The organism is Campylobacter sp. RM16704 (genome assembly GCF_000816245.1).
Taxonomy (GTDB): domain Bacteria; phylum Campylobacterota; class Campylobacteria; order Campylobacterales; family Campylobacteraceae; genus Campylobacter_D.
On record NZ_CP007769.1, the window covers coordinates 975554 to 1033224 of the forward strand.

Annotated in this window: 56 protein-coding genes, 2 pseudogenes and 1 riboswitch (2 of these 59 running past the window's edge); of the genes and pseudogenes, 34 read left to right on the forward strand and 24 right to left on the reverse strand. The window is 28.5% G+C overall.

The genetic code is table 11. The features are described from left to right. Window positions 1-728, reverse strand: partial view of an RNA degradosome polyphosphate kinase gene (locus tag CAQ16704_RS05050; protein ID WP_039667167.1) — the beginning only. 1366 nt of this gene lie to the left of the window's left edge; 728 of the gene's 2094 nt are visible here — the first part of the coding sequence; it begins with the start codon at window positions 726-728; its stop codon lies beyond the left edge, outside the window. Between the two features lie 224 nt (window positions 729-952). Between CAQ16704_RS05050 and nrfH the strand changes: the two genes are divergently transcribed. After that, window positions 953-1447 (forward strand): cytochrome c nitrite reductase small subunit, encoded by a 495-nt coding sequence (nrfH, locus tag CAQ16704_RS05055; RefSeq protein ID WP_039667168.1) that lies wholly within the window; start codon window positions 953-955, stop codon window positions 1445-1447. 16 nt (window positions 1448-1463) lie between these two features. Next, a complete protein-coding gene (locus CAQ16704_RS05060) occupies window positions 1464-3281 on the forward strand; it encodes an ammonia-forming cytochrome c nitrite reductase subunit c552 (RefSeq protein ID WP_039667169.1) in 1818 nt (605 codons plus the stop codon). Window positions 3282-3308: 27 nt separating this feature from the next. On the opposite strand, the pseudogene thiC reads toward CAQ16704_RS05060, so the two are convergent. From thiC to rpe, 3 genes and pseudogenes are all read right to left on the reverse strand, one after another. Beyond that, window positions 3309-4605 (reverse strand): annotated as a pseudogene (gene thiC, locus CAQ16704_RS05065) (phosphomethylpyrimidine synthase ThiC). A gap of 45 nt (window positions 4606-4650) precedes the next feature. Next, window positions 4651-4754: riboswitch (TPP riboswitch) on the reverse strand. A 32-nt stretch (window positions 4755-4786) separates the two neighbouring features. Then, window positions 4787-5551, reverse strand: coding sequence for a 3'-5' exonuclease (locus CAQ16704_RS05070; protein WP_039667170.1), 765 nt, complete (start codon window positions 5549-5551; stop codon window positions 4787-4789). Then, on the reverse strand, window positions 5548-6195 hold the full coding sequence (rpe, locus tag CAQ16704_RS05075) for a ribulose-phosphate 3-epimerase (protein WP_039667740.1): 648 nt from the start codon (window positions 6193-6195) through the stop codon (window positions 5548-5550). Before rpe ends, CAQ16704_RS05070 begins: the two co-directional genes overlap by 4 nt. A 141-nt stretch (window positions 6196-6336) precedes the next feature. Between rpe and rpmB the strand changes: the two genes are divergently transcribed. The 5 genes and pseudogenes from rpmB to CAQ16704_RS08615 all read left to right on the forward strand — a co-directional run bounded on the left by rpmB (window position 6337) and on the right by CAQ16704_RS08615 (window position 9104). Continuing rightward, window positions 6337-6531, forward strand: coding sequence for a 50S ribosomal protein L28 (gene rpmB, locus CAQ16704_RS05080; protein WP_039667171.1), 195 nt, complete (start codon window positions 6337-6339; stop codon window positions 6529-6531). Between the two features lie 25 nt (window positions 6532-6556). Then, window positions 6557-7684, forward strand: a complete 1128-nt coding sequence (locus CAQ16704_RS05085; protein ID WP_039667172.1) for a potassium channel family protein — start codon at window positions 6557-6559, stop codon at window positions 7682-7684. A gap of 49 nt (window positions 7685-7733) precedes the next feature. Next, window positions 7734-7949 carry a YdcH family protein gene (locus tag CAQ16704_RS05090; protein ID WP_039667173.1) on the forward strand — a complete coding sequence of 72 codons (216 nt, stop codon included), beginning with the start codon at window positions 7734-7736 and terminating at the stop codon, window positions 7947-7949. Window positions 7950-8372: 423 nt separating this feature from the next. Next, a pseudogene (locus CAQ16704_RS08610) lies at window positions 8373-8648 on the forward strand (methyl-accepting chemotaxis protein); the annotation flags it as partial. Between the two features lie 90 nt (window positions 8649-8738). Then, on the forward strand, window positions 8739-9104 hold the full coding sequence (locus tag CAQ16704_RS08615) for a CZB domain-containing protein (protein ID WP_442856710.1): 366 nt from the start codon (window positions 8739-8741) through the stop codon (window positions 9102-9104). 9 nt (window positions 9105-9113) lie between these two features. On the opposite strand, the gene CAQ16704_RS05100 is transcribed toward CAQ16704_RS08615, so the two are convergent. The 3 genes from CAQ16704_RS05100 to groES form a co-directional block, all read right to left on the reverse strand. Continuing rightward, complete coding sequence (locus CAQ16704_RS05100) at window positions 9114-9683, reverse strand: nudix-type nucleoside diphosphatase (protein ID WP_039667175.1); 570 nt, start codon at window positions 9681-9683, stop codon at window positions 9114-9116. 125 nt (window positions 9684-9808) lie between these two features. Further along, window positions 9809-11446, reverse strand: a complete 1638-nt coding sequence (gene groL / locus CAQ16704_RS05105) for a chaperonin GroEL (RefSeq protein ID WP_039667176.1) — start codon at window positions 11444-11446, stop codon at window positions 9809-9811. 14 nt (window positions 11447-11460) lie between these two features. Next, window positions 11461-11721 carry a co-chaperone GroES gene (gene groES / locus CAQ16704_RS05110; RefSeq protein ID WP_039667177.1) on the reverse strand — a complete coding sequence of 87 codons (261 nt, stop codon included), beginning with the start codon at window positions 11719-11721 and terminating at the stop codon, window positions 11461-11463. Window positions 11722-11883: 162 nt separating this feature from the next. Here groES and CAQ16704_RS05115 point away from each other — a divergent pair, with 162 nt between their 5' ends. Continuing rightward, window positions 11884-14430: a hypothetical protein gene (locus CAQ16704_RS05115; protein WP_039667178.1), complete on the forward strand. Its 2547-nt coding sequence runs from the start codon at window positions 11884-11886 to the stop codon at window positions 14428-14430. Window positions 14431-14459: 29 nt separating this feature from the next. Here the strand turns inward: CAQ16704_RS05115 and hpf are convergent, their stop codons facing one another. From hpf to yajC, 13 genes are all read right to left on the reverse strand, one after another. Beyond that, complete coding sequence (gene hpf, locus CAQ16704_RS05120) at window positions 14460-14978, reverse strand: ribosome hibernation-promoting factor, HPF/YfiA family (RefSeq protein ID WP_039667179.1); 519 nt, start codon at window positions 14976-14978, stop codon at window positions 14460-14462. A 76-nt stretch (window positions 14979-15054) separates the two neighbouring features. After that, window positions 15055-15735: a 3-methyladenine DNA glycosylase gene (locus CAQ16704_RS05125; RefSeq protein WP_039667180.1), complete on the reverse strand. Its 681-nt coding sequence runs from the start codon at window positions 15733-15735 to the stop codon at window positions 15055-15057. Further along, a complete protein-coding gene (locus tag CAQ16704_RS05130; RefSeq protein WP_039667181.1) occupies window positions 15722-18670 on the reverse strand; it encodes a DEAD/DEAH box helicase in 2949 nt (982 codons plus the stop codon). Before CAQ16704_RS05130 ends, CAQ16704_RS05125 begins: the two co-directional genes overlap by 14 nt. Then, entirely contained in the window at window positions 18660-19064 is a 405-nt protein-coding gene (locus CAQ16704_RS05135) for a bactofilin family protein (RefSeq protein WP_039667182.1), read from the reverse strand. The genes CAQ16704_RS05130 and CAQ16704_RS05135 overlap by 11 nt, the downstream gene beginning before the upstream one ends. Then, the gene (locus tag CAQ16704_RS05140) at window positions 18992-19903 is read right to left on the reverse strand and encodes a zinc metallopeptidase, M23 family (protein ID WP_052245010.1); all 912 of its coding nucleotides are present in this window, start codon (window positions 19901-19903) and stop codon (window positions 18992-18994) included. The genes CAQ16704_RS05135 and CAQ16704_RS05140 overlap by 73 nt, the downstream gene beginning before the upstream one ends. After that, the gene (locus CAQ16704_RS05145) at window positions 19890-21059 is read right to left on the reverse strand and encodes a bifunctional tetrahydrofolate synthase/dihydrofolate synthase (RefSeq protein ID WP_039667184.1); all 1170 of its coding nucleotides are present in this window, start codon (window positions 21057-21059) and stop codon (window positions 19890-19892) included. Before CAQ16704_RS05145 ends, CAQ16704_RS05140 begins: the two co-directional genes overlap by 14 nt. Before the next feature lies 1 nt (window position 21060). Then, the gene (locus tag CAQ16704_RS05150; RefSeq protein WP_039667185.1) at window positions 21061-22425 is read right to left on the reverse strand and encodes a hypothetical protein; all 1365 of its coding nucleotides are present in this window, start codon (window positions 22423-22425) and stop codon (window positions 21061-21063) included. A gap of 1 nt (window position 22426) precedes the next feature. Continuing rightward, window positions 22427-22924 carry an LPS assembly lipoprotein LptE gene (lptE, locus tag CAQ16704_RS05155; RefSeq protein ID WP_039667186.1) on the reverse strand — a complete coding sequence of 166 codons (498 nt, stop codon included), beginning with the start codon at window positions 22922-22924 and terminating at the stop codon, window positions 22427-22429. After that, the gene (gene leuS / locus CAQ16704_RS05160) at window positions 22921-25350 is read right to left on the reverse strand and encodes a leucine--tRNA ligase (protein ID WP_039667187.1); all 2430 of its coding nucleotides are present in this window, start codon (window positions 25348-25350) and stop codon (window positions 22921-22923) included. The genes lptE and leuS overlap by 4 nt, the downstream gene beginning before the upstream one ends. An 8-nt stretch (window positions 25351-25358) precedes the next feature. Then, window positions 25359-25700, reverse strand: a complete 342-nt coding sequence (locus CAQ16704_RS05165) for a DUF6394 family protein (protein ID WP_039667188.1) — start codon at window positions 25698-25700, stop codon at window positions 25359-25361. A 2-nt stretch (window positions 25701-25702) separates the two neighbouring features. Further along, window positions 25703-26674 (reverse strand): protein translocase subunit SecF, encoded by a 972-nt coding sequence (gene secF, locus CAQ16704_RS05170; RefSeq protein ID WP_039667189.1) that lies wholly within the window; start codon window positions 26672-26674, stop codon window positions 25703-25705. Further along, window positions 26674-28254, reverse strand: a complete 1581-nt coding sequence (gene secD, locus CAQ16704_RS05175) for a protein translocase subunit SecD (protein ID WP_039667190.1) — start codon at window positions 28252-28254, stop codon at window positions 26674-26676. The genes secF and secD overlap by 1 nt, the downstream gene beginning before the upstream one ends. After that, window positions 28247-28522 (reverse strand): preprotein translocase subunit YajC, encoded by a 276-nt coding sequence (yajC, locus tag CAQ16704_RS05180; RefSeq protein WP_012661754.1) that lies wholly within the window; start codon window positions 28520-28522, stop codon window positions 28247-28249. Before yajC ends, secD begins: the two co-directional genes overlap by 8 nt. On the opposite strand from yajC, the gene CAQ16704_RS05185 reads away from it, so the two are divergent. Continuing rightward, window positions 28492-29814, forward strand: a complete 1323-nt coding sequence (locus CAQ16704_RS05185; RefSeq protein ID WP_039667191.1) for an apolipoprotein N-acyltransferase — start codon at window positions 28492-28494, stop codon at window positions 29812-29814. The genes yajC and CAQ16704_RS05185 overlap by 31 nt on opposite strands. Before the next feature lie 10 nt (window positions 29815-29824). Here CAQ16704_RS05185 and metK read toward each other — a convergent pair whose 3' ends face one another. After that, window positions 29825-31018 (reverse strand): methionine adenosyltransferase, encoded by a 1194-nt coding sequence (metK, locus tag CAQ16704_RS05190; RefSeq protein ID WP_039667192.1) that lies wholly within the window; start codon window positions 31016-31018, stop codon window positions 29825-29827. Between the two features lie 131 nt (window positions 31019-31149). Between metK and sstT the strand changes: the two genes are divergently transcribed. The 19 genes from sstT (at window position 31150) to CAQ16704_RS08370 (ending at window position 47044) form a co-directional block, all read left to right on the forward strand. Further along, window positions 31150-32376 (forward strand): serine/threonine transporter SstT, encoded by a 1227-nt coding sequence (gene sstT / locus CAQ16704_RS05195; RefSeq protein WP_442856703.1) that lies wholly within the window; start codon window positions 31150-31152, stop codon window positions 32374-32376. A 9-nt stretch (window positions 32377-32385) separates the two neighbouring features. Continuing rightward, window positions 32386-33264: an aspartate carbamoyltransferase catalytic subunit gene (locus CAQ16704_RS05200; protein WP_039667193.1), complete on the forward strand. Its 879-nt coding sequence runs from the start codon at window positions 32386-32388 to the stop codon at window positions 33262-33264. A 4-nt stretch (window positions 33265-33268) separates the two neighbouring features. Beyond that, on the forward strand, window positions 33269-34990 hold the full coding sequence (locus CAQ16704_RS05205; RefSeq protein ID WP_039667194.1) for a M3 family oligoendopeptidase: 1722 nt from the start codon (window positions 33269-33271) through the stop codon (window positions 34988-34990). Beyond that, entirely contained in the window at window positions 34983-35429 is a 447-nt protein-coding gene (locus CAQ16704_RS05210; RefSeq protein ID WP_039667195.1) for a hypothetical protein, read from the forward strand. Before CAQ16704_RS05205 ends, CAQ16704_RS05210 begins: the two co-directional genes overlap by 8 nt. After that, window positions 35426-37489 (forward strand): UvrD/REP family helicase, encoded by a 2064-nt coding sequence (locus tag CAQ16704_RS05215; RefSeq protein WP_039667196.1) that lies wholly within the window; start codon window positions 35426-35428, stop codon window positions 37487-37489. The genes CAQ16704_RS05210 and CAQ16704_RS05215 overlap by 4 nt, the downstream gene beginning before the upstream one ends. Then, window positions 37486-38304, forward strand: coding sequence for a tRNA pseudouridine(55) synthase TruB (truB, locus tag CAQ16704_RS05220; RefSeq protein WP_039667197.1), 819 nt, complete (start codon window positions 37486-37488; stop codon window positions 38302-38304). Before CAQ16704_RS05215 ends, truB begins: the two co-directional genes overlap by 4 nt. Next, entirely contained in the window at window positions 38298-38525 is a 228-nt protein-coding gene (gene csrA / locus CAQ16704_RS05225; RefSeq protein ID WP_039667198.1) for a carbon storage regulator CsrA, read from the forward strand. Before truB ends, csrA begins: the two co-directional genes overlap by 7 nt. Further along, a complete protein-coding gene (locus CAQ16704_RS05230; RefSeq protein ID WP_039667199.1) occupies window positions 38522-39277 on the forward strand; it encodes a 4-(cytidine 5'-diphospho)-2-C-methyl-D-erythritol kinase in 756 nt (251 codons plus the stop codon). The genes csrA and CAQ16704_RS05230 overlap by 4 nt, the downstream gene beginning before the upstream one ends. Further along, window positions 39277-39732, forward strand: a complete 456-nt coding sequence (smpB, locus tag CAQ16704_RS05235) for an SsrA-binding protein SmpB (protein WP_039667200.1) — start codon at window positions 39277-39279, stop codon at window positions 39730-39732. Before CAQ16704_RS05230 ends, smpB begins: the two co-directional genes overlap by 1 nt. 9 nt (window positions 39733-39741) lie before the next feature. After that, window positions 39742-40359 (forward strand): TlpA disulfide reductase family protein, encoded by a 618-nt coding sequence (locus CAQ16704_RS05240; RefSeq protein WP_039667201.1) that lies wholly within the window; start codon window positions 39742-39744, stop codon window positions 40357-40359. After that, window positions 40343-40636 carry an ATP-dependent Clp protease adaptor ClpS gene (locus CAQ16704_RS05245; protein WP_039667202.1) on the forward strand — a complete coding sequence of 98 codons (294 nt, stop codon included), beginning with the start codon at window positions 40343-40345 and terminating at the stop codon, window positions 40634-40636. Before CAQ16704_RS05240 ends, CAQ16704_RS05245 begins: the two co-directional genes overlap by 17 nt. Further along, window positions 40633-42762, forward strand: coding sequence for an ATP-dependent ClpAP protease, ATP-binding subunit ClpA (locus tag CAQ16704_RS05250; protein WP_039667203.1), 2130 nt, complete (start codon window positions 40633-40635; stop codon window positions 42760-42762). The genes CAQ16704_RS05245 and CAQ16704_RS05250 overlap by 4 nt, the downstream gene beginning before the upstream one ends. Continuing rightward, the gene (aat, locus tag CAQ16704_RS05255) at window positions 42737-43378 is read left to right on the forward strand and encodes a leucyl/phenylalanyl-tRNA--protein transferase (protein ID WP_039667204.1); all 642 of its coding nucleotides are present in this window, start codon (window positions 42737-42739) and stop codon (window positions 43376-43378) included. The genes CAQ16704_RS05250 and aat overlap by 26 nt, the downstream gene beginning before the upstream one ends. Window positions 43379-43468: 90 nt before the next feature. After that, a complete protein-coding gene (flgB, locus tag CAQ16704_RS05260) occupies window positions 43469-43900 on the forward strand; it encodes a flagellar basal body rod protein FlgB (protein WP_039667205.1) in 432 nt (143 codons plus the stop codon). A gap of 10 nt (window positions 43901-43910) precedes the next feature. Next, window positions 43911-44405 (forward strand): flagellar basal body rod protein FlgC, encoded by a 495-nt coding sequence (gene flgC / locus CAQ16704_RS05265; RefSeq protein ID WP_039667206.1) that lies wholly within the window; start codon window positions 43911-43913, stop codon window positions 44403-44405. Between the two features lie 3 nt (window positions 44406-44408). Then, window positions 44409-44702: a flagellar hook-basal body complex protein FliE gene (gene fliE, locus CAQ16704_RS05270; protein ID WP_039667207.1), complete on the forward strand. Its 294-nt coding sequence runs from the start codon at window positions 44409-44411 to the stop codon at window positions 44700-44702. Window positions 44703-44705: 3 nt separating this feature from the next. Beyond that, on the forward strand, window positions 44706-46502 hold the full coding sequence (locus CAQ16704_RS05275) for a cell division protein FtsI/penicillin-binding protein (RefSeq protein WP_039667208.1): 1797 nt from the start codon (window positions 44706-44708) through the stop codon (window positions 46500-46502). Window positions 46503-46504: 2 nt separating this feature from the next. After that, window positions 46505-46759 (forward strand): hypothetical protein, encoded by a 255-nt coding sequence (locus tag CAQ16704_RS08365; RefSeq protein ID WP_200884640.1) that lies wholly within the window; start codon window positions 46505-46507, stop codon window positions 46757-46759. 129 nt (window positions 46760-46888) lie between these two features. After that, complete coding sequence (locus CAQ16704_RS08370) at window positions 46889-47044, forward strand: hypothetical protein (RefSeq protein WP_200884641.1); 156 nt, start codon at window positions 46889-46891, stop codon at window positions 47042-47044. 187 nt (window positions 47045-47231) lie between these two features. On the opposite strand, the gene hemH is transcribed toward CAQ16704_RS08370, so the two are convergent. The 3 genes from hemH to CAQ16704_RS05295 are packed head-to-tail and all read right to left on the reverse strand — an operon-like array spanning window position 47232 to window position 50073. Beyond that, complete coding sequence (gene hemH / locus CAQ16704_RS05285) at window positions 47232-48137, reverse strand: ferrochelatase (protein ID WP_039667209.1); 906 nt, start codon at window positions 48135-48137, stop codon at window positions 47232-47234. Between the two features lie 2 nt (window positions 48138-48139). Continuing rightward, a complete protein-coding gene (locus CAQ16704_RS05290; RefSeq protein WP_039667210.1) occupies window positions 48140-49000 on the reverse strand; it encodes a Gfo/Idh/MocA family protein in 861 nt (286 codons plus the stop codon). Continuing rightward, a complete protein-coding gene (locus CAQ16704_RS05295; protein ID WP_082020069.1) occupies window positions 48997-50073 on the reverse strand; it encodes a DegT/DnrJ/EryC1/StrS family aminotransferase in 1077 nt (358 codons plus the stop codon). Before CAQ16704_RS05295 ends, CAQ16704_RS05290 begins: the two co-directional genes overlap by 4 nt. 106 nt (window positions 50074-50179) lie before the next feature. On the opposite strand from CAQ16704_RS05295, the gene alaS reads away from it, so the two are divergent. The 6 genes from alaS to CAQ16704_RS05325 all read left to right on the forward strand — a co-directional run. Further along, window positions 50180-52717: an alanine--tRNA ligase gene (gene alaS / locus CAQ16704_RS05300; RefSeq protein WP_039667212.1), complete on the forward strand. Its 2538-nt coding sequence runs from the start codon at window positions 50180-50182 to the stop codon at window positions 52715-52717. Next, entirely contained in the window at window positions 52717-53259 is a 543-nt protein-coding gene (gene maf / locus CAQ16704_RS05305) for a septum formation inhibitor Maf (protein ID WP_039667213.1), read from the forward strand. The genes alaS and maf overlap by 1 nt, the downstream gene beginning before the upstream one ends. Beyond that, a complete protein-coding gene (locus tag CAQ16704_RS05310) occupies window positions 53259-55190 on the forward strand; it encodes a PBP1A family penicillin-binding protein (protein WP_039667742.1) in 1932 nt (643 codons plus the stop codon). Before maf ends, CAQ16704_RS05310 begins: the two co-directional genes overlap by 1 nt. An 84-nt stretch (window positions 55191-55274) precedes the next feature. Next, window positions 55275-56168, forward strand: a complete 894-nt coding sequence (gene msrP, locus CAQ16704_RS05315) for a protein-methionine-sulfoxide reductase catalytic subunit MsrP (protein ID WP_039667214.1) — start codon at window positions 55275-55277, stop codon at window positions 56166-56168. Further along, window positions 56168-56728, forward strand: a complete 561-nt coding sequence (locus CAQ16704_RS05320) for a ferric reductase (protein WP_039667215.1) — start codon at window positions 56168-56170, stop codon at window positions 56726-56728. Before msrP ends, CAQ16704_RS05320 begins: the two co-directional genes overlap by 1 nt. Before the next feature lie 90 nt (window positions 56729-56818). Beyond that, window positions 56819-57671 carry the start of an NAD(P)/FAD-dependent oxidoreductase gene (locus CAQ16704_RS05325; RefSeq protein ID WP_039667216.1) on the forward strand. It continues 1043 nt past the right edge of the window, so the window shows 853 of its 1896 coding nt (coding positions 1-853); its start codon is at window positions 56819-56821; the stop codon falls past the right edge of the window.

The following is a 57671-nucleotide window of genomic DNA, read 5'->3' on the forward strand; positions in this document are numbered from 1 at the left end:
TGCTCTAAAATCAGCATAAAATCATCAGCTTCTTCTTCTTCTATCTCCATATCCGCATTTCTGGTTACTCTAAAAGCAGCCGAAGATAAAAGCTTATAACCTGGAAAAATATGCTCTGTATGATGACGCACTATACTTTCTATAGGCACATAAATGTTAGAACTTACTTGATAAAATCTTGGCAAAACCCTAGGTATGCGTATCATGCCAAATTTTAAAAGTTCAGGATGCATAGGATCACAAAGTTTTACCGCCAAAGAAAAAGAAAGATTATTTAAATGTGGAAAAGGATGGGTTGCATCAACGGCAATAGGCACTATCACAGGAAAAATATTAGAAAAAAAATGCTCGTTACATTGTTGTTTTAAATCCTCATCAAGCTCTTCATATAAGCGAATAAACAAATTCTCTTTTTCTAAATCTTGAGTGATTTTAGTAAAATACTGTTCTACTACATATTTTTCTTCATGTAAATAATTTCTAATAGCTTTAAGCTGTGCAAGTGGTGTCATTTCATCATTACTTGCTGTGCTTATTCCTGCTACAAAAAGCTGTTTTAAACCAGCCACTCTTATCATATAAAATTCATCTAAATTAGTACAATATATAGCTATAAATTTAAGTTTTTCAAGCAAAGGAAGATCTTTAGAGCATTGATCTAAAACACGAGAGTTAAATGCAAGCCAAGAAAGTTCTCTATTGATATACATTGATGGTTGAATTTGCATAATACACCTGCCTTATTTTCTAGTATTCATATTTTAATATTTCTTTTATTAAAATTTATTTTATTTTTATAATAGTAAATAAATTTATATAAAAAATAATATTTTTTTATCTTATTAAAAAAAATACAAATGAATGATAAATTTATATTTATTTTTTAAGTTTTATAGTGTAATATAATTAAACATAAGTTCTTGCAACTTAAACTTCATTCAAAGGAGAGACTTTGAAAAAAGCAAACTCAAAACTTTTTGCTGTTTTCCTCTTCTTGCTTGTAATTTTAGCAGGAGTTGGAATGTATACTTTCCATAATGCTAAAGGCACTTCTTATTTTAGCGATGCCAGTGAAAGCTGTAATAACTGTCATATTATGAACGAAGTTTATAATGATTATTTAAAAGCTTCACACTCTAAAGAAGTTGATGGTAAATCAAGAGCAACCTGTAATGATTGTCATTTGCCACATAGCTTTTTTGAAAAATGGATTGCTAAAGCTCAAAGTGGTTTAGGACATGCTTATGCATTTACTTTTAAACTTGATTCTTTACCTACGCATTTAAGTGCAAATGCAAAAAGTAAAGAAATAATCCAAAATAATTGCATAGAATGCCATAAAGAAATTGCGAGCAACACTATCAACCCCACTCTAGATCCACACAAAGATAATTCTTTAAGTTGTGTATCTTGTCACCAAGGTGTTGGCCATAAGAGAGGATTTTAAATGAAAGGAGTAATTAATGAATAATAAAGGCATTTTATATAGTGCTATAAGCGCTACTATAGTAGCTATTGCGGGCGTATTGTGGTTAAATCAAGATATCACAGCTAAAACAAATGATTCAGTGGGCGGAATCATTTCTCAAGAAATTGTAAAACTTGGCGATGAAAATCCCACTTTTGATTACTGGGGAAAGAACTTTCCTGATTATTTAGATATGCATACAGCAGTGGAAAAACAAGCACCTAATGCAACAGAATTTGGTGGAAATTTAGCTTATTCAAAACTAATCCGCTATCCACAACTAACTGTTCTTTGGGCGGGTTATCCATTTAGCATTGATGCAAATGAAGAAAGAGGACATTTTTGGGTTCAAGTAGATCAAATGGATACAGCTAGAAATAACAAAGATTTCTTAAATGCACATGGCTTTGCAGGATTTGGTGGCCAACCAACAGCTTGTATGAACTGCCATAGTGGATGGACTCCTTGGCTTTTAAACAACACTGCAAAAGGTGATTGGGTGGCATTTAACTCTGCAAAATATTGGACTATGATTAAAACAGTTCCTGCGGTAAATGGAGCTAAAGAAAACTCACCTGAGCACAGTGGACCTCATGGTGGAAAAAGAATGGGTGTAACATGTGCAGATTGTCACAACCCAACAGATATGAGTTTAAGACTTACAAGACCAGCTTTAATCAATGCATTAATTTCAAGAGGCTATGAAGCAGATGAAAAACAAGGCATTAAAGCTTCAAGAAGCGAGATGAGAACTTTAGTATGCTCTCAATGTCACGTTGAGTATTATTTCAAACCAACAGGTACTAAAGTAAAAACTATCGGCGAAAGTATTGCTAATGATAGTTCTAAAAAATGGTGGAATGGTACACAAAAAACTTACGATGAGTTTGACTCTTGGAGAGATGGAAATAAACCAATTGAAATTGAGGTTGATGGTATAGAGTTAACCTATCCATGGAGTGAGTGGAAAAAAGGTGAGCCATTTAGAATAGAAATGTTTGATGATTATTATGAAAAAAATAGAGAAAATTTCCCAAGTGATTGGGTTCATAAAATCACTAAAGCACCTATGTTAAAAATTCAACACCCAGAAAGCGAGCTTTATAGTGGTGGAGTGCATGCTGCAAATGGTGTAAGTTGTGCAGATTGTCACATGCCTTATATTAGAAAAGGTGCGAAAAAAGTTACTAACCATAACATCACTTCACCTTTAGTTGATATTAACTCAGCTTGTAAAACTTGCCATACTCAAAGCGAAAGCTATCTAGCTAAACAAGTAAAAGATATTCAAAATTCAGTAGCTCATGATTTAAGAACAGCTGAATATTCTTTAGTAAGCTTGATTAAAGATGTAGAAACTATTCGCGCAGAGCTTGGAAAAATGCCTAAATTCCAAACTAATGGCAAAGCAGATGATGCTAAAATTTCAGCTGAATTAAAAGAAGTATTAGAACTACATAGAAAATCTCAAGTAAGAGCAGACTTTATAGGTGCTGAAAACTCAACAGGATTCCACAATCCTAGAGAAGCTTCAAGAATGCTTTTACAATCAGTTGATATGTCAAGACAAGGACAAACTAAATTAGTAGAAATTGCAGCCAAAAATGGTATTAAAGATTTCAAAACTTCAAATTTAGGTTTTGAAGATATTCAAAAATTAAATCCAGGTGAAATTCACTATAAAGTAGATCTAAATGGCAACAAAGCAGGAGATCGCTACTATAAACACCAAGAAGTAAATGGTAATCCACCAGCAAAACTTCTTGAAGATGATAAAAATCTAAAACCTTATAATTATAAAGTAATAGATTAATCATACTAAACCCTCATAATCGAGGGTTTATTCTTTTATCAAACTTACATCCTCGCCTTTTAAAATTTTATTCATAGTATTCATAGCACACATTTTTCCACACATTGAACAAGAATTAAGCTCATCAGGTTTTCTTTCATTAAACATTTTCTTAGCCTTTTCTCCATCGATTGCTAATTTAAACATTTTTTCCCAATCAATATCTTGTCTAGCTTTACTCATTGCATCATCTATTTTTCTTTCTTTAGGAAGTTTGGCTATATCTCCTGCATGAGCTGCTATTTTAGTCGCTACTATACCATCTCTTACATCTTCTAAATTTGGAAGTCTTAAATGCTCAGCAGGGGTTACATAGCAAAGTATATCAGCACCAGCTGCTGCTGCAACTGCTCCACCGATTGCTCCACTTATATGATCATATCCTGCGCCTATATCAGTAACTAATGGTCCTAAGACATAAAAAGGCGCCCCGTTGCAAATTCTTTTTTCAAGTTGCATATTAGCTTCTATTTCATTAATAGCCATATGACCAGGTCCTTCTATCATTACTTGTACATCTTGAGTCCATGCTCTTTTAGTTAATAACGAAAGTTCGATAAGTTCAGCAATTTGAGCTCCATCGCTTGCATCATGGGTACAACCAGGTCTTAGCGCATCACCCAAAGAAAGCGTCACATCAAATTCCTTACATATAGCAAGCAAATCATCATAATATTCATAGAATGGATTTTCAGCATTATTCATTTGCATCCAAGCATAAAGAACTGAACCTCCTCTTGAAACTATATTAGTAATCCTATTGCACTCTTTAAAAACCCTAGCAGCACGAGAATTTATCCCTGCATGAATTGTCATAAAATCCACTCCACTTTTAGCATGATGATATACTACATCTAAAAAATCTTTTGCCTTAATATCTTTTAAATCTTTTTCTAAAAATCCAACCGCATCATAAACAGGCACAGTGCCTATCATAGCTTTTGAAGTAGCAATTAATTCATCTCTAAAATGACTAGTTTTACCATAATTACTAAGATCCATAATAGCTTCTATTAAATTTATGAGCCAATTCTACCTTTTTCATTTCTTCACTATAATCTACACAATCATTTGAAACACCTAAATTTACATTTACCTTTGTTTTAAGTCCATAGCCAATACCATTTGGGTCTAGTACTTTATGGTTGATATTTGCAGGAATGATGATTTTTCCATATGCTATATTTTCAAGCAAAAAATCTTCACCTACTTGCTCTTTTTGTGCAACAATTTGCATTTGTTTTGTGAAAATTCCTTCTTTTGCATAAGACATTTGAGTTTTCATTTAAATTTATCCTTAAAATAAAATTTGGATAAATGAAGGGTATGTGAGTAGTTGATAAATTATCCCAACGCTAGCATTACCTAGTTCTGGTGCGGTCTAAGCTTTTAGCTTACTCTCAGCTTGTATCACAAGCTCCCGTCATTTATGCAAAGCAAGTATAACAATAAATACAAAACAAAGTTTATTTTTTTATTTGACTTTTAGCTTGCTTGCTAAAATGTAACAATTCTTCGGTGGTTTTTATATAAAAAGGAATTTTTTTAAGACAATATTTTAAAATTTCACTTGCAGCCAAAGCATCACTTAAAGCTCTATGATGCTTACTTTCAATACATAACAAATCCTTTAGTGCATCAAGGCCGTATTTTGGACTTTCAATGCACTTTTTAGCTAAATCAATAGTGCATAATCTTCTATTTAAAAGCACTCCAAAATCATTTTCATACATAGCTTTAGATATAAAATGATAATCAAAACGCACATTATGTGCTACAAAAATACTATCTTTTAAAAACAGTTTAAAATCATTTAACACAGTTTTTAAAGAAGGTGCATTTTCTACCATATCCAAACTAATCCCTGTTAATTCTGTAATATTTTCAGGTATGCTTTCTACTTTTATAAAACTCTCAAATCTATCAATTTCTTTATAGTTTTGAATTTTTACCGCACCTATTTCTAAAATTTGACCACTTTTAATCCCACCAGTACTTTCAATATCTACTACACAAAAAATCTCATCTTTTATTTTTGTATTTTTACTTTTTAAACACAAGCAATTTTGTGCATTAAGTTCTACTCCAAGCCCTAAAAGCTCAAAAATATATAAATCAAAATCATAATGATTTAATTCTTCTATTTTTGCAAGTTCTTTTAAAACCCAAGGAAAAGGTCTGTTTTCTTTGCTTAATTTGATGATTAGATCATCAATTTGTTGTTGGCTCAAAATTCAAGCTTTAAAGAATTAATTGCTGTTTTTTTATCTTGTGAAGAAAAAATATAACTACCCGCAACCAAAATATCAGCACCAGCTTCATCTAAATCAGGTGCGTTTAGACCATTTACACCACCATCTACCTCTATAAAAACTTTAAGATTTTTTCTATCTATCATTTCTCTTAATTGATGAATTTTATCATACACTAAAGGTAAAAAGCTTTGCCCACCAAAACCAGGATTTACACTCATTAAAAGCACCATATCTATAAATTCTAAAATATGCTCTATACTTGCAACTGGAGTATGTGGATTTAATACAATAGCAGGATGAATACCATTTTTTCTTATATACTCACACACTCTAATGGGATGATTTTCAGCTTCTATATGAAAACTAATAAATTTTGGTTTTATAGGTATAAATAAATCCACAAAACCACTAACATTATGCACCATTAAATGCACATCTAAAGGCACAGAAGTAATTTTTGAAATATTTTCAACTACACAAGGTCCAAAAGTAAGATTTGGCACAAAATGTCCATCCATCACATCAATGTGTAATAAATCAGCCCCTGCTTGAGATACTTCTTTAATCTCGTTTTCTAAATTTAAAAAATTTGCAGACAATAAACTTGGTGCTACATACATAAATATATCTCCAATAATATTAAAAAATAATTTTATCATACTTATTTCAAATTTTACTTTATATACTTTTTAAAATATTTGATTTTTTTAAGTTTGTTTTAGATATAATGCAAAAAATATTTTTATTTCTAAGGAAAATTTATGTCAAGAATTTGCCAAATTACAGGAAAAGGACCTATGGTAGGTAATAATGTTAGCCATGCTAACAATAAAACAAAAAGACGCTTTTTACCAAATTTAAGAACAGTTCGTATCACTTTAGAAGATGGGACAACTAGAAAAGTAAGAGTGGCTGCTTCAACTTTAAGAACACTAAAAAAACAAAGTAATAAATAACTCTTAATATAATCGAGGAATTGATATGTCTTTTTTAAAAAAGCTACAAAAATTCCTCAACTGGTCTCCTTCTCCAAAACCATCAATTGATCTTAATGACGAGCTTTACGAACAACTTAAATTTTTAAGAATTCCTCTTATCGCTGTTGTGATGATGACTTTAATTGGTGCTTTTGGATATATGTTAACAAGTAATTACAACCTTAATGATGCTATTTATCAAGCTGGTATGACTTTCACTACTTTAGGTTATACTGAAGTTAACCCTATACCAACAGCCGGTAGAATTTTTACTGTTGTATATGTATTATTAACTTTTACAATTTTCACTTTTTGTATGGGTTTGGTTATAGAAATAGTAAAAAAAGGTGTCTTGTCTAAAATTATCAAGGAAAGAAAAATGCTTCATAAAGTTGCAAGATTAAAAAACCATTTTGTAATATGCTATCATAATGATTTTACTATAGAGTTAGCACAACAATTTAGAGAAAATCATATTCCTTTTGTCGTTGTAGATGAAATTGAAAATTTTAGTGAAATAGCTGAAAAATATGGCTATCCTTACTACATTGAAAGTGCACCCCATACAAATATGGCTTTTTTGAAAACTAATCTTTCTAGTGCAAAAGGTGTTATAACACTAAGCAATAATATAGCGGATAACATTGCTATCATTGCTTCAGTAAGATTGTTTGAAAAAGAATTACAAAGAATTAATCCTTATTTTATACTAGCTAGTTCAAGCAATGAGGATGAAACAGAAAAGCTCAAAAAACTTGGTGCAAATTCTATAGTTTCTGCCACAAAACTAGTTGCACAAAGACTTAGTGCAATGTCAGCAAGACCAGATATGGAAAATTTGTTGGAAAATTATCTTTATAAAAAAAATAGCCCTATTGATTTAGAAGAAATTAAAATTCCAGATGAATCTTGGGTTAGATTTAAAAGATTGAAAGAAATTCATCTAAGAGATATGGCAAATGTAAGTATAGTAGGAATTATAGAAAATAAAAAATTTACACCTATGCCAAGAGGAGATACTTTAATAGGAACTGGTGCAAAATTATTATTAGTAGGAACTGCAGATAGCATAAAAATAGCTAAAAAAATTATAAAAAATAAACAAAAACCTGATGAATTAAAATATATTTAATCTTTATAGGAATATAATTTACAACGAAATTTAAAAAAGGAGTAAAAAAGTGTTACATGAATACAGAGAGTTAATCACAGAACTAAAAGGAAAAGATATGCACTTTGATAAGTTATTTGAAGAGCATAATGAACTTGATCACAAAATCAAAGATGCAGAAGAAGGCAGAATTCATCTAGATAGTTTAGAAATAGCAAATCTAAAAAAAGAAAAATTAAGATTAAAAGATGAGCTAAATACCTATTTAGCAAATTATAAAAAATAATACCCCCCCCCCGAAAGGAAATTCTTAATCATGTTTAAAAATAATAAAATCTCATTAGAATTAGAGGAAATGAGAAATAAAATACAAGCTTTAGAAGAGGAAAATCAAAAACTTAATCTTGAAAAACAAGAATTGATCGAAAAGTATGAAAATGAAGTTAAAGGTGATTGCAGTAAAACAGAACTTGAAACTCACTTAATAGAAATGCTTTTAAATGGCGTTCAAAAAGGTGTTACAAGCGTTCAATCAGATATGCAAGAAAATGTTAATAAAGCTGAAATGATATCCCAATATTCAGACTCTTCTTTAGATGACATGCAAGAATTAAATACCATTACACAATCTATAATATCATCACTTCAAAATATTATAGAATCAGCTAATCGTTCAAGAGATACAGCTGGAAATTTACATCGTAGCGTTGATGAAATCACAAATGTCATCAACCTAATCAAAGATGTATCTGATCAAACAAATCTTTTAGCATTAAATGCTGCTATAGAAGCTGCGCGTGCGGGAGAACATGGTCGTGGTTTTGCTGTTGTTGCTGATGAAGTGAGAAAGCTTGCAGAAAAAACCCAAAAAGCAACCTCTGAAGTAGAATTAAATATTAATCTATTAAAACAAAATGCAGATGAAATGTATGGACAAAGTGAGCAAGTTGAAAAAATTTCTTTAGAATCTAATGAGCATATAGTTAATTTTTCAAGTAAATTCACTCAATTAATCTCTAATGCAAATTCAACTAGTTCCCATGCTAAAAGTATTACTTCTGAAATATTTATTTCTTTGGCAAAATTAGACCACATTGCATTTAAATTAAATGGATATAATGAGGTAATACATGCATCAGGAAAAACGCTTTCTGATCATTTAAGTTGTAGACTTGCAAAATGGATTGCAGGTATAGGCAAAGAAAGATTTTCTAGTGGTAGATCTTTTGGAAAACTTAATCTCCCTCATCAAAAAGTGCATGAAAACATTAACCAAGCAATTGCATTGGCTCACGAAGAAGATACAGCCAATAAATTAGTTCAAAACCAAATTATTGATAAATGTTCTAATGCTGAAAAATCTTCAGAAGAACTCTTTGAGATTTTTAAAGAAATGCTTAATGAAAAAGATGACAACATTGAAAATAAAGAAGAAAAATAAAAGGTAAGATTAATTCTTACCTTTAAACCACAAATACGCATATTCAAGCAAAGGGGTCTTGATAGGGTTTTCTTTAGAAAATTGTTTAAAATCTTTTCTTTTTACCCATACTGCCTGAATTTCTTCTCCATCAACTCCACCACCATTGCTAACTTTATCATTTTCATCTATATTAGCAAAGTATAAAAATTGCCTACTAACACCCGAACCAAAACCTGTATAAAACTCTCCTATTTTTTCTAAATTTTTTGGAGCATAACCTAACTCTTCTATACATTCTTCTTTGGCAATATCTTCTAGACTTAATTTTTTATCTACAAGCCCAGAACAAAGTTCTATACTATATCCCACCTCATCTACTTGTAAATTATTACGTCTTTGATAATCCCATAAAGGGATTCTAAATTGTTTTACAAAAACAAATGAATCTTTTTGACTATGATATAAAAAAATAGACACGCTATCCATTGCTTCTATAAAATCCCAAGTATATTTTTTTTCATCATTACCTATATAGGTATATCTTTTTGGTTTAATGTATTTTGAGTTAGAAAATCGTTCTTCTTGTAAATCTTTCATGTAAAATCCTTAATTATTTTACATTTATTATAACAAAAATAAAATCAGTGTAAAAAATAAAAAAAATCAAGAGTGAGTTGCTTTATATAAAAAGCAACTCTAAAAAGAAGTAAAAAAAGATGGTATTACATCATACCACCCATGCCTCCCATACCGCCCATTCCACTCATATCAGGCATAGCAGGTTTATCTTCTTTGATTTCACTAATTGTAGCTTCTGTTGTTAAAAGCATACTAGCTACTGAAACTGCGTTAAGTAAAGCCACTCTTTCTACTTTAACAGGATCGATAATACCGCTTTCAAGCATATTTACATACTCACCTTTTGCAGCATCAAAACCAGTATTTTCTTCTTTACTATTTTCTACTGTATTTACAACCACACCAGCATCAAAACCAGCATTTTCAGCAATTTGTCTTAAAGGTGCTCTTAAAGCTCTTTCTACAATGGCTGCACCAATAGCCTCATCACCTTGTAAATTTAAATTTATTTTTGATTTTGCTTTGATTAGTGCTGCACCACCACCTATTACTATACCTTCTTCAACAGCAGCTTTTGTAGCACTTAATGCATCATCAACTCTGTCTTTTTTCTCTTTCATTTCAGTTTCAGTAGCTGCACCTACTTTAATTACCGCTACACCACCACTTAACTTAGCTAATCTTTCTTGTAATTTTTCTCTATCATAATCTGAACTTGTTTCAGCAATTTGAGCTTTGATTTGATTAATTCTTGCATCAATATTTGCTTTTTCGCCAGCACCATTTACAATAGTTGTATTATCTTTATCAATAATCACGCTTGAAGCTTGACCTAAATCTTGAATGCTAGCACTTTCCAAAGTTCTTCCAAGCTCTTCAGAAATAACCTCACCACCTGTTAAAATAGCAATATCTTCAAGCATAGCTTTTCTTCTATCGCCAAAACCAGGAGCTTTTACTGCTGAAATATTTAACACACCTCTTAATTTATTTACAACTAAAGTTGCTAAAGCTTCACCTTCAATATCTTCAGCTATTATTAAAAGTGGTTTGCCTGTTTTTTGAATTTGCTCTAAAATTGGTAATAAATCTTTTAAATTAGCAATTTTTTTATCAAACAATAAAATAAATGGACTTTGTAACTCAGCAGTCATTTTTTCAGTATTTGTAATGAAATATGGGCTTAAATAACCTCTATCAAATTGCATACCTTCAACTACATTTAATTCATCATTAATTGATTTTGCTTCTTCAACAGTGATAACACCATCTTTTCCAACTTTTTCCATAGCATCAGCAATTAAATTTCCGATTTTCTCATCAGAATTTGCAGAAATTGTCGCAACTTGTGCAATTTCTTTTTTGTCTTTAACTTCACGAGAAAGTTTTTTAAGTTCTGCCACTATAGCTTCGCAAGCCTTATCCATACCGCGTTTTACTTCGATAGGATTTGCTCCAGCTGTAATATTTCTTAAACCTTCTTTGAAAATCGCATGTGCTAAAACTGTTGCAGTAGTTGTTCCATCACCTGCTTGATCAGCTGTTTTACTAGCTACTTCTCTTACCAAAGAAGCTCCCATGTTTTCCAAAGAATCTTTTAATTCAACTTCTTTAGCAACGCTAACTCCATCTTTTGTTATACTAGGTGCTCCAAAACTTTTTTGAATTAATACATTACGACCTCTTGGCCCCATAGTTACTTTTACTGCATCATTAAGTTTTTTAACACCATCATAAAGTTTATTTCTTGCTTCATCTGAAAAAAATATTTCTTTTGCCATTTTTTACTCCTTATTTATTTAATAATACCTAAAATATCTTCTATATTAAGAACTAAATACTCTTCATTATCAAGTTTTATTTCTGTTCCGCCATATTTTGCAAACATTACCTTATCATTTATCTTAATATCTTCTATTTCTTTACTTACCGCAACAGCTTCTCCCATTAATGGTTTTTCTTTAGCATTATCTGGTATAATAATCCCAGATGCAGTGGTTTTCATCTCTTCTAAGCGTTTTACTAAAACACGCTTTCCTAAAGGTTGAAAATTCATTTTATATCCTTTCTTAAATGAGTTATTTTTAGCACTCTTTATTTTTGAGTGATAGAATTATACATAAAAGAAAGTTAATTGTCAATAAATTAAGTAATATATATCATATAAATTTAGTCTATCACACTAAATTTATATGATATATCATTATAAAGGTTTCTCATGAAAAAAATTCTTTACATTTTTTTAGGAGTAGTGTGTGTAGTATTACTAACTATATATACATTGTTATTCACAAGCATGGGCAATGCTTTTTTAAAGCCAAAAATCGAAACGATTATTGCTGAAAAAAGCGGATTAAATATTAAATTAGATACTTTTAAAGTAAATTTTTCATCACTTGATATTAAAGCAAATATTGATGACAAATTCTTTGCCAATATAAACGGCAATATATCGCCTATAAAATTAGGTTTTGACTTAGATTACCTTTTAGGTTTAAAACAAAACTACATTCAAAAACTAGGATTAAAAAATGATAAAAATTTTACTTTTAAAGGAAAAGCTTTAGGTAAAAGTAGCAATTTTGACATTAACGGGAATGGATTTTTATTTGATTCTAATCTTAGTCTAAATGCTAAAATTATTGATTATTCACCGCTTAATCTTGAATTTATAGGAAAAGATATAGATATAGCTCAAATACTTGATTTTGCTTCTCTTCCAATATATGCTCAAGGAAAAATTAACATTATTAGCAACATACAAGCTAAAGATTTAAAACCAAATGGAAATGCCTTAATCAACTTTCACACAAGCTCTATTAATAATGCTTTAATTAAAAAAGATTTTAATATTACCCTACTACCAAAACAAAGCTATATTAAAGGCGAGATAAAATCACTAATACAAGACAATCAGATTATATCAAAAAGTGAAATTTTAAGTAATTTTCTCAATTTCTATACGCAAAAAAGTATTTATGATTTACAAAAACAAATCTTCACTAGTGATTTTGACATAAAATTAGATGATTTAAATCAATTTTCAACTATAGCTAAAATGAAACTTCAAGGCAAAAGCCAAATTCAAGGCGATATGATTTTTGCAAACAACCAATTACAAAAGTTAAATGCTAATTTATTTGGTTTTGGCGGAAATTTAAAAGCTGTAATGGAAAATAACATTCTAAATATTAATACAACAAATATAGAAGTAGCTGAGCTTTTAAAAACTATATCTATACCTGCTTTTATAGAATCTAAATTAATCTTAGAATTAAAAGCACAAGGTTTAGATTTTAAAAATTTTGATTTAACAAGTCAATTAGACAAAGCAAAAATCAATATTTTAGAATTTAAAAAACTTACTAATTTAGATTTTCCATCAACAACTTTCACATTACAAGCTAAAGCAAATGCAAAAAATTCTTTGATTGATTATGAAGCCTTGCTTGATTCAAACATAGCAAAAATACCTCAATTTAAAGGGTCGTATGATATTGCAAATCAAGATTTAAAAACACAAATTAATGCTTTTGTTGATAATATTAACAAATTAAAACCTTTAACAAAACAAGATCTCAATGGACCTTTAAATTTAGATGCCAAAGTTAATCTTAAGGCAAATCGAATTCAAAATCTTGATGCAAATATAAAAATTATGCAAGGAATAATTAACGCCAAATCCAACGGAAAAAGCTTACATGCTAAAATAGAAAATGTAAAATTAGAACAGCTTTTTCCTTTAATAGGACAAAAAGTTTTAGCATTTGGAGATGTAAATGCTGATGTAAATTTAAATTCTCTTGACTTTAAAAACATTAATGGTGATTTTAGAGCGAATATAATTTCTTCTTTTAATGAAGTAGAATTATCTAAGCTTTTAAAGAAAAAATTTCCAAAAAACACTTCTGCCAAAATCAATCTTGATGGAAAAATTTCCAAATCAATTATTGATTTTAACACTAAAGCTCTAAGTTCTTTTGCTAATATAAATTCTCTTAGAGGAAAATTTGATATTAATCAAATGACTCTAATAAGTACTTACGATATTTCTTTACAAGATTTTTCTAAACTTGGATTTTTAGTTGATAGAAATTTAAAAGGTAAAGCTGATTTTGATGGAAAATTTGATTTTAAAAATGCTTTAATTGACGCAAGTGTTAATAGCGAGAATATTTTTAATGGAAAATTAAATGCTACCTTAAAAAATAATATCTTCAATGCCAAAATGCAAAATATTGATCTTTCAAATTTTGCTCAAAGTTTAGATTTGCCTGATTATTATCAAGCAAAATCAAATTTAAGTATTGATTATAATCTTGTAAAAGAAAGTGGTGTAGTATTAATGAATTTAGCCGATGGACAACTTAAAAAAAATCTCATCACTAGTGCTTTAATGATACTTTTACAAAAAGATATTACTCAAGATGTATATCATAAAGGTGAAGCAAAAGTAAATATAAACAAAAATATCATTGATTTAAGTCTAAATTTATTAGCTGATAGAAGCAAAATAAATATCAACAAAGGCAATATAGATACAAAAAGCACTAAATTAAATATTCCTTTCAATATCATCATCGATAGAGCAAATTTCAAAGGCGTTATAAAAGGAACAACACAAAATCCAAAAGTAAATCTTGATGCAAAAAGTGTTATAAATTCTATTGCTAATACAATTGGTGGAAATACAAGTGATGTGGCTAAAAATACAGGTAAAAAAGTAGATCAAGCAATTGATAAAATATTCAATAAAATCTTTTAATTAATCTAGCCTTAAAAGGCTAGATCTTTTTAAAACAAGCCAAATTTGCCATCTTTTTTCTTAAATAACACTCTCATTTTTGCATCAATATCATTAAAAACTAAAAATATATCCTTACTTGCTTTTAATTTTTCTAGTGCTTCTTCAATTTCTAAAGGCTTATATAATTCAAGCTCCATAGGAACTATCTCATCTTCTTCAATCACATTGGGTATAACTAAATTTTCTTTTACTTCATCTTGATGCTTATGGGTAATATTTTTATCATGTAATCTTCTTAAAACCTTAGAAATTCTGTCAATTGCTAAATCTATCGCAGCATATAAATCTTTATCTTTTTGTTTAACAACGACAGTGTTAATACCTGCTAGATTAATGCTAAATTCAGCCCAAAATCCTTTTTTACCGTGTCTTTCATCAGCACTTATCACACAGCGTGCAGAGATAACATCTAAACCATATTTTCCTAAAGTCTCAAAGCTTTTTTCTACATATTCTTTTATAGACTCAGTTAGTTCAAATTGTTTTCCAACTATACTTGTATTCATCACTTCTCCTTTTTATGAAGTTAAATACATTATAGCACTTTAATCGTAATAATATATTTTTAAATAAAAAATAAATTTAAAATTTCAAAGGGTCTAATATTACAGCACCATCTAAAGAAAGTTTTTTACCTTGAAAATGAATTTTACAAAATGAAACAATCAAAGCATGAAAAATTTGATAAAGCTCATATATTTTACATTCTTTTTTTAATAAAATATTTAGTTTTTGTTGGTTTTTAATTATATCTTTTTTAAAAAATTCTGCTAAATCTTCATAACTTTGACATTCATAATTTAAATATTTAGCAATTTTCGCACTATAAGCATCTACCACCAAAACTTCTTTTTTGCAAACATAATTTAAAATTCCATCTACGCTTTCTTGACCAAGACCTTTAATATCTAAAAGCCATTCTCTATCTACTTGTTCTTTAAAGCTATCAAAAGAATTAAAATCTTGAAAATATTTTTGAATAAAATTTTTAATGTATTTTGCTTTAGTATTATAAAATCCGCTTGGTTTTATTAAAATTGCTAAATCTTGCGTATTTAAATTTGATAAATCTTCTATATTAGTAATATTTGCCTGTTTTAAATTTGCCAAAGCTTTTAACACATTTTTCCAGTTTGTATTTTGAGTTAAAATCACAGAAATCAAAATCTCAAATTCGCTTAAATTATTGTTTTCCAACCAATCAAAACCTTTATACTCAATATCTGCATGAATTAAGGCCTTAAATACTTCATATCCACTCACGTTTTTCACCTTTTCGTAAATACATCAATACTGTTTCAATTATATCATCATCATCTTTACTTTTTGCCTTAATAACTTCTTTACTTTCATCATTTTTTACAAAGCATATATTTTGTTCATAATTACTTATTAATTTATAATGCTTACTAGCTAAAATTTTTATAATGATTAAATCCAAAAACTGCTTGGTATAAACATCAGGTCTACCAAAACGATCGTTCATTTCGCTTTCTATTTCATAAACCTCATTAACACTTATACATTTACTAAGCCTTCTATAAAGCTCCAATCTCAAACGATCTTCATTAATATATTCACTATTTAAAAAGGCATTGATATTAAGTTTTAAATCTATTTTTTTCTCTTTAGATTCTTCTCTTTTACTAAGTTTATTTATTTCATCTTCTAACATTTTAAGATATAAACTATAACCAATTTGTTCTATATGACCACTTTGATCTACACCTAATAAATTTCCACCACCACGAATTTCTAAATCATGATAAGCAAGCACGCTACCTGAACCCAAATAAGAATTACTTTCTAGGCTTGCAAGTCGTTTTAGAGAATCTTTAGTAATTTTTTCCTTATCTTCAATTAAAAAATAACAATAACCTTGCTTAGAACTACGCCCTACTCTTCCTCTAAGTTGATGCAAATCAGCCATTCCAAAGCGATCTGAATTTTCAACTATAATAGTATTGGCATTTGCCAAATCAATACCACTTTCAACTATAGAAGTACAAAGCAATAAATCATATTCTTTATTTTCAAATTTAATCATTTCTTCTTCAGTAGTTTTTGCATCTATTTTTGAATGTAAGATTAAAATTTTCAAATTTGGAAATAAATCTAAAAGATATTTTTTACACCCATCAATACTTGCTATATGGTTGTGTATATAAAAAATTTGTCCTGCTCTTCTTATTTCTCTAGAAATAGCTTCTTTTATCAAAGCATCATTATTTTCTCTTACAAAAGTGCGTACATCTAGGCGATCTTCAGGAGGAGTTTGTAAGATGCTATATGATTTTAAAGAACTAAGAGCTTGATTTAAACTTCTTGGTATCGGTGTAGCTGACATAGATAATACATGAGAGTTTTTGCTTAATTCTTTGAGTTTTTCTTTTTGCTTTACGCCAAACTTATGTTCTTCATCAATTACTATTAAACCTAAATTTTCACACTCAACTCCCAAAAGAGAATGTGTGCCTACTACTACACAAGGTTTATTTTCTTTTAAAAAAGCTAAAATTTGTTTTTTTTCTTTTGAGCTTGTAAAGCGATCTAATTTAAAAACATCAATTTCAAAAGGATTAAATCTTTTTTTTAAAGTCTTATAATGTTGCGAAGAAAGCAAAGTAGTAGGCACAAAAAATAAAGCACTAAATCCACTCTTAACACAAGTAAATATAGCACTCATAGCAATTTCTGTCTTTCCAAAACCAACATCACCACTTAACAATCTATCCATCACACGAGAACTTTTAAGATCTTGACTAATTTCTTTACATACTATCTCTTGATCTTTAGTGTATAAAAAACCTGCTTTGCTTATAAATTCATCTTGTAGTTTTTCAGATATATCTAAAACTTTTGCCTTAATCAAAGCTCTAGTTGCAGCTAAAGATACAATATTTGAAGCAATAATAAAAAGCTTTTCTTTTAATCTTTCTTTTAATTTTAAAAAACTTCCTTTTCCAAGCTTATCAAGCAAAGGTACACCGCCACTTGCACCAATGTATTTATCAATCATATATAAATTTTCAACAGGTAATAAAAGCTTATCATTATTCAAATACCCAAGAGCGACAAATTCTTTTTTTGCTCCTGCTATTGCAATAATCTCAAGACCTATAAATTTAGCAATACCATAATCTTCATGCACAACATAATCACCCACTCTAAGCTCATCTATAACTAAACTTGCCTTTCTGACTCTTTTGTTTTTTTCTTTTTTATTTAAAGATATAATAAGTTTTTCTTGAGTGATTAAATTAACTCTTTCTTGGGAAATTTTAAATTCAATATTTGAGTATTCTTGTAAATTTAAAGCCTTAAACAAAGTCTCATTTTTTGCTAATACTAAAATTTGTTTATCTTTATGAAAAGTAAAAAAATCTTGATTATAAACACTAACTAAATCTTTGCAAATTTTTGGTTCAGGTAAAATATTTTTATTGATTATGTTAATATTATTTTCAAAATCCTGCTCATCAAATTTCTTAATACTAACAAAATTTAAATCTAAATAATTATAAAAATTATCAATACACCAAAAACCCAAAGAATTGACATCATTAATAATACTTTGACTCTGAAAATTTTGAATTTTTTCTTGTAAAATTTCATATTGTTCTTGATTCAAAGCACTTAAAAAAGGGCAAATTTCAATGCTAGAAAGTTCATTTGGAATAGACTTTTGTGTATGAATGTCAAAATATCTTATACTTTCTATCTCATCTGAAAAAAGTAAAATTCTAAAAGGTTGTTCTTCGTTGATAGCAAAAATATCTATAATGTCTCCACGTATTGAAATTTCACCTTTATCCTGAACTATATCTACAAATTCATATCCATTATGCAAAATTTCTTTTTTAAATTTTTCTAAAACTAAAAATGAATTTTTTTTTAAAGTAATATTTTTTAAATGTTCTTTTCCTGGTAGTTTTTGCAAAATCGTTTTTATAGGAGAGATCAAAATTTTCTTTTGATTTTCCTTGTGATAAGCGTTTAAAACTTTGCAAATTTCAAAAAGTTCTTTAGAAAAAGAACGTAAATCGCTACCAAATTCTGCCCTAAAATCGGGTAAAACAAAGACTTTAATTTTTAAAAACAAACAAACCTGAGCTAATTCATCTGCTTCTTTATCATCTTCGCAAACTACAAGTTCAGGATTATTTGTTAATAAATATTCATATAATTTAGCTTGCATCTTCTGTGTTTTCGACATTCACATCAATTGCAACAAGATCTTCTTCTTTTTCTATTATTTTACTACTTCCGTTAAATTTTCCACCATTTTCTATACTTAATTGTTTAACCACAATATTACCATTAAGTATTCCGCCTGATAAAATTTCCAAAGAATCAACTTGCATTTCTCCTTCAAAAATTCCACTAATTACAATTTTATTAGCTTTGACTTGTCCTTTCAAAACACCACTTTTCCCTATAACTATAATATTAGATGAATTTACTATTCCTTTAATTTCTCCATCTAAATGTAACATAGAATCAAAATAAAATTTACCCTCTATTTTTGCACCATTTGAAATGACTGTAGTTTCGGATACTGAAGCAATAGAGCCTTTATTAAAGATTGCCATGGAACTCTCCTTTCTTTATCAAAAATTTGTTCATAATTTTTTAGGTTTAAATCTATAAAAATTTTAGGATCTAAAAGTTTATTAATAAATCTAACCTCATAATGTAAATGTGGACCAGTAGAAAGTCCTGTATTTCCTGTATAACCTATCAAATCTCCTTTTTTTATAAATTGACCTGCCTTGACAACATCTTGACGTGTCATATGGGCATATACTGTTTTAAAACCGAAATTATGTATCAAAATCACTGAATATCCATAACCATTGTTACTATAAGCAGCATACTCAACTACTCCGTTAGCTGGTGCATAAATTGGTGTTTTTAAAGCTGCTCTTAAATCAATGCCAGGATGAAATTCTTTTTTACTTAAAATAGGATGATGACGCCATCCAAAATTTCCTGTAATACCATTATCTTCTACAACATGTCCATTTGGAATTTGTGTCAAAAATAAATATGCTTGATCGTTTGTAAGCTTAACTTTTTCTAATCTTTCAGGTATATCTAAACTTTCATCTTGTTTTAAACCTAAATTATCCTCAATATTTGCTAGTTGATTTTGAAGTTCATCATATAAAGCTGCTTTTTCTTCTAAACTTTTTTGCATACTTTCATTTTGAGAAAATAATTTAGTGTTTTTTACCGATAAAGCCTCTTGCTCTTTTAAAAGTTCTGAACGCTTATCTGCTAAATAATTAATATACAAAGCACCTAAAACAATAACAGTAAAAACAAATGAGACAAAATAAATAATTATTTTTTTAATAATCTGACTTAATAAAAAATGTCTAGAACCATTAACATCTGTAATGGTTAATGTAAATTTATCTTTCACTATAACCTCTTAAAAATTTTTCTATTAACACAAAAGAACCAAAAACCAAATACAACTCATCTTTTTTTATGTTAGTAAATTTTTGATAAGATATATTTAGTTTTCTCAAATTTTCTATCAAAACTGACCCTGCCAAAACCCTATCTTTGCTTTCATATTCATAAATTTCCACTACTTTTATAATAGGCTTTAAAGCTCTTAATATACTATAAGAATCTTTATCTAAAAAGCAATTATAAACTAAATGAACTTTTTTTTCCTTGAAAGCTTCAGCTAAAGTCAAAGCTGCCATTTCATTATGTCCAACATCAATAAAAATATTTTTACTAATTTGTTCACATCTACCTTTTAAATCAAGTTTTGGCAACATTTTAATACTTTGAATTAAATCTTTTTCTTTTTTATTGCATATTTTAGAAAAAGCTTCTAAAGCTAATAAAAGATTATCTTTTAAAAAAAAAGCTAAATTATTGTTTTTTTTATAAACTTGTGCATTCTCACAAATTTTCTTATTTTTTTCTAAAGAACTAATGCATAAAACAGAATCTTTTAAATAAGCTATTTTTTGTGCTAATTCTATCACTTCTGGTCTTTGTTTAAAACTAATTAATACGTTTTTACTCATAGCTTTTAATTTTGTTCTTGCTATATCACTTAAATTTTTTCCTAATAAATCTTGATGGTCAAATCCTATTTCAGTAAAAATACTAAATTCTCTTTCAAAAATACTTGTTGCATCATATTCTCCACCAACACCAGCTTCCAAAACAACATAATCACAATCTTTAAAAACAAATAAAGCTAAAAATGTAGCATATTCAAAATAGCTTAACCTTTTTACATCTTTTAAAAAAATACTCTCCAAATTTTCATGTGCTTTTTCTAAAAGCTCATTACTTACAATTTTCCCATTTAGCCAAAATCTTTCATTAAAATCAAAAATATGAGGACTAGTATAATGTCCTACTTTATAACCATGATTTAATAATAGAAGTGCTAAAAATCTACCTGTACTTCCTTTACCATTAGTTCCAATAATTTGAATATTCTTAGTTTTTGGAAGATAATTTTTATATTTTTCATACATAGCAAACATAAAGAATCTACTAATTTTTTTTACATATATAGTTTTCTCCGATAATATCTGTTGAAATTTCATTTTAAATTTTACTAATAAGCTCTTTTAAAATATCACCATCATTAAATTCTTTTTTCTCTATACAAGATGATGATATAATAAGTTTTACGACTTCTTCTTTATAAATAAATTTATAATCATCCATGAGTTTTAAAACTTTTTCTATAAGAATACGGGCTGTTTCTATATTTTGTCCAGGACAAATAACAAGATAAGAGCTTTCATCTAAAATCCAAATTTCTTCAGTATTTTTACATAGATCTTTTAGTATTTTTTTAAATTTCTCACTAATAGTTTTAAAACTATCAATTCCGTAAGCATTGATCACATGCTCTATATTATTAATCTTAAAAAAACACAAAGCATAATTAACAGCATAAAGTTTATAGTTTTCATCTAGCTTTTTTAATTCTTTAGCTAAATTCCATTGTTCTCTTTGCTCATCATCACTCGTAGCTTGAATTTGGGTTTTAATTTGTGCAATTTGCTCATTTGCATGCAGTAGTTTATCTTTTAAAATATCAAAATTAATTTGAACATTACCATTTTCATCTTTTGTTAAAGTATTAATAAATTTAACATCTTCTTGACTATTATCATAAAGCTTGGACACCATCTCATTTAAAATTTCTAAATGCTGGTTAAAAAAAGATAAATTTTTTTGTATGTAGTATTTATCTATTGCTTCTTTTTTCTGTAGCATTAAGCAATATTCGTGAGCAAATTCTTTTCTTGCTATTAATCTAGGATTTTCTTTCAAATTTTGCTTAAATTGTTCTATTTCTTTGCTTTCTCCAAATAAGGGTTCTAAAGAAGCGAATAAAAGTTCAGCTTGCTTTTCATAAGAACGCTCTTTTAACATTGTAATTAGTTTTTCTACTAAAACATGAAAATCCAAAAAAGAACGTATGTTAATTTCTTCTAATTTTTTTAAAAGATCGTCTTCGTAAGATTTTTCAAGCTCTCTCCATTTAGCTCTTAAAAGATATATGGTTTCTATATCCATAGCCTGAGATAATCTATGTTGTGTAATTTGTGCTAAATCTTTAATTTTTTTATCTTTACTTATGCTAAGCTGTTGAATAATAAGCTCTAATAGGGCATATACATCTTCGTACTTTTTACTAACTTGCCTATTTAATCTTGAAATTAAAAATATTAAGAATTCATCAATAGTATGAATATTTTTTCTTTTTAATTCTTTTTTATATGTTTCATCTAAAAGATTAGTATATTTTTCTATCCTAGCTTTATTAAAACTTGCTATACCAACTTTTTTAGCACATTCATCAAAAACTTCGCTATAATTTTCAGGAGTTGGATATAATTTACGCTCTTTTAATTTTGTCAAAGTTTCCTTTGCAATCTCATTAATATGGCTTGGCATTTTACTTATAACCTCTAATAGCTATGATAGAAACAAACTCATCAAATGCTTCACTTGAAGCATTTTTAATTGCCTCAAATCTTGCTTGATCGCTAATAACAGAATTTGGATTAATATCAAAATTATAACTTCCTTTGGTATTTACAAGTTCTTCTTTACCATCTTTATATCGCATAATAAATTCTAAATAAAGCTCCGCTTTATAATTAATCACATAACCATTTTTATCATATATCATAGGATAAAACTCAAGTTTTTTTATTGTAACGATAATAGAGCTATCTGCATTATATTCATCTGTAATTTTTCTACCAAGTTTATTAAGCATTACCTCTCTTAAAATATCTGTAATATAAACACTATTTTCAGGATCTTGTTTGCTAATATTTATTTTTAAAAAAACATTCTCACCTAAAACCTTGTTTGTCATTTGAGAAGATGGAATATAACCACAAGCAACAACAAAAAAAACGAAACAAATTATTAAATATTTTTTCATTTAACTACCAAATTAACCAATTTTTTATCTATATAAATTTCTTTTACTATAGTTTTTCCCTCTAACCATTTTGCAACATTTTCCTTCGCTAAAGTCAAAATTTGTTCTTCGCTAGCATCTGAAGCTATTTCAATTTGTGTTCTTTTTTTACCATTAATACTAATAGCTATCTTAAAACTATCTTTTATAAAGACTTCTTCTTTTATTTTTAATGCTTTGAAATTTTCACATTTAAATAAATATTCGCTAAGTTCAAAACAAACATGAGGAATAATTGGCTCTAAAATATTTAAAATAATATAAAAAGATTCTTTTAAAACTTCTTTATGACTTACTACACTTAAAGCATTTAAAGCTTCCATACAGGCTGCTATTAAAGTATTAAAAGCAAAACTTTCTTCATAAACTTCAAAAGATTTTTTTAAGGCTTCATAAGTTTTTAATCTAGCATATTTTTCCTCTTTATTTAAGCTTTGATGATCAATTTCTTTTAGCTTTCCACTTTCTAAACTCATAGCTTTTTCATAAAGCCTATTGATAAATTTAAAAGCACCCTCTAACGCACTATCATTCCATTCTAGTTCTTTAGCAGGTGGTGCTGCAAAAAGTATAAATAATCTTGCACTATCTGCTCCATATTTTTCTATAATATAATCAGGATCAACAACATTTCCTTTAGACTTGCTCATCTTAGCACCATCTTTAGTTACCATTCCTTGGGTTAAAAGTCTATTAAAAGGCTCATCATCTTTTAAATACCCTAAATCTCTAAGTGCTTTTTGGAAAAATCTTGCATAAAGCAAATGTAAAATCGCATGTTCAATCCCACCAATATATTCATCAACATTCATCCAATAATTTACACTTTTTTCATCTACTGCTTTTTCTCGCCATGTTTTATCATCACTTGCAAAACGTGCAAAATACCAAGAACTTTCAAAGAAAGTATCTAAAGTATCACTTTCTTTTTGTGCTTTTTTACCACATTTTGGACAAATACATTCTTTCCATGTTTCATGCTTATCTAGTGGATTTCCCTCTCCATTTATCACTACATCTTCAGGTAAAGTAATAGGTAAATTTTCTATTTTTTGAGGGACTATACCACAAATATCACACTTAATCATTGGTATAGGAGCACCCCAGTACCTTTGTCTAGAAACACCCCAATCACGAATTTTAAAATTTGTAACTTTTTTACCAATACCCAAAGATTCAATTTTTAAGCTAATTTTTTCTCTAGCTTCATTGCATTCTAGTTGATCAAATTCATCACTATTAACTAAAACACCTTCTTTTAAGGTATAGCATTGTGCTTCATTACCATCTTTATCAATTACTTTTTTTATAGCTAAATTATAAGTTTTTGCGAACTCATAATCCCTCTCATCATGAGCAGGCACACTCATAACAGCTCCACTACCATAATCACTTAAAACAAAATTTGCTACCCATAAAGGTATTTTTTCTTTACTTAGTGGATGAATTACATGAAGATTTAAAAAATACCCTTCTTTTGGTGCAACTTGTCTTTGGCGTGGTGTTTGATTTTGTATGTTTTGAATTTTTGCTATAACATCTTGGTCTAACAACTTTTTACCAATTAATTCATTTACGATTTTATGATCAGGAGCTAAAGCAATGTAAGATACACCGTAAATAGTCTCTGCTCTTGTGGTAAAAACATTGATTTTTTTTGCACTTACTTTATTATTTTTTTCTATATCAAAATCAAAGCTAAGCCCAGTGCTTTTACCTATCCAGTTTTCCTGCATAGTTAAAACTTGACTTGGCCATTTTTCTTCTAACTTTTTAAGATCTTGTAATAATTCATCTGCATAAGCAGTGATTTTTACATAATATCCTGGCATTTTTTTTCTAATAACCTCATGCCCACAACGCCAACATTTGCCATCTTCAACTTGTTCATTTGCCAAAACCGTCTTATCATTCTCACACCAATTAACTTCAGCTTCTTTGGTATAAATCAAACCTTTTTCATACATTTTGATGAAAAATTCTTGCTCGAACTTAGTATATAAAGGATCAGAAGTAGCAAGCATTCTTTTTTTAGAAAAAGAAAAACCTAAAGATGCAAGTTCATTTTCCATATAATTAATATTTTCATAAGTCCATTTTTTAGGATGGATGCCATGTTTTATTGCAGCATTTTCAGCAGGCATGCCAAAACTATCAAAGCCTATAGGATGCAAGACATTAAAACCTTTTTTTCTATAATATCTAGCCATAGCATCGCCGATGCTATAATTTCTCACATGCCCCATATGAATTCTACCACTAGGATATGGAAACATAGATAAAATGTATTTTTTTGGCAAAGAAAAATCATCTTTTGGTTCAAAATACTCTTTTTCCTGCCAAATTTTTTGCCATTTTTTCTCTATTTTGCCTGCTTCATATGCCATTTGTACTCCTAATTTTCTTCTTGATTTTTTACCGAATCAACTATTACTAAAATCATTGAAAAGATATTAGCTATTAAAGCTCCTATGGCTAAAGTATACACCATAACATTAGCGCTAGGATTAATTTGTATTAAAGCAAAAGCTGGAATTAAATGCAAATCAGCTACCAAAGAACTTGCAAATAACTCTGCTGCTAAAAAATTTCTAACACCAATTTTCAATAAAGTTGAGATTAAATTTACACAAGCTGCAATAAAAAGAGCAACTTCATTTTGGTCATACAAAAAACCTGCAGTTGTAGTTAAGCTCATTAAAGCAAAAAAGATATATATAACCTTACCCCAATTCATTTTTATACCGTTCCTTTTTCATACATAGATCTTAATTTTTCTTTTTCTTGTTTCTTTTTTACTCTTTCTAATTCTTTTTGGCGATAATCCATAACACTAAATTTAAACCATAATAAAGCTGGACTAGCTACAAAAATAGAACTTACAGTACCTGCAATAATACCTACTATCATAGTTAATGCAAAACCTTCTATCATAGAACCGCCAAAGAGATAAAGCACTATAACAGTAATCAAAGTTAAACCTGTTGTTAAAGTAGTTCTTGATAAAGTTGCCGAAACAGATTCATTAATAATTAAATCAAGCTTTGAATTTTTACTTGTTTTAACACCTTCTCTTATCCTATCAAAAATAATAATTGTATCATTTAAAGAATACCCAAGCACGGTTAAAACAGCCGCTAAAATATCTAAATTCACATCAATTTCAAATAAAGCAATAGCACCCAAAGTAATTACTATATCGTGAACCTCACATACTATAGAAGCCATAGCAAAACGCCATTCAAATCTTATAGCTAAATAAATTAAAATAGCAATTAAAGAAATTCCAACTGCCATAAGTCCTTTATTACGTAATTCGTCTCCCACTTTTGGACCTACCACATCTACACGACGTACTTCAAATTTGCCCGTATCTTTTAATAAATTCGCAATACTTTGTCCAATATCACTGCCCAAACTATCACTACTCCCTGAAAAACGAATGATTATTTCATTTGCACCACCAAATTCAGTTACACTAGCACCTTTTAAATTTTCATTTGCAGACAAAGCTTTACGAATTTCAGCTAAAGGTGCTTTTTGTTCATATTGAAGTTGCACTAAAGTTCCACCTGTAAAATCAATCCCAAAATTTAAACCTTTAGTAAAAAGGATAAAAATAGAACCAAAAAACAAAATAAAAGACAAAGAGATTGCTGCAAATCTCATTTTCATAAAATCATAAACATGCTTTTGACTAAAAAATTGCATCAAGGTCTCCTATACCCAAACCATAATCTTGTATTATTACTTTTTTCCATGCGATTCATAAACATCTCAAACATACCATGAGTTCCCACAATTGAAGTAATCATCGAAACCAAAATTCCTATACTTAAAGTTACCGCAAAACCTTTTACAGCACCAGTTCCATAAGCATAAAGCACTACAGAAGTAATAAGCGAAGTAATATTAGAATCTAAAATAGCACTCATTGCATGTTTATAGCCGTTTTCAACACTTTGCCTTATACTAGCACCTTCTCGTAACAGTTCTCTGATTCTTTCATTGATAATAACATTAGAATCTACTGCCATACCCACAGTAAGCACAAGTCCTGCCATACCAGGTAAAGTTAAGGTTGCTCCAAACATAGCCATTACAGCAATAATCACTAAAATATTAGCCACTAAAGCAATATTAGCAAAAATTCCTGCTATACCATAATACATTACCATAAATGCAATAACTAATATAGAAGCACCCGCTAGGGCTATCATACTCATTTTAATACTATCAGCACCCAAAGATGGTCCAACACTTCTTTTTTCAAGCATTTTAACCGGTGCTAAAAGTGCCCCACTTCTTAAAGCAATGGCCACATCATGAGCTTCTTCAACAGTAAAACTACCACTAATTTGACCACTACCTCCACCTATTCTTTCATTAATTCTTGGAGCTGAATAGACTTTATTATCTAAAACTATAGCTAGGCGTTTACCTACATTATTTCCTGTGTAATCTCCAAATTTTTTAGCACCTTCTGAATTTAAAGTAAAATTAATCACAGGAAGATTATTGCTTTGTGCAAAACCTACTTTTGCATCTGTTAACATAGAACCATCAAGAATAGGTATAGATTTTACTAGATATTTAATTTGTGGATTTTTTGCATCTTCAAAAATCAAATCCCCATATTCAGCAGCTTGAGCTGGAGTAAGATTATTTACTTGATCCATTCTAACATCATCAACTTCCATTAATTGTAAATGTGCAGCTTTTGCAATTAACTCTCTAGCTCTAGCTTCATCAGTAGCAGTTTTAATGCCTGGAAGTTCTACTAAAATTTTATCCTCTCCAGATCTTGCTACATTTGGCTCTGCAAGACCAAATTGATCTAGTCTATTCCTAATTGTTTCTACAGCTTGTAAAATAGCTTGCTCGTGAGTTAGTTTGATTTCTTCTTGAGTTAGAGAAAGCGTGTAGTGTAAATTTTCATGTGTAATAGCTAAACCTTTAATATCTTTTAACAATAAATCAACTTTAGCTATATCATTTTCATCTAATAAGGTAAATTCAATACTAGTATCATTTACTTTGATTTTATCAACAATAATATCTTCTTTATTAATTGAATAACTAAGAGAAGAAGCTATAGATTTAACCTTTGATTTAACAGCCTCTTCCACTTCTACACCTAATAACATATGCAAGCCACCTTGTAAATCAAGTCCTAAATTAATCTTAGCCCCACTTTGAGTTTGCATAAAAGAAGGTATAGAAAAAACAAGTCCTATAAGAAAAACTACAAAGAAAATAATACTTCTATAAGTAATTTTCCCACTACGCATCAATCTTCTTTGCTATAAAATCTCTAGAAATTTTTACAACTACATTTTCATCATTAAGCTTAACTTTGATAAAATCTTCTTCTGGTTTTACCACCTCACAAATTATCCCACCATTTGTGATGATTTTATCTCCTTTTTCTAAAGATAAAACCATTAACTTATGGTCTTTTGCTTGTTTTTGTTGTGGTCTAATAACCAAAAAATAAAAAATCGCAAAAAGCACAATGAGAGGCAACAATGAAGTCCAAATATTTCCGTTTTCTGCCATTTCTTCCCCTTTTTTTTAAATTTATTAATTCTAATTCTACCACTTTTAAAATAATAAAAGCCTTTTTTTCTGCACTTTTATTATCAAATTTTATTTATTTTTCTTTTTTTGAAAATTTATTTGTTGAATTTATATCTCCTTTTTTAAGTATTTATGGTTTAGTTTTACTATTAAGAAATAAAAGTAAAATTGGGTATTTTTATACTGGATTTTTTATAGGAATTTTATGGTTTTGGTGGATAAGTTTATCATCGATTTATTTTAACTTAGCTTATTTAATTCCTTTAGAAATTTTACTAATTGGTATAATTTATGGAATCTTGTTTTTATTATGTTTTTTTCTTAAATATGATTTTTTAAGACTTTGCGCAATTTTTATGCTTAGCTTTATTCATCCTTTTGGTTTTGATTGGCTAAATTGGGGTGTTTTAAGTGTGTATGGAATTTTTGATACAAGTTATCAGGGTGTTATAGCTATGTTTTTAATTGCTTATTTTTATTATGAAAAATATATTTCAAGATATTATAAAATGGCTATTATTTTAATCCTTATTTTAATAGGTGCACAATACAATCAAAAACAACCACAAACACTTGATTTAGATTATAAATTAGTTCAAACTAACATTTCTCAAGATCAGAAATTCATACAAGAAAATTTGCAAACTCATTCAGAATATATTTTCGAAGAAATAAAAAAAGCCATAAAAGAAAAAAAAGAACTTATTGTATTTCCTGAAACTGCTTTTGCGTTTTCTTTAAATAAAACTCCAAATTATTTACAGGCGCTAAAAGAACTTTCAAAACAAATTATTATTGTTACAGGAGCTATTAGTACAAAATCTAACCATCTTTATAATAGCACTTATGTTTTTAATAATGGCAAAATAGAGATTTTTAATAAACATTATCTTGTTCCATTTGGAGAAGAAATTCCTATATTTAAAAATTTTTTTAAAAAATATCTTTTAAATATTGATGAATTTTCCAAAGGGAAAGAGTTAAATCAATATACTTTAAACAACCAAATTATTACCAATGCTATATGTTTTGAAGCTACAAAGGAAAAACTTTACAAAGACTCAAAAATTATAATAGCCTTATCTAATAATGCTTGGTTTAATTTTTCAAGTGAATATAAACTACAAAATTTATTGATGCGTTTTTATGCAAGTAGCTATAATGTAAGTATATACCACACAACAAATGGAAAAGAAAATGCAGTGATTAAGCCAAAAGAAATGCTAATTTTAAAGATAAAAGAGAAAATTTTAAAGAAAAATGAAGCTTAAAAGCTTCATTTTATAATGATTTAAATTCATCAACCGCATCTAATTTTTCCCAAGGATAATCAGCCTGACCCACTTGACCACGAGCAGCTACATCAGCATACATAAAAGTATCTTTACTTGGTTTATCAAGATTGAATTTATCTTTAATCCAATTTGGGGTTAATGGGAAAGTTTTCATTACAAAATCACTTAAAATATCATCATTTAATCTTGTATTTGTTCCCATACAATCTACACTTACAGAAGTTGGTTTAGCAACACCTATAGCATAAGAAAGTTGCACTATACATTTTTTAGCAAGATCTGCTGCTACGATATTTTTAGCAAGCCATCTTGCAGCATAAAGCCCACTTCTATCAACCTTGGTATAATCCTTAGAAGATTGTGCACCACCTCCTATTGGAGCATATCCACCAAAACTATCTACTATAAGCTTTCTTCCTGTTAAGCCGCTATCATGTAATGAGCTATGATTTACATATTTTCCAGTAGGATTAATCAAAATTCTTGTTTTTTCTAGGCAAAAAAGTTCTTTTGGTAAATTTGAATCTAAAATTAAATCCATTACCAAAGCTCTTAAATCTTCTATTTTCATACTTTCAACACAAGGAGCTGAAACTACAATAGTATGAATTCTTTGTGGTTTACAATTTTCAAAATTTTCCTTAGTAATATAATCAATTGTGACTTGAGTTTTAATATCTACACCAAGTTTATCGGGATTATTTTTTGCAAACTCATACACTTTATCACAAAGCATTCTAGCGTAAGAAATAGCCGCTGGCATATATTCTTTTGCTTCATTACTTGCAAAACCAAACATTATCCCTTGATCACCTGCTCCAATTTCTCCATCTTCTTGATCAACACCTTGATTAATATCAGGACTTTGTTCATTTAAAAACACCAATACGTCCAAATCATCAGGATGTAAACATTGTTTTTTACTAAAATGAGAATGTCCATCATAACCAATGTCTGCTAAAGCCTTTTTTGCGATATTTTCATAATCTTGTTTTTCTAGTTTATGCTTTGATTTAATCTCACCACCAATTACTACTTTATTTCCTGCTACAAAAACCTCGCTAGCAACTCTTGAATCTTTATCATGAGTTAAAAACTCATCTACTATACTATCAGCTATAATATCAGCACATTTATCAGGATGTCCTGCACTTACAACTTCAGAAGTAAATAAATACATAATCTTTACATTCCTTAATTAATAAAATATTTATAGCATCTTATCACAAGCTAGCTTAAAAATCAAAAAGCTTATTTAAGCTTTACTTTGTTAGAATAAATTAAAATTTATCGCTACAAAAAAGGTAAAAAATGAATATATTTTCTTGTGCAATTAAACGCTATAAAGATGGAAATCTTATTCTACAAATTTGCATAGGTATTATTTTAGGAATTTTAGTAGGTATATTTTCTAAAGACTTAGCTAGTTTTGCAAATATATTTGGTGCTCTATTTACAGGTACATTGAAAGCTATAGCTCCGATTTTAGTTTTTATTTTGATTTTGACAACTATTTGTACAAAAGAATTCAATCACGGAAGCGAAAAAATTAAGCACATTATTTTTTTGTATATATTTGGAACCTTTCTAGCTTCTTTAAGCGCAGTAAGCATTAGTTTTATTTTTCCTATAGAACTTGTTTTAACAGATATTGAAAAAGCTTCCACTACAAGTCCTACACATATAGGAGAAGTATTTAAAACGTTACTTTTTCAAATAGTAGATAATCCCATTCATGCTTTATCTTCTGGAAATTATTTAAGTATTTTAGTGTGGGCAATAGGAGGTGGATTTGCATTAAGACATTGTTCAAGTGATGCAAAACAACTTTTTAACGATATTAACGAAGGTGTTTTAAAAATTGTTAAATTTATAGTCAAACTTGCTCCTTTTGGAATTTTTGGACTTGTAGCAAATTCAGTTGCTCAAACCGGAGCAGCAGGACTTTTAAGCTATGTTAAATTATTAATAATTTTAGTTTTAACTATGTTTTTTGTAGCTTTTGTGATTAATGCTTTAATCGTATTTGCATATACAAAGAAAAATCCTTATCCTTTGATTTTTATTTGCTTAAAGCATAGTGCTGTTTTTGCATTTTTTACAAGAAGCTCTGCTGCAAACATTCCTGTAAATATGGCACTTTGTTCTAAATTAAATATCAACAATAACTTATATAGTATTTCTATCCCGCTAGGTGCTACGATTAATATGGCAGGAGCGGCTGTAACCATAGCTATACTAAGCCTTGCGGCAGCTCATACAGTTGGTATTGAAATAAATTTTTTACAGGCTATGCTTTTGAGTGTTTTAGCTGCATTCGCTGCATGTGGGGCCAGTGGTGTTGCTGGAGGTTCGCTTTTACTCATTCCTCTGGCTTGTTCTTTATTTAATATTGATTATGATATAGCTATGCAAGTAGTTGCTGTTGGTTTTATTATAGGAGTTATTCAAGATAGTGTCGAAACTGCATTAAATAGCTCTACTGATGTTTTATTTAGTGCAATTTGTTCAGACAATGAATTAAATTTAAAAATTTAAGGAGGACTTATGAGACATTTAATCACTACAAAAGATTTTAGCAATGATGAAATTTTAGCTTTATTTAAAGAAGCAAAAGAATTTCTAGATGAAAAACCGCGTACATATTTAGAAGGAAAAAGCGTTACGACTATATTTTTTGAAAATTCAACACGCACTCAATCAAGCTTTGAAACAGCTGCAAGAAGACTGGGTGCTAGAGTTTTAAAACTAGATGTCTCAAGAAGTAGCTCTAGCAAAGGCGAGACACTTTTTGATACTGCAGCAAATTTAGATGCAATGGTACCAAATGCTATTGTAGTCAGACATAAAAATTCAGGTGTTCCTCACACTTTAGCAAATTATACTCATTGTCCTATAGTTAATGGTGGTGATGGCAAACATGCTCATCCTACTCAAGCTTTACTTGATCTTTTTACCATAATGGAACATTTTGATTATAACATTAAAGATAAAAAAATAGCAATAGTGGGAGATATTAAAAATTCACGCGTTGCTGCTTCAAATTTAGAATTATTACCTCGTTTTGGTATAGATATTACTTTAGTAGCTCCACCTCATTTTATGCCAAATTATCCTATCAAAAAAACAAATAAGCTAAAAGAAGTTATTGATGAAGTAGATGTTATAATGAGTCTTAGAACACAAACAGAAAGACATAATATACCAACCTATGCATCACTTAAAGATTATGCTAATGATTTTTGCATTAGCAAAGATTTAATCAAAGATAAAAATCTCATCATCTTGCATCCTGGTCCTGTACATAGAAATATAGATATTAGCGATGAAATTATGACCGATAAAAGATGTAAGGTTTTAACTCAAGTTAAAAATGGTGTTGCCATTAGAATGGCTGTATTAAAAAAACTCATTTTAGAAAGCTAAAATCATGCAAAATTGGAATTTAGATATATTATTTAAAGATGAGCAAGATCTAAATATTTTTTTACAAAATACTCAAAAAGAAGCTTGTGAATTTAAAAAACAATACGAAAACAATCTTCATAGTTTAAACAATGAGCAATTTTTACAAGCTCTAAAAAACTATGAAAAATTAATCTTAAATCTTTCTCATATACTAACCTATGTGTATTTAAATTTTGCCCAAGATACCACCAAAGGTGCTTTTTATGCAAAATATGAAAATTTGAGTAAAAAAATAGAAGAAAATCTTTTATTTTTCGAACTTGAATTTTGCGAACTCAAAGAAGATATAAGTAAAAGTTTTATAGAATTTTGCAAGGACTATGAGTTTTATTTAAATAATCTTATTAAATACAAAAAACACAATCTTTCTAAAAAAGAAGAAAGAGTTATTCTTGCTCTATCAAGCACAGGTTCAAATGCATTTGCAAGGTTGTTTGATGAAACTTTTAGTGCTTTAAAATTTAATTTTGAAGGACAAAAACTAAGTGAAGAAGAAATTTTAAGCAAACTTTATGATAAAGATAGAAATATTAGAAAAAAAGCTTCAAAATGCTTTAGTAAAACCTTAAAAAAACAAAACAAACTTTTAGTATATATTTTCAATATGATTAAAAGTGAACTTACTAGTATTTGTGAATTAAGATCTTATGAAAACCCAGAAACCCCAAGGCACATAAGAAATCAAATTTCTAAAAAAAGTGTTGATGCACTTATTAGTGCTAGCGAGAACAGCTTTGATATTGTTTCTAAATTTTATAATGCAAAGAAAAAAATCCTAGGGTATAAAAAGCTAAAAGATTATGATCGTTATGCACCTATTGGAAAAGAAATGCAAATTGATTTTAACGAAGCAAAAAATATAGTTTTAAAGGCTTTTGAAAAATTTTCTAAAGATTTTTATATGATAGCAAAAGAAGCTTTTGAAAATAATTGGATCGATATTTACCCTAAAGAATTTAAACAAAGCGGTGCTTTTTCTCACTCAAGCACACCATTAAGCCATCCTTTCATACTTTTAAACTATACCAACCAAAGACGTGATCTTTTTACTCTAGCTCATGAGTTAGGACATACTATACACCAAAAACTTTCTTATAAAGTAAGCTTTTTAAATCAAGATACGCCTCTAACCACAGCAGAAACTGCTTCAGTATTTGCAGAAATGTTGATTTTTGATTACATTAAAGAGAATTTAGACAAAGAAGAGCTTTTATCTTTATATGCTACAAAAATTGAAGATATTTTTGCAACTCTTTACAGACAGATTAATTTTACTACTTTTGAGCGTAGATTTCACGCTAAAAAAGAAGAATTAAGCTCACAAGAATTAAGTGAAATTTGGCTTGAAGAATCAAGAAAAATGTTTCAAAATAGCGTAGTTTTAACTAAAAATTATGCTCTTTGGTATTCTTATATTCCACATTTTATACATTCTCCATTTTATTGTTATGCTTATGCTTATGCACAACTTTTAGTTTTAGCTCTTTATGGTCTATATAAAAGTGGTAAATGCTCTAACTTTACTCAAATTTATATTGAATTTTTAAGTAGCGGAGGAAGTAAAAGTCCAAAAGAACTTGTAGCTATGTTTGGTTTTGATATAGAAAATGATGAATTTTGGAACATAGGCTTAGAGCAAGTTAGAATGTTAGTAGATGAATTTTTAAGGTTAAGTGATGATTGATAAAATTTTAAATAACAAAAGTTTTATACATTTAATGCAAAAAAGCATTTATGAATGTTTGCAAATTTTAATACAAGAAGATATAGAATTTAACATTATAGTAAATACTAAATTTGTTACACTTGAACCACCCCTACCGAAAGAATTAGATGTGGTAAGTAAAAATCCTTATTGTATTTTTGCACTTGGTGGCTATACTTTTAAATCTATAGTTTTGACAAATGAACACATAGAATTTCATGCAGGTTTTGGTCCTGATGATTTTGCAACTTTTGTTAGAGTGGATTTAGGGGCAATTACTCAAATTCAAGTTGAAGATAATATTATTTTTGTAAATTTTTCAAACTATTTTAAAAAGCAAAATGATCAAAAATTAAAAGAAAAATCCATGAATGCTTTTTTAAACAATCCCAACAATAAAGATTTGTTGAAAAAATGAATTTCTTTGAAGGTTTAAACGATAGCCAAAAAGAAGCTATCATGTATATTGATGGAGCTATGCTTATATTAGCAGGTGCGGGTAGTGGGAAAACTAAAACTATCACTACTAGACTTGCTTATTTGATTGATCATATAGGCATTCCTGCACAAAATACACTTACATTAACTTTTACAAACAAAGCTGCCAATGTAATGAAAACAAGAGCATTAGCTCTTTTACAAGATCAAAGTTTGCATAATCCACTTTTATGTACTTTTCACAAATTTGGCCTATTGTTTTTAAGATTATATAGCGAAAGAATTTCAAGAGCAAACAATTTTGTCATTATCGATATAGATGATAAAAAGAAAATTTTAAAAGATTTAGCTAGTGAAAATTTACAAAACTCTTTAGCAAGCATAAGTGCTTATATTTCAAATTTTAAAAATCAAAGTAAAAGTGCTCAAGAAATACGCAAAGAACTAGAATTTTTAAAAGATGAAAAAAACAAAAATTATGAAGAAATCATTCATCTTTATGAACAATATGAGCATTTTTTAATACAAAATAATTTTATGGATTTTGATGATTTATTAATGCTTACTAATAAAATTTTAGAAGATGAAGATTTTGCTAAAGAACAAAGCAAAAAATACAATTACATTACAGTAGATGAGTACCAAGATACAAATGCTTTGCAGTATCAAATTCTAAAAAAACTTTGCTCATCTCATGAAAATATATGCGTTGTGGGTGATGATGATCAAAGTATTTATGGTTGGCGTGGAGCTAAAATCGAAAATATCTTAAATTTTAAAGAGCAATTTAATAATGTTAAATTAGTAAAATTAGAGCAAAACTACCGCTCAACAAGTGCTATTTTACAAGCTGCAAATGAACTTATAGAGCATAATAGAAAAAGATTAGGTAAAACACTAATTTGCACCAAAGACAAAGGTGAAGAAATAACCATTTTACAAAACGATGATGAAAAAATAGAAAGTTTTAAAGTTGCAAGAGAAGTCTCAAAGCTTTTAAATTCAGGAATAAACCCTAGCGAAATAGCCATACTTTATAGAGTAAATGCACTATCTCGTGCTCTTGAAGAAGCATTTAGCAAAGAAAAAATTCCTTTTAAGTTGCTAAGTGGAATTCGTTTTTATGAAAGAGCCGAGATTAAAGATATTATTTCATATTTAAGATTACTTTCAAATTTAAATGATGATTATTCTTTTAAACGCATTATTAATCGCCCTAAAAGAAATTTTGGCAATGTAAGTTTAGAAAAACTAGAAAATTACGCCAAGGAAAATCATCTGTCCTTATTTGAAAGCTTATGTGTTTTACAAGGAAGTGGATTTTTTAGCAAAAAAACAGATAATGAAATAGAAAAATTTATACTAAGTATACACAAAATCAAAGAAAAAAATGACCTACTTGCAATGATTTTAGCTTTAGAGGAAGAGTTTAAGATTAAAGAATTTTATAAAGATAATCCAGAAGCTGAAGATAAACTTTTAAACATAGATGAGCTTTATGCAAATTTAAAAGATAAAATTTCACACGGAAGTTATAATGGCTTAGATGATATTTTAAACGAAATTTCTTTACTTAATGAACAAGATGGGCTTGATAAAGAAAGTATTTGTATAATGAGCATTCACGCTAGTAAAGGACTTGAATTTGAACATATTTTTATTATAGGCTTAGAAGAAGGATTTTTTCCATTAACTAGTGATACAAGCAACATAGAAGAAGAACGCAGACTTGCCTATGTAGCAATCACTAGAGCAAAGAAAAAACTTTACTTAAGTTATGCAAATTCTAGATTTTACAAAGGAAGTCGCACAAGACTTGAAAAAAGTAGATTTTTTGGCGAAAGCAATGTAATGAAAAAAGAACTAACACTAGATTGCCAAAAGAATTCTTACAAAAAAGGGGATTTAATCAAACATAAAATTTTTGGCATAGGTAGAGTCACTAGTGTAAGTAAAATAGGAAATGAAGAAAAACTTACCATCAATTTTGGAGGCATAGAAAGAATGATAATGTCAAATTTTGTGGAAAAAATTATATGAATAGACTATTCGTAGCTTACAAACCAAGTGGTATGAGTTCTAACGCTTTTCTAAGCAAACTCAAAAAAAAATACAAGAATAAAAAAGCAGGTTTTTCAGGAACACTTGATCCTTTTGCAAAAGGAGTTTTGTTAATAGCATTTGGACAATATACAAAATTATTTCGTTTTCTTAATAAAAATCCAAAAGTTTACAAAGCTACATTGTGGTTTGGCGTACATTCTTTAAGCCTTGATAATCAAAATATCAAAGAAATCACCCACACACATACTTTTGATAAAGAAAAACTAGAACAAATCAAAAATGAGCTTTTAGAAAAAATCACCTATACACCACCTGCATATTGTGCAAAAAAGATAGATGGCATAAGATCTTATGAATTAGCTAAAAAAGGATATGAAGTAAATTTAAAACCATGCGTTATGGAAGTTTTTTATACCAAAATTTTACACTATAATCATCCATTTTTAACCATAGAAATTGCAGTAAGCGAAGGCTCTTATATACGCTCATATTGTGAATTATTTGCTAGAAAACTTGGTATAAATGCAACTTTAAGCTCACTAGAGCGTTTAAGCGAGGGAAAGTTTTTTTATGAAAATGAAAAAAGCTTAAATCCTTTAGCTTTTTTAAATATTAAAAAAAATACGATAAAATGTCCTCAAAAATTATACAATGGGCAAAGAATTTTTTTGAACGATTTAGAAATTCAAGAAGAAGGTAGTTATATTTTAGAAGAAAAAGATTTTTTTTCTATCATTTCTATCCAAAATAATCAAGTACAATATTATTTAAACAAGGTTTTAAAATGTTAATTTTATCAAGAAAAGAAAGCGAAAGTATAAAAATTGGAGATGATATAGAAATCAAAGTAGTTCAAACAGGAAAAGGCTATGCTAAAATAGGTATTGAAGCTCCAAAGTCTTTAATGATACTACGAAAAGAACTTATCGAGCAAGTAAAAAGCGAAAATTTACATGCAATTAGTGATGAGAATATAAAACTAGATGATCTAAGCAAAAAGCTTAAAAAATGAAAGCTTACGCAAAAGCTAATATTTTTTTAAAAATTATAGGATTTGATTCAAGATCTTATCATTTATTACAATCACGTTTTGTATTATTAAAAAATATTTTTGATGAATTAGAATTTAGTAGTGAAAAAACTAAAAATGGTTTTGAAATTATAGGAAATTTTACACAAGATACCATCATACATAAAGCTTATAAAGAGTTAGAATTTTTAGGATTTTCTAATGAATTAAATGAATTTTTTAAAAATAAAAGCTTGAAACTTATTAAAAATATCCCTATAGGTGGAGGACTTGGAGGAAGTAGCACTGATGCGGTAGCATTTATACTTATGGTTAATGAAACTTTAAATTTAAAATTAAAACAAAAACAACTTGAGCAAATTTGTCAAAAACTTGGCTCGGATTTAATCTTTTTTTTAAGCGGATATGATAGTGCAAATGTTTGTGGATGTGGTGAGATTGTAGAATATTTTGAAGATGATTTCAACCAACTTGATTTTACTTTTCCAACTATTGAATGCTCAAGTGCAAAAGTATATAAAGCATTTGATGAAAGCCCTTATAATTTAAAAGCGAATTTAAATTTAGCCAAAACACTTAAAACACTTAAAACAAGTGAAATTTTAGAGTATAAAAATACTGATTTAAACGACTTATTTGCTCCTTGTGTAAAAATTTATCCTAAAATGCAAACTTTTCTTGATAAAGCTTTTTTTTTAAGTGGAAGTGGAAGTGGAGTTTTTAAGGCTAAATGATGAAAAAAACTATAGTAAAAAACAAAAAATCTTTTTTTGATTATGAAATTTTGGAAAAATTTGAAGCAGGTATTGTTCTAAAAGGCTCTGAAGTGGTAGCATTAAGAGCTAGTAGAGCGAATTTAAAAGATTCTTTTGTGCGTATTATCAAAGGCGAAATTTTCTTACTTAATGCTCATATTTCTTATCTTAGCACTACACATTCTTTTTATAAGCATGATGAAAAAGGTGCACGAAAACTTTTAATGCATAAAAAGCAAATCGATAGGCTTTTTGGTAAAATTAGCATCCAAGGCTTTACTATAGTGCCACTAGAACTTTATTTTAATGAAAAAAATAAAGTAAAAGCCTTAATAGCCTTAGCTAAAGGAAAAAATTTACACGATAAAAGAGAAAGCTTAAAGAAAAAACAAGCAGATCTTGAAGCAAGAGCTGCTGTGAAAAATCATTTTTAAAGGAAAACTATGAAAAAAATTGCATATTTATTTTTAACTTTTATTTTTACATTTTTTATAAGTGCTTGTTCTAGTGAAGAAAAAATTGAAAATGATTTTGTCTTTGCAGAATACAAAACAGGTGAAGAAATCCTTTTAAAAAGTGTTAATGGGGGTGAAAAAACCTTAATAAGAACACAAAATGGCTTCAAAGTTAAAGGTGAAGAAAATAAAATTTTAATGCTTGATTTTTTTGGAACTTTTTGCACTCCATGCCAAGAAGAAGCACCGCATCTTACTAATTTATGGCAAAAAAATAAAGAAAATTTTACAATCATAGGGCTTAGCCATTTTGAAAATGTAAGCAATCAGGCAGTGAAAGATTTTGCTATAAAGTATGGGGCATATTATTTTTTGAGTAATTCAAAAGAAAATGATAGAATTATTGCTCAGGCTTTAAAAGATATTAACTACCAAAATATGGAACAATTACCTTTTAAAGTAGTTTTAAAAGATGGAAATTATCAAAACTTAACAGATTTTTGGAGCAGTGATTCAAAAAACTTTGTGAAATACTATCTTGGCAAAGTTTCCATTCAAACTATGCAAGAAGATATTGCTAGGATAATTAATGAATCTAAAAAATGAAATTTTAGAACAACAAAAACTAACAGAACCTAAAATGTTTAAGGTTTTGCTTTTAAATGATGATATAACCACTATGGACTTTGTAATAGAAGTTTTAATGAATATATTTCATCATGATTTTGAAAAAGCAAGTATGATAATGCTTGAAATTCACCACCAAGGCAGTGGTGTTTGTGGTGTATATACAGAAGAAATTGCACTTAGCAAAAAACAACAAGTTGATATGGCTGCAAAAAACAATAATTTTCCACTCCAAACAAGGATAGAAGAACAATGAAATATAAAGAATTGATTGATTCGTTTATACCAAATGCAAGACATTTAAGCTTTATCAACCATCACGAATTTATCACTTGCGAACATTTACTTTTTGCATTAGTTAAACTAAGCAATGATTTTAAAAATTTACTTGAAGAAATCGGAGATGGAGATTTACAAGGCTTTGAAAACGATCTAAAAAACTATCTAGCAAAAAACAATGAGATTTTAAAAAAGGAAATAGAACCTATTTTTTCTATAATCTTAGAAAATATATTACACAAATTAAATACAAAAAAACAAACAAGTGTAGTTGATTTCATCATTGCACTTTGCAAAGAAGAAAAAGCTTATTCTTGCAATATTTTAAAAAAACATTTAATCGAAGAAGAAAAATTACAAGAATTATTACAAAGTGCAGAATTTGAAAATCTAAAAACACACACTACCGAGCTAGTTGAACTTGCAAAAAAAGGTAAAATAGATCCTGTTATAGGCAGAAAATTTGAATTAGAAAGAATGATGCAAATTTTAAGCAGACGCAAAAAAAACAATCCTATCTTAGTTGGTGAACCAGGAGTTGGAAAAAGTGCAGTTATAGAAGGATTAGCACTAGCTATAGCAGAAGAAAAAGTTCCTAAACATTTAAAAAATTCAAAAATTTATAGTCTTGATATGGCAAGTTTGCTCTCTGGTACAAAATATAGAGGAGATTTTGAAAAAAGACTAAAAGATATTATTAAAGAGTTAGAAAATATCCCTAATGCCATTTTGTTTATAGATGAAATTCATACTATAGTAGGAACTGGTGCAAGCAATGAAAGCCATGCGGATATGTCAAATTTATTAAAACCTGCACTAAGCAATGGCAATGTAAAATGCATAGGTGCAACTACTTTTATAGAATATAAAAACACTTTTGATAAAAATAAAGCCCTAAGTAGAAGATTTGCAAAAATTGACATAGATGAGCCAAGTGAGGAAGAATGTTTTTTAATCTTGCAAGGTTTAAAAAATAAATATGAAAATTTTCATAAAATCAAATTAAACGATGAGATTTTACAAACAAGTATAAAACTAGCAAAGCAATTTTTACATGATAAATTCTTGCCAGATAGTGCAATTGATTTAATTGATGAATTAGGTGCAAGTTTTGCTCTAGAAGATAAAAAAAGTAAAAAAATAGTAAAAATAAAAGATTTAGAAAACACTTTAGCTAGAATGACACATTCTCATAAAATTTACGAAAGTGATCAAAGTAAAATTTTAAAAAACCTTGAACTAAACTTAAAACAAAATATATTTGGTCAAGATGAAGCTATCAAAGCCTTGTGTTCTACTTTAAAACAAAGTTATGCAGGATTAAAAGGCAAAAATACCCCAAAAGGTGTGTTTTTATTTACAGGATCAAGTGGTGTTGGTAAAACTGAACTTGCTAAAAATTTAGCACAAATTTTAAATCTAAATCTTGAAAGATTTGACATGAGTGAATACTCACAAAAACATGATGTTAGTAAGCTTATAGGAACTTCCGCTGGTTTTGTGGGTTATGAAGATGGTGGTTTACTCAGCAATAGCATTAGAAAAAATCCTTTTAGCGTAGTTTTATTTGATGAGATAGAAAAAGCTCATCCTGATTTAACTAATACCTTTTTGCAAATTTTTGATAATGCAAGCTTAACGGATAATAGTGGATTAAAAGCCGATTTTAAAAATGCCATTATCATTATGACTTCAAATTTAGGTCTAAAAGAAAACAATGAGCTTGGTTTTTTAAGTAATGATAAAGAAAAAAGCAATAAAGCTATAAAAGATTTTTTCGCACCTGAATTTATTAATCGTCTAGATAAAATCATTCATTTTAATGACCTAAATCAAGAAATTTTAGAACAAATTGTTCAAAAAGAGCTAGATTTAATGGCAAAAAATTTAAATAACATCATCATAGAAGCTGATAAAAAAGTAAAAGAATTTCTTGCTAAAAAGACTAACAACAAAGAATTTGGAGTGAGATTATTAAAACGCATTATTGCCGAAGAATTAGGCGAGAAATTAAGTGATGAGATTTTATTTGGAAAATTAAAAAATGGTGGTAAATTAAAACTCAAACTTTCCAAAAATGAAAAAATCGAATTTGTATTCTAAACTTTTAAAAAGCCCTGATGATGCGCCTGTTTTTATTAGTGAAAAGCTAGAAGTAGATTTTATACCTCATGCTTACAGTTTGGGGCTTTTTCCATGGACAAGCAATCCTGTTACTTGGTGGTGCCCTTCTCCTAGAATGATTCTTTTTCCAAAAGAAGTTCATATACAAAAAAGTATAAAAAAAGCTTTGAAAACTTATAAAATAAGACTTGATTTTGATTTTAACTCTCTTATAAAACTCTGTGCTTTAAGAAAAAAAACTTGGATTAGTCAAGAATTTATCCAAGCTTATACTAAACTTTTTGAGCAAAATTTAGCTCATAGTGTTGAAGTTTATGAAAACGATGTTTTAATTGGTGGTTTATATGGGCTTATTATAGGCAAGATGTTTTTTGGTGAAAGTATGGTAAGTCTTAAAAAAGATGCTTCAAAAGTAGCTCTAATAAAACTTTGTGAACTTTTAAAACCATATGATTTTTTAATAGATTGTCAAGTACCCAATAAACATTTAAAATTTATGGGTGCCATAGAAACATCAAAAAAAGATTTTTTGAAGATACTAGAAAAAAAAGTTTCGCTTAAAAGTGGCTTTGAAAATTTTAAAAATTTACTATAAAAAGATATACTTATAAATACAAAATTGCATAAATATTTTGGAATAATTTTTGCTTTTAGCTATATAAAAGTTTTATTTTAAGGAGAAATTATGATAAGCCCTTTCAAATCAAAAGAACTTGTTGTTGATGCTTTAGCAGGAAGAAATTTAAGAAATCAAATGATTAATTCTAACCTTGCAAATGTTGATACTCCTTTTTATAAATCAAGAGATATAGAATTTGAAACGGCTTTAGTTAATAGAGCAAATGAAATTTTCAAAAAGAAAGATAATAAGGAGCTTGAATTAGCAAATACCAATATAAATCATCAAAAGCCTTGGAAATTTCCAGATCCTAATAAATCAACTATTTATTTAAGAGATGGACATTTAGCAAGAAATGATGCAAATACAGTAGATCTTGATGTAGAAACTACAGAAATGAGTAAAAACACTATGATGATTACCGCCTTAGATGGCGTCTTAAGAAGACAAAGTAATATTTTTACAACCATCATAGATACAAGCTCTAAATTAGGCTAGGAGAAAAATAATGGCTTATTTAAGTGATTTTGATATTAGTGGATATGGACTTAGCGCGCAACGTTTTAGAATGAATGTAATTAGCTCAAATATAGCTAATGCAAACACCACTAGAACAGCAGAAGGTGGGCCTTATAGAAGAAGAGAAGTGATTTTTAAAGCAACAGACTTTAGTGAAATCCTAAACAAACAAATAGCCAAGGATAATAATTTTTTAGAATATGAAAACCCTTTAAATGATCCATCTTCACAAAAAGATGCAAAACCTGCTATAATGAGTGTAGTAGTTGATAAAGTTGTAAGAGATGATAAGGATTTTCGTATGAAATTCGACCCATCACATCCTGATGCAAACGAACAAGGTTATGTTGCTTTTCCAAATATAAATCCAGTTATAGAAATGGCTGACTTGATAGAAGCAACAAGAGCTTATCAAGCAAATGTTAGTGCTTTTACAAGCACCAAAACTATAGCACAAAGTGCAATAGATTTATTAAGAGGTTAATGAATGAATACTATAAATGGTTTAAACCAACTCAATAATACTAATAATAAAAGTAGTAATAATGCAAGTAACATAGGTGATGAATTTTCAAGTTTGTTAAAAAATTCTATTAACAATCTTAACAAAACTCAAGAAACTGCTGAAGCTGCTATGGTAGATATTGCTACAGGAGAGGTTAAAGACTTACATCAAGCAGCAATTGCTATTAGTAAAGCAGAATCAAGTATGAAATTTATGCTTGAAGTTAGAAATAAGGCTATAAACGCATATAAAGAAATTTCAAGAACTCAAATTTAATATATGCTTTCAAACGCTGTTAGAAATAGAGTCTCAAAAGTCGCATTTGCTTTTTTTATGGCTTTATTTTTTATGGCTTTATTTTTGCTTTCTACTTTTTTTCTTACCTCAAAACGCCACATACCCAATACTCAAAAAGAACAATATTTCTCTGCCCTTAGAGGTAATATCATTACAAGTGATAATTTTACTATTACTTCCAGTAGACAAATTTATAGAGCGGAGATAGATTTAAGAAGTCTAAATCCAGATAAAAAAGAATTATTTTTAAAACTTTTTCAAATTTATAGTGGTGTCAGTGATGAACAAATGCAAGATATTAGAAAAAGAATGTCGGCTAAAAAGAAAAGGAGTTATAATTTTATTTTACTTCAAAATATTAATTCAAAAGATGCAAGTTACCTAAAAGAATTAGCAAAAAAACTTTATACACAAGGATATTTTAAAACATTTACCAATAGCAATGGAAAAGTTGAAACTAGAGGACTTGATATTATAGAACACAAGGAAGATCGTATATATATGCCAAAAGACTCACTCACTCCTATTATAGGTTACACAAGAACTTATATGGACGAACAAAGTGAAATTTTTAAAAATGTCGGCATAAAAGGCTTAGAAAAATACTATAATGAATGTTTAAATCCTTTACAAAATGCAAAAATTCAAGGTTTAAGAGATATAGGTGGTAATATTATTTTGAATTTGCATTCTTATGGGCAACGTAAAATAGATGGTTGTAATTTATACTTAAATATTTCATTAAAACTTCAAAAAGGACTAGAAAAAGCAATTGATAAAAGAAACGAAGATTTAAAAGCTAATGAAATCATCGTAGCTATAATGGAAAGTAAAAGTGGAAAAATTTTAGCACTTGCTAGTTCAAGAAGATATGATCCACAAAATCGTGGAAAAGATCTTTCTGTACTTAATGCAAGTGCGATAGAATATGGATATGAAGCTGGTTCTGTTATAAAACCTTTTATCTTTACAACTGCCTTAATGCTTAACAAAATCAAAGTCAATGAAACAATTGATACCCAAGGTGGACAATACAAACTAGGTCGTTTTACTATACGCGATGATCATAAAAAAAATAAAATGAGTATGGAAGAAGTTATCACCTACTCTTCAAATGTTGGTATGATTAAAATTGCTCAAAGGTTAAGTAATCTTGAAATTATCTCGGGGCTTAGAATTTTTCGTTTTGGAGAAAAAAGTGGAATTGACCTTCCTTATGAACAAAAAGGAGAAATACCAAACCCTAAAAAATTAAGAGATATAGAAAAATCTGTTTTAAGTTATGGTTATGGTTTGAAAACAACATTTATACAACTTCTAGCTGCGTATAATGTATTTAACAATGAAGGTTATTATATAATACCGCAAATAGCGAATAAAATATATCAAGATGGACGTTTAATTAAGCTTGATGATGAAATCAAAAAAGAAAAAATTCTCTCAAGTAAAGCAGCTAAAGAAATGCAACAAATTTTAATCAATGTTATTGAAAAAGGTACAGGTAAAAAAGCACAAACTCAAGGCATTATCATAGGTGGTAAAACAGGCACAGCAAGAATTGCTGAAAGAAAAGGTTATACCTCAAATCGCTATAATGCTTCATTTTTTGGCTTTGCAAATGATGAGAAAAATAACTACACTATAGGAGTTTTAGTAAGAAATCCTACCAAATCTTATAGTTATTATGCTGCACAAAGTGCCCTACCTATGTTTAAAGATACGATAAATCTTATGATAAAAGAAAGTTATTTAAAGCCAAAATATCACAATAAGGACTAATTATGGAAATTAATTATTATAGTAATCTTTGCAGTCAAATGTATGATATTTTACACAATAAAGCACCTCAAGATGAATTAGGTTTTTATTTATCATATGCAAAAGAATATAAATTTTTAGAACCTTTGTGTGAAAATAGAAGATTTATGATTCCTTTTTTGATTCAAGGTTTTAATATTACAGGTATGGATTCCTCCAAACCAATGTTAAAAAAATCTAAAACAAAAATATCCATTTGCAAAAAACAATCTATGTAATCTTTTAAATTATAACTTTAAAGAAAAATATGATTATATATTTATTCCATCAGGTTCAATTTCTTTATTTACTAATATTATAGAATGCAAAATCATTTTAAAAAACATATTAAAAAGGATGGATTTTTTGTGTTTGCAGTAGATAGCTTAAACACAAAAAGTGACAATAATGACAATTATAAAACAACAGCTTCAGTCACAACCCCAAACGGTTTTAATCTTATATTAAAAAACAAGAGTTATTTTGATGAAAAAACACAAACTCAATTTTATCCTAGTATATGAGCTTTACAATGGAGATAAATTAATAAAAAGTGAATAATATGTATTTCCAAATACATTTATACAAGCAAGGGGAAATGGAGAATTATTTAAAAGAAGTTGGTTTTACAAAAATAAATTCTTGTTTTTCTTTTTCAAAAACCCTTAAAAACAATAATCAATCTGATTTCTTTTTATATGAATGTAGCTATTAAATATTAATTTTATTTAAAATAAACTCTACAAATTCGTCACTATCATTAGGACAAGCAATAAGCTCATAATTGCTTTTTGCTAAGTGTCTATACTCTATTCCAAGCTCGAAAATAGTCTCGGAACAATCTATACAAAAAGATATAGGATAAATCAAAGCTTTTTCATCTAAATTTTTTAAAATATCGCTTGTACTTGGTTCAAGCCATTTTACTGGACCTAGCTTTGATTGGTATGCTAGTAAAATTTGATTAAATTCATTTTTAAGTTTTTCTTTTAAAATGCTTACATGTTCTTGTATATGTTTTTCATATAAATCACCTTTTTTGATTATAGAAAGCGGTAAAGAATGTGCGGAAAAAATCAAAGCCTTATAATCATATTCTTTCTTTTTTTCTAAAATATGTTTGATAATCATTTCATTATAAAATTCATTTTTATAAAAAATATCAATGACCTTTATTTTAGCTAGATTTTGAACGCTTCTAAGTTCATTTTGCACCACTTCTAAAGAAGTGGTTACTGTTGTTTTAGAATGATGGGGATACAAAGGAAACAAAACTATCTCATCATTTTTTTTAAAGCTGTATTTTGCAAAAACTTCATTAGCAAAAGGTGGCACATATAAACTGATAAAATCAAATTTACATTCCCTGGCTTTAGAATTTAATTTATTGCATAAATTTTGTGTGATTTGAGTAAGTGGGGATTTACCACCCATTTTTTCATAGTTTTGCTTCATAGCTTTTAATCTTGATTTTCTTATCATAAAAGCTATAAATTTTCTTAAAAAAACATTTTTTATCCCTAAAATATAAGGATCATTAAACATATTTTTTAAAAAAACTTCACACTCTTCAAGTTTATTAACTCCACCCATATTTAAAAAAAATACATACTTCACTATCAAACACCTTCTAAAATTTCTTGTACCTTTAGTGCATCTTCAATACTAGCTAAATTTTTACAAACTCCATTTTGCAAAAGTTCAAAAAAGGCTTCATGCTCAGCATATAAAGGAGAATTTTCGTATAAATTTGGAATTTTTTGCATATTAATAAAAAGTTCAAAATTTTTAAGATCAAGCTCATAGGTATGATTTTTACCTAAGATTTTGATATTTCTTATAATATGTTTTGCATTCCAACTATTGTGGATACTAACTAAAATATCTTCTAATTTTAAGCTTATCATTGCCTCATCTTCAAATTTTTCATGATGATGATAGGCTTTGTTTATATTTGCTTTTGAAATTTGCTTTTGACTTAAAAATCTTACTAAATCAATATCATGCACACCAAGATCACTTAAAACCCCAACATCATTAATCCTTTGAGGATAAGGTGAAATTCTTTGTATATTAATACTGATTATTTCATCATCCTTAAGTTTTTCTTTTAGAGTTAAAACTGTAGGATTAAATCTCTCACAAAAGCCTACTCCAACGCTAACTTTATCTTCTAAAGATTTCTTTTGTAAAAGTAAAATTTCATCAATATTTAAAGCTAAAGGTTTTTCTATTAAAACATTTTTTATTCGGGCAAACACCTTTAAAGCTATATCTAAATGCGTATGCGTTGGAGTAGCAACAATCACTCCATCAAGATTTTGTCTTAAAAAATCATCAAAATTTTTATGCAAAGAGTGCTTAAATTCATCTTTACAAAAAGGATCATAAAGATGAATTTCTTTTACTTTTAAATTACGCTCAAGTTCTCTTAAATGGTTTTTACCCATTTTACCAAGGCCTATAAGCCCTATCTTCATTTAAAAGCCTCAATCACTCTTATCTGATGTTCTTCTTTTAAAAACGCACTCATAGGTAAGGATAAAATTTCATCACTTAAAAGTTCTGTGTTTGGTAATTCACCTTTCTTATAGGCAAGATAACCAAAAGCTTCTTGCAAATGAAGCCCTAATGGGTAATGTATTGCCGTAGGTATGCCTTGATTTTGTAATTTTTGCATAAATTTTTCCCTATCTTTTACACGCACACTATATTGAGCCCAAGCACTTATAAAATCATTTTTTCTTGGTGGTAAAATACAATTTTTTAAATTTTCATCATAAATTTTAGCTATTGCTTCTCTTTTTTTGATCTCTTCATTTAAGTATTTTAATTTCACATTTAAAACAGCTGCTTGTATAGTATCAAGCCTTCCGTTTATACCAATGTATTTGTGTTTGTATCTTTGAATTTGCCCATGATTTAAATAAATTTTGATTTTTTGTGCTAGTTCATCATCTTGAGTAAAAATCGCCCCACCATCTCCATAAGCACCCAAAGGTTTAGATGGAAAAAAGCTTGTACAAGATATATCAGCTATAGCACATGATTTTACGCCTTTTTGGCTAGCACCAAAACTTTGCGCACCATCTTCTATCAAAGCAATATTTTGATTTTTACAAAGTTCTTTTAAAGCAAACATATCAGGCATAAGACCAAAAATACTCACAGCAATTACCGCTTTAGTTTTAGGTGTAATAACTTCTTGAATTTTTTGTAAATCAAGATTATAGTCTTTAAAATCAATATCCACAAAAACAGGCTTAGCACCTATTAAAGCCACCATTTCAGCCGTAGCTATAAAAGTAAAACTTGGCACTATAACCTCATCATCTTTACCTATTCCCAAAGCCATCAAAGCTAAAAAAAGCGCACTTGTACCACTTGAACAACCCATAGCATGTTTTATACCTACATATTTTGCTAAATTTGATTCAAATTCTTCAAGCTTTACACCACCTATAAAAGAAGAATTTTGTATAACTTCACTTACGGCTTCATCAATTTCATTTTTGTAAGCATTATATTGAGCATTTAAGTCTATAAAAGGAATTTTCATCTTAGCAACCTTGTAAATTAAAATTGTGATTATAAGATAGTTTTACTTAATTTAAAGTATTTTTGGTATTATTTTAGGCAAAAAATAGCTAGGAAAACCTATGGATATAAGAAAAGAATATTTAGAATTTTTTAAATCAAAAGGACACGAAATTACACCTTCAAGTCCTTTGGTTCCTGATGATGCGAGTTTGCTTTTTACTAATGCGGGTATGGTGCCTTTTAAAAGTATATTTACTGGAGAAGTGCCACGCCCTAATCCTCCGCGTAAAACAAGCTGTCAAACTTGCATAAGAGCTGGTGGTAAACACAATGACTTAGATAATGTAGGCTACACAGCACGCCATCACACATTTTTTGAAATGCTTGGGAATTTTAGTTTTGGAGATTACTTTAAAGAAGAAGCTATTGCTTATGCTTGGGAATTTGTAACTGAAATTTTAAAACTTCCTAAAGATAGACTTTATGTAACAGTTCATGAAAATGACGATGAAGCTTATAAGTTGTGGCAAAAACATATAGAAAAAGAAAGAATTTATAAATTTGGCGATAAAGATAATTTTTGGCAAATGGGCGATACTGGACCATGTGGGCCTTGTAGTGAAATTTTTTACGATCAAGGAAGTGAGCATTTTAATTCTAGTGAAGATTATATGGGTGGTGATGGAGATAGGTTTTTAGAAATTTGGAATCTAGTTTTTATGCAGTATGAAAGAAGTACAGATGGCACACTAAGTCCTTTACCAAAGCCAAGCATTGATACAGGTATGGGACTTGAAAGAGTTAGTGCTATAAAAGAAGGAAAATTTAGTAATTTTGATAGTTCTTTATTTATGCCTATCATAGAAAAAATAGCAAAACTTTGTGGTAAAACTTATACCTATGAAAGTGGAGCTAGCTTTAGAGTGATAGCTGATCATATTAGATCAAGTGTATTTTTACTAGCTCAAGGGGTTGGCTTTGACAAAGAAGGTAGAGGTTATGTTTTAAGAAGAATTTTACGCCGCGCATTAAGACATGGGTATTTACTAGGACTTAAAAAACCTTTTATGCATGAGCTTGTAAATGTGGTTTGTGAATTAATGGGCGAACATTATACCTACTTAAATGAAAAAAAAGAATTTATTAAAGAGCAAATCAAACTAGAAGAAGAAAGATTTTTAAGTACTATTGAAAATGGCATAGAAATTTTTAACGAAGAGCTTAAAAACACCAAAGATATTTTTAGCGGTGAAGTAGCTTTTAAGCTTTATGATACCTATGGTTTTCCACTTGATTTAACTGCTGATATGCTAAGAGAAAAAAATATCAGCGTAGATGAGGCTAAATTTAATGCTTTAATGCAAGAACAAAAAGATAGAGCTAAAGCTTCTTGGAAAGGAAGTGGAGACAAGGCAATTAGTGGGGATTTTAAAATTTTACTTGAAAAATTTGGCAAAAATACCTTTAGTGGATATGAAAATTATAAAGAAAAAACTAAAATTTTAGCTATTTTAGATGAAAATTTCAAAACTATATCTGAAGCTAAAAATGGACAAATAGTATGGCTGATGCTTGAAAAAACTCCATTTTACGCAACAAGTGGTGGGCAAAGTGCTGATATAGGATTTATCAACGAGAGTGAAGTTTTAGATACGCAAAAATTCTTTGATATTAATCTAAGCCAGGTTAAACTAAAACAAGATATAAAAACCGACGATGAAATTATAGCTTATATAGATACAAAAAAAAGAGAGCAAATCGCAAGACACCATAGTGCAACACATTTACTCCACCATGCTCTAAGAGAAATTCTTGGCTCGCATATAAGTCAAGCAGGCTCTTTAGTAGAATACAATAAACTAAGATTTGATTTTACTCATCCAAAAGCCCTAAACAAAGAAGAATTAAACAAAATAGAAACTTTAGTAAATACTTACATTATGGAAGCAAATGAAGCTAAGATTGAAATTTTGGATTTGGAAGAAGCTAAAAAAAGCGGTGCTATAGCTTTATTTAGTGAAAAATATCAAGATAAAGTAAGAGTTTTAACCTTAGGAGCTAGTAAAGAGCTTTGCGGTGGAACTCATGTAAAAAATAGTTCAGAGATTGGTAGTTTTTACATAGTAAAAGAAAGTGGTGTTAGTGCTGGAGTTAGAAGAATAGAAGCTGTAGTTAGCAAAGCTGCACTTGATTATATAAATGAAAATTTAAAAGAACTAAGCCAAATTAAAGAAGAATTAAAAACTCATGATATTTTAAACTATGTTGCGAAATTAAAAAATGAAATCACAAATTTAAAAAATGAGTTAAAAAATTCAAACAAAATAGAATTAAATTCTAAAGAACTCAACGGAACTATCTATTGTGTGCAAAAAATAGATAATGGCGATATAAAAACTATGATTGATGAGTTTAAAAACAAATCTAACAAAGCAGTGATTTTGCTTTTACAAGAAAAAGAAGGCAAAATCACCATAGCAGCAGGAGTAAAAGAAGCTCCATTAAAAGCAGGAAATTTAGTAAAAGAAATTGCACAAATACTTGGTGGAAATGGTGGCGGAAGAGATGATTTTGCTACTGCAGGTGGTAAAGATATAAACAAAATAGACCAAGCATTAAATCATGCTAAAAAAATCATAGAAGAAAGTCTTGTTTAATGCTTTATCTAGCTTCAAGTTCGCCTTCACGCGTTGCTTTACTAAAAAAAGCAAATATAGCTTTTGAACAAATCATAATAGACTATGATGAGAGTTCGATAAAAAAAGAAAAACCAAATTCTTATGTGCAAAAAATAGTTTTAGAAAAAGAAAGGCAATTTTTTGCACAATATCCTAATTTTAAAAATGTTTTATTTGCTGATAGTATAGTTTGTATTGAAAATGAAATTCTCACAAAAGCCAAAAACGATAATGAAGCATTTAAGATGCTGAATTTACAAAATGGTAAAAGCATTAGTATTTTAAGTGCTATGGTTTTGATTTTAGAAAATAAAAAAATATTCAATCTTAGCAAATGTGATATAATCTTAGATGAATTTGACTTAAAAGATATGCAAATTTATGTAAATTCAAAACTTTATCAAGGTAAAGCAGGTGCTGTAATGTGTGAAGGATTTCATAAAAAATACATTAGAAAAATCATAGGTCATCAAAGCACAGCACTAGGGCTTAATATAGAACTTTTGAAAGCTTTTTTATGATTAAAACATTAAAAATTTTTATTTCTTTTTGTGTGGTTTGTTTGATAGGAATTTTTATTTTTATTGCCTATTTGTTTTCAGATTCAGATTTAAATCAATATACTTTTAAAGATTATAAACCACCTCTTACAACACAAATTTTTGATAAAAACGGAAAATTAGTTGCTAATATCTTTGAACAACACCGCTTTTATGCTCCTTATGAAGAACTTCCACCAAGACTTATAGAGGCTTTAATTGCTATAGAGGACACTAGTTTTTTTGAACATAATGGAGTCAATATAGATGCAATTTTTAGAGCAGCTATTAAAATCATAAGAAGTGGTGGTAAAACTATGGAGGGTGCTTCTACTCTCACACAACAATTCATTAAAAACACAGAATTAACTCCTGAACGAACCTTAAATAGAAAATTAAAAGAAGCTTTGCTTGCTTATAAAATAGAAAGTACTTTGACTAAAGAACAAATTTTGGAAAGATATTTAAATTTCATTTTCTTTGGGCATGGATATTATGGAGTTAAAACCGCTGCACTTGGATATTTTAGAAAAAATTTAGATGATCTTAGTCTAAAAGAAATAGCTATTTTAGTAGGTATGCCTAAAGCCCCAAGCACTTACGATCCGACTAGACACTTGGATCTTTCTTTAGCAAGAGCAAATAGTGTTATACAAAGAATGTATAATCTAGGTTGGATTTCTAATGAAGAATACCAAGGTGCTTTAAAAGAAATTCCAAAAATTTATGATGATACATTGACACAAAATGCAGCTCCTTATGTAACTCAAGAAGTTTTAAAACAATTAAGTGGTATTAAAGATTTAAAAACAGGTGGATATAAAATAGAACTTGCAATTGATCTTGATGTACAAAATATTGCAAGAGATGCTTTAAAATTTGGCTATGATGAGATTATAAAAAGAGATAAAGATGCAAATTTAAGCACACTAAATGGGGCTATGATAGTAGCAAATCATCAAAATGGTGATATTTTAGCCTTAGTAGGTGGAGTAAATTATGCAAAAAGCAATTTTAATCGTGCCACTCAAAGCTTAAGACAGCCTGGAAGTTCCTTTAAGCCTTTTTTATATCAAATTGCTATTGATTTAGGTTATTCGCCTATGAGCAAAATCGCAGATATTTCAAGAGTTTTTGAAAGTTCTAAAAAAAATGAAAAAGATTGGAAACCAAAAAATTTTGGCGACAAATTTTTAGGACTTATTACCTTAAAAGAAGCACTAACTGGCTCAAGAAATTTAGCTACCATCAATCTTGCTCTTTCCTTAGGTCTTGATGTTATTCATGATAAACTCATATATATGGGATTTGAAAATATTCCTATGGATTTATCTATAGTTTTAGGAAGTTTTGGAATTTCTATTTATGATTATGCTAAGCTTTATACTGTTTTTGGAAATTATGGTCTTCAAAAAGATTTAATATTAATAAAAAAGGTGATTGATAAAAATGGAAAAACTTTAGTAGAATTTAATTCTGGAGAAAGAAAAATTAGTGAACCTGCACAGGCTTTTTTAGTTAATAATATGATGCAAAATGTTGTTCAAAAAGGTACTGGACGCAATGCAAGAGTTAAAGGGATTGAAATAGCTGGAAAAACAGGAACTTCTAATAAAAGTATAGATGCTTGGTTTTGTGGATTAACTCCTGAAATAGAAGCAATCATTTGGTATGGCAATGATGATAATAAACCTATGAAACAAATTGAAGGCGGAGCAAGAACTGCTGCTCCGGTTTTTAAAGAATTTTTAACAAAATATTTAGAACTTTATCCTGATAGTGCAAGAAAATTTAATATTCCTAAAGGAGTTTATCAAGGATTTTTTGAAAAACAAAAAGAATATTATACCAATACTTCTCCTTTTCCAAAAAATAATCCTATTTTTTCTGAAAACAATGAAATTATTTTTTAAAATATTTTTTATAAAATAATAAAAATTATCCTTTTGTTTTCCTTTATATGTTTTAATACTATATAAATATATAAAGGAATAATTATGAATATTACCCATGAAAAATTATACAAAAAAAGACGTCATTTTTTAAAACTAGGTACTGGTGCTTTAGTTAGCTCAGCATTAATCCAATCTAAATTAATGGCACTAAATTTTTTACCTGATGCAAATAGTGAAAAACTAAAACTTAGTGATGAAAAAATTGCAACTAATTATATTAATTTTTATGAATTTTCTACAGATAAAAAAAGAGCAGTAGAACTTGCTAAAAATTTCAATACAAAGGGCTGGAAAATAGAAATTAGTGGTGAAGTTGAAGAGCCTTTAGCTTTAACTATGGAAGATTTACTAGCTTTTCCTTTAGAAGAAAGGATTTATAGATTTCGCTGTGTTGAAACTTGGTCTATGGTGGTGCCTTGGGTTGGTTTTGAGCTTCGAGCTTTGATAGAAAAATGCAAAGTTAAAAGTAATGCTAAATTTATAAAATTTACCACTCTTTTTGATAAAAATCAATTTGCAGATCAAGCTTCATTTTTTCCAACTCTTGATTATCCTTATGTAGAAGGTTTAAGATTAGATGAAGCTATGCACCCACTAACACTTATGGCTGTTGGTATGTATAAAAAACCTTTACTTGGACAAAATGGAGCACCGATTCGCCTTGTAGTTCCATGGAAATATGGTTTTAAAAGTATAAAATCTATCGTTAAAATAGAATTTACTAAAGAACAACCTAAAACCACATGGGAGCTTGCAAATCCTAGAGAATATGGTTTTTATGCAAATGTTAATCCAAACGTCTCTCACCCAAGATGGTCTCAAGCTAATGAGCGTCCTTTGGGAGATTTTTTCACTAAACCTACTCAAATATTTAATGGTTATGAAAAAGAAGTAGCACATTTATATAAAGATATGGATTTAAGGGTTAATTTTTAATGAGTAAAAAATTTTGCAATATTAGTAGTTTTTTGCTTTTTATTTTAAGTATATTTTATAGTTTTTATCAAATTATGCATGAATTTGATATTGTAAAATCTGTGTATTTTTATAGTGGTATATTTGGCTTAATCTTTTTTGGATTAAGCCTATTTTTTTCACTTTTAAAATATAAACACACAAAAGATTATCCTAAATTTTTAGGTTTTTATGCATTTTTTTGGGCCTTGATTCACTTTTTAAATTATTTTGCTTTTGGAAAAAATTTAGACCTAATGCTTTTTTTCAAAGATACTTTTAGTAAAAATTTAGAATTTAGTGGTTTTATAAGCTTTTTTATACTCACACTAATGTTTATAAGCTCTTTTAAATTTTTTACAAAACTCAGTAAAATTAGAAAACTGGGTTATATCTGTTTTTTAATAGCCTCTTGGCATTATTTTTTATCTGCAAAAGTTCCGCAAATTCCACATATTTTTGTTTTAAGCATTGCTATAATTTTTTTATCTTTAAAACTATGGAAAAACTATAAAAAGAGAAAAAAGGTAACTTATTATTAAATTTTATAGCATATAAAAGTTAATTTAAGAATAAAAGTATAAAAGCTTCCTTAAAATAAGAGTTAATATATCTTATTTTAAGGAAAGACAATGCAAAGAAGAGACTTTTTAAATGGAATGGCTTTAACTATACTTGCAGGAATGACTCCTTTGCAAGTTTTATATGGTAAAGAAGCTAAGATCGAAGACTTCACTAAAGAATACTACCCACCTAAATGGCTTGGACTAAGAGGAAGCAATAATGCAAGCTATGAATTTGCACATATGTTAAGAGATGGTGAAAAATTTGACTTTAGCGCTATTAAACCTAAACAAGAATATGACTTAGTTATAGTTGGAGCTGGTATTAGTGGATTAGCAGCTGCCTGTTTTTATCAAAATAAATTTGGAAAAGATAAAAAGATTTTAATTCTTGATAATCATGATGATTTTGGAGGACACGCTAGAAGAAATGAAATAGAACTAGAAGATGGAACTATTTTAAGCTATGGGGGTAGTGAAACTTTTCAATCTCCCAAAGCATTATATTCTAAAGAAGTAGTAGGATTGTTATCTTCTTTGGGTATAGATATTGATGAGTTAGCTAAACGCTTTGATATAAATTTTTACCCTGATTTAAAACTTAGTAGAGGTGTGTATTTTTCTAAAGCTGAATTTGGGGTAGATAAAGTTGTAAATGGAAATCCTAGAAAAGTAATTTGTGATGATATTCCAGAAGAAAAGAACAATGGCAAAAGTATAGAAGATTTTATAAAAGATTTTCCGCTAAATGAAAAAGACAAAAAAGATTTAATCGCTTTATTCAAAAGCAAAAAAGATTATCTAAAAGGTATGAATAAAAAACAAAGAGATGAGTATATAGCCAAGACAAGCTATAAAAATTTTTTAGAAGAAAAGGTTAAACTCTCACCTCAAGCTATAAAATTCTTTGAAGGTATGACAG

What these genes read in the sequence shown, in the direction of transcription:
- CAQ16704_RS05060 (WP_039667169.1), top strand. Translation starts at nt 1,464, where the DNA reads ATGAATAATAAAGGCATTTTATATAGTGCTATAAGCGCTACTATAGTA.
- rpe (WP_039667740.1), bottom strand. Translation starts at nt 6,195, where the DNA reads ATGTATGTAGCACCAAGTTTATTGTCTGCAAATTTTTTAAATTTAGAA.
- rpmB (WP_039667171.1), top strand. Translation starts at nt 6,337, where the DNA reads ATGTCAAGAATTTGCCAAATTACAGGAAAAGGACCTATGGTAGGTAAT.
- CAQ16704_RS05085 (WP_039667172.1), top strand. Translation starts at nt 6,557, where the DNA reads ATGTCTTTTTTAAAAAAGCTACAAAAATTCCTCAACTGGTCTCCTTCT.
- CAQ16704_RS05100 (WP_039667175.1), bottom strand. Translation starts at nt 9,683, where the DNA reads ATGAAAGATTTACAAGAAGAACGATTTTCTAACTCAAAATACATTAAA.
- groL (WP_039667176.1), bottom strand. Translation starts at nt 11,446, where the DNA reads ATGGCAAAAGAAATATTTTTTTCAGATGAAGCAAGAAATAAACTTTAT.
- groES (WP_039667177.1), bottom strand. Translation starts at nt 11,721, where the DNA reads ATGAATTTTCAACCTTTAGGAAAGCGTGTTTTAGTAAAACGCTTAGAA.
- CAQ16704_RS05115 (WP_039667178.1), top strand. Translation starts at nt 11,884, where the DNA reads ATGAAAAAAATTCTTTACATTTTTTTAGGAGTAGTGTGTGTAGTATTA.
- hpf (WP_039667179.1), bottom strand. Translation starts at nt 14,978, where the DNA reads ATGAATACAAGTATAGTTGGAAAACAATTTGAACTAACTGAGTCTATA.
- CAQ16704_RS05130 (WP_039667181.1), bottom strand. Translation starts at nt 18,670, where the DNA reads ATGCAAGCTAAATTATATGAATATTTATTAACAAATAATCCTGAACTT.
- CAQ16704_RS05135 (WP_039667182.1), bottom strand. Translation starts at nt 19,064, where the DNA reads ATGGCAATCTTTAATAAAGGCTCTATTGCTTCAGTATCCGAAACTACA.
- CAQ16704_RS05145 (WP_039667184.1), bottom strand. Translation starts at nt 21,059, where the DNA reads ATGAAATTTCAACAGATATTATCGGAGAAAACTATATATGTAAAAAAA.
- CAQ16704_RS05150 (WP_039667185.1), bottom strand. Translation starts at nt 22,425, where the DNA reads ATGCCAAGCCATATTAATGAGATTGCAAAGGAAACTTTGACAAAATTA.
- lptE (WP_039667186.1), bottom strand. Translation starts at nt 22,924, where the DNA reads ATGAAAAAATATTTAATAATTTGTTTCGTTTTTTTTGTTGTTGCTTGT.
- leuS (WP_039667187.1), bottom strand. Translation starts at nt 25,350, where the DNA reads ATGGCATATGAAGCAGGCAAAATAGAGAAAAAATGGCAAAAAATTTGG.
- CAQ16704_RS05165 (WP_039667188.1), bottom strand. Translation starts at nt 25,700, where the DNA reads ATGAATTGGGGTAAGGTTATATATATCTTTTTTGCTTTAATGAGCTTA.
- secF (WP_039667189.1), bottom strand. Translation starts at nt 26,674, where the DNA reads ATGCAATTTTTTAGTCAAAAGCATGTTTATGATTTTATGAAAATGAGA.
- secD (WP_039667190.1), bottom strand. Translation starts at nt 28,254, where the DNA reads ATGCGTAGTGGGAAAATTACTTATAGAAGTATTATTTTCTTTGTAGTT.
- CAQ16704_RS05185 (WP_039667191.1), top strand. Translation starts at nt 28,492, where the DNA reads ATGAAGTCCAAATATTTCCGTTTTCTGCCATTTCTTCCCCTTTTTTTT.
- yajC (WP_012661754.1), bottom strand. Translation starts at nt 28,522, where the DNA reads ATGGCAGAAAACGGAAATATTTGGACTTCATTGTTGCCTCTCATTGTG.
- metK (WP_039667192.1), bottom strand. Translation starts at nt 31,018, where the DNA reads ATGTATTTATTTACTTCTGAAGTTGTAAGTGCAGGACATCCTGATAAA.
- sstT (WP_442856703.1), top strand. Translation starts at nt 31,150, where the DNA reads ATGAATATATTTTCTTGTGCAATTAAACGCTATAAAGATGGAAATCTT.
- CAQ16704_RS05200 (WP_039667193.1), top strand. Translation starts at nt 32,386, where the DNA reads ATGAGACATTTAATCACTACAAAAGATTTTAGCAATGATGAAATTTTA.
- CAQ16704_RS05205 (WP_039667194.1), top strand. Translation starts at nt 33,269, where the DNA reads ATGCAAAATTGGAATTTAGATATATTATTTAAAGATGAGCAAGATCTA.
- CAQ16704_RS05210 (WP_039667195.1), top strand. Translation starts at nt 34,983, where the DNA reads ATGATTGATAAAATTTTAAATAACAAAAGTTTTATACATTTAATGCAA.
- CAQ16704_RS05215 (WP_039667196.1), top strand. Translation starts at nt 35,426, where the DNA reads ATGAATTTCTTTGAAGGTTTAAACGATAGCCAAAAAGAAGCTATCATG.
- truB (WP_039667197.1), top strand. Translation starts at nt 37,486, where the DNA reads ATGAATAGACTATTCGTAGCTTACAAACCAAGTGGTATGAGTTCTAAC.
- csrA (WP_039667198.1), top strand. Translation starts at nt 38,298, where the DNA reads ATGTTAATTTTATCAAGAAAAGAAAGCGAAAGTATAAAAATTGGAGAT.
- CAQ16704_RS05230 (WP_039667199.1), top strand. Translation starts at nt 38,522, where the DNA reads ATGAAAGCTTACGCAAAAGCTAATATTTTTTTAAAAATTATAGGATTT.
- smpB (WP_039667200.1), top strand. Translation starts at nt 39,277, where the DNA reads ATGAAAAAAACTATAGTAAAAAACAAAAAATCTTTTTTTGATTATGAA.
- CAQ16704_RS05240 (WP_039667201.1), top strand. Translation starts at nt 39,742, where the DNA reads ATGAAAAAAATTGCATATTTATTTTTAACTTTTATTTTTACATTTTTT.
- CAQ16704_RS05245 (WP_039667202.1), top strand. Translation starts at nt 40,343, where the DNA reads ATGAATCTAAAAAATGAAATTTTAGAACAACAAAAACTAACAGAACCT.
- CAQ16704_RS05250 (WP_039667203.1), top strand. Translation starts at nt 40,633, where the DNA reads ATGAAATATAAAGAATTGATTGATTCGTTTATACCAAATGCAAGACAT.
- aat (WP_039667204.1), top strand. Translation starts at nt 42,737, where the DNA reads ATGAAAAAATCGAATTTGTATTCTAAACTTTTAAAAAGCCCTGATGAT.
- flgB (WP_039667205.1), top strand. Translation starts at nt 43,469, where the DNA reads ATGATAAGCCCTTTCAAATCAAAAGAACTTGTTGTTGATGCTTTAGCA.
- flgC (WP_039667206.1), top strand. Translation starts at nt 43,911, where the DNA reads ATGGCTTATTTAAGTGATTTTGATATTAGTGGATATGGACTTAGCGCG.
- fliE (WP_039667207.1), top strand. Translation starts at nt 44,409, where the DNA reads ATGAATACTATAAATGGTTTAAACCAACTCAATAATACTAATAATAAA.
- CAQ16704_RS05275 (WP_039667208.1), top strand. Translation starts at nt 44,706, where the DNA reads ATGCTTTCAAACGCTGTTAGAAATAGAGTCTCAAAAGTCGCATTTGCT.
- CAQ16704_RS08365 (WP_200884640.1), top strand. Translation starts at nt 46,505, where the DNA reads ATGGAAATTAATTATTATAGTAATCTTTGCAGTCAAATGTATGATATT.
- CAQ16704_RS05290 (WP_039667210.1), bottom strand. Translation starts at nt 49,000, where the DNA reads ATGAAGATAGGGCTTATAGGCCTTGGTAAAATGGGTAAAAACCATTTA.
- alaS (WP_039667212.1), top strand. Translation starts at nt 50,180, where the DNA reads ATGGATATAAGAAAAGAATATTTAGAATTTTTTAAATCAAAAGGACAC.
- maf (WP_039667213.1), top strand. Translation starts at nt 52,717, where the DNA reads ATGCTTTATCTAGCTTCAAGTTCGCCTTCACGCGTTGCTTTACTAAAA.
- msrP (WP_039667214.1), top strand. Translation starts at nt 55,275, where the DNA reads ATGAATATTACCCATGAAAAATTATACAAAAAAAGACGTCATTTTTTA.
- CAQ16704_RS05320 (WP_039667215.1), top strand. Translation starts at nt 56,168, where the DNA reads ATGAGTAAAAAATTTTGCAATATTAGTAGTTTTTTGCTTTTTATTTTA.